Below are 57,671 nucleotides of genomic sequence, written 5' to 3' on the forward strand. Positions count from 1 at the left end.
GCAAGTTTTTCTTCGTCTTCAACTATAAGTAAATGTGCCGCCATTTAATACTCCTGTCATAATTAGTAGTGTTTCCTTATGATTCCGAAGAATTGTGATGGAATTCTTCCTTAACCTGCTCAGCTGTCTCTTTTGCCTTGTCCATTACAGTATTTGCGCCCTGCAGATTGTTCTTTCCGTAGAACTTATAATTCCAGTCAAAGAACAGTGAAACCACAATAAGTACGAGTACGAACCACCAGCCGAGTACCACTATAAGAACCGCCGTCCAAAGAGGAAGGTCAATCACCTGCTCATCGTGATGTGAAACTTTCATATGATTGTTTGAAAGATAATCGATCACTTTCTTAAGGAACTCTTTAACCTTTGTTCCGAAGCTCTCGCCACAGTCTTTTGCACTTCCTACAGGAACCATATCATATCCGGGTTCACGTGTATACTCTGTAGAATGAACCTGCTGTTCAGGCTTTGCAACCTTACCCTCTTTCTCCAAAATAATCATGGCATCAAGAAGATCGCCATTTGCTTCGCCGAGTGCTGCCTTTGCTTCTTCATATGATACATTTGCTCTTGTTCTTAATTTTTCAATCTTTTCAAATTCATCCATGGTGTATTCCCTTTCTCTTTTTAAGAATGTTTTCTTTTGTTTACAGTAATCAATATAAAGGTCCCAAATTAAACAATCCTTTGAGAAAGATTAAAATCAGATTAATGTCATCAAACAGGGGTAGTGGCGAATAGACTTCCTGTTCTAATTTCGTCCCCTATTTCATAGCCTCCTAAACGTCTCAATTACAATCAGATTATAACAAGCAACAGACCTGTATGGCCATTCTTCACGGCCTGCAGCGACGGTTTCAGTTTTAAAAATGTGCAGTTTTCGGACGAGCAAGATGATTTTAAAATTTTAGAAAACCCGAAAATGCCGACTTATCTGAGCAACGTCAAAAGGAGGCATTTTCGGGTTTTCTGAAATTATGAAAATCACTGCGCAGCCGACCACAAACATTTCAAAACTGAAACCGTCGCTGCGGGCCGTGAAGAATGGCCATACAGGTCGTCCCTTTTATAAATGATCAGCCCTTAATCGCTCCGCCTGATACGCCCTCAATGTAGAACTTCTGCATAAGCAGGAACAGAATTGATATCGGGATGGAAACGAGTAGTCCGCCTGCGCAGAATATTGAGAAGTACTTGTTGATAAGCGACTTATCAAGCATGTTATACAATCCTATCGCAATGGTCCAGTCTTTTGAAAGTCCGGAATTAAGCATCAGCTTTGCGAGTACGAAATCTCCCCACGGAACAAGGAATGAGGCGATTACCTGATAAACGATTATAGGTTTACAGATAGGAATTATGATATTAAGCATGATCTGAAGCTCATTGGCTCCTTCAAGTCGTGCAGACTCACGCAAAGATACGGGAATTGTATCCATGAATCCTTTGACAATTAGGAATCCGAGTCCGGAACCCGCCGAATATACTATGATCATACCAATGTGGCTGTTTGTAAGTCCGAGAGACTTAAGTACAAAGTATACAGCTATCATCGACAGTACACCGGGGAACATGTTCAAAACAACACTAAATACCATAAGTTGTTTACGTCCCGGAAATCTCAGGCAGCAAAATGCATAACCCACCATAAATATAAACACTGTGGATATTATGCAAGTAAAGACTGCTATGATAAACGTATTTTTAAACCATGTCACATACTGAACAACAGAGTCCGGTTTAAACAAAATGGTACTAAAATTCTTAACCGACCATGTCTCAGGGAAGAAATGAGATATGTCTATTCCCTTATATCCGCTAAAAGCCGTAACTACAAGCCAGATGATCGGTATTATCCATACAAAAGTTATAAATGCCAAAAGAATATGAAGGAGGCAGGATATAATAATCTTCTTTATCTTCATTACATGAATACCTCCTCTCTTTCACCTGCTACGATTCTGCTAAATGAAAGAATAGTAAATATCGAACATATCGAGAATACAATGACACCGATTACCGAAGCCATCTTGTAGTCATAATACTCGTTTGTCAGTCTGAACAACCACGTGACGAGAAGGTCTACTTCTTTTCCGTGTGAATTGGCCAGCGCCTGATCCGTCGTTACATATACGTCCTGCGTAAGCAGATAAATAATATTGAAGTTATTGATATTTCTTACGAAGTCAGTTACAAGTGTAGGTCCCTCAACGAACATAACATAAGGCATTGTTACGTTTCTGAATATCGCATACGGCGACGCTCTGTCGATCATTGCCGCCTCGATCTGATCCCTTGGAATATTCAAAAGAATACCTGTAGAGATCAATATCTGATACGGAATACCAACCCAGATATTTATAATGACAATCGTAACTTTTGCCCATCCCGGACTGGTAAGGAACGGAATATATGAAATATTCTTACTTACAAGGCCTACATTCTGGAGAAAAGCTGTTATTCCCATGCTTGAACATATTGAATTGACAATACCCGAATCCGCAAGGAAATTTCTTACCAAAAGAAGCGTTACAAACTGCGGCACGGCAATCGTAACAATAAACAAAGTTCTCCAAAATCTTTTGATCTTGATAAGTTTTGAATTGATGAGCAGTGCAATAAGGTGACCAAGCAAAAAGTTCGAAACCGTTGCAAAAAATGCCCACAAAAATGTCCATTCAAGAATTCTTCTGAATGCATATCCAAAAGATGATGTTGTTGTCTGAGTAAACAGTTTTACAAAGTTTCTGAATCCAACCCAGGTAAACAGTTCACTCGGCGGAAGATGATTCTGGTCGTAATTGGTAAATGCTATAGTGATAAGGATCAATATCGGGATGATATTCATCAAAATAACGCCGAGAATAGGGAATGAAAGAAGTGTAATATGGAACTTCTCGCCCAAGAGCTCTTTGAAATCTTCACTGAAAGTATTTACATGCTTTCTTGCCTCCAGCAGAAGCTGTGTTTTGTACATGCTCTTAATATTGCTTACCCAGAATAAAAAGAACATGAAAATAATAAACAGTGCACCTACCGATCCGAGTAGTATCATAAATGAATTATCATAATCATTTACTGTATTCTGCATCGTCAGAGGATCGAATAAGGCTTCTCTTTTCACCGTACCGAGTGTACTGAACTTAGCCAGATTCGGTGCGGCACCGAAAATAAGGTATACAATAAACAGCGCCTGTACAATAAATACAAGCACACCCTTCATAAACTGGTAATTGTATATATGCCCCAATCCCATGAATACGGTCGATAGTTTCACACAAGTACTGCCCTCTGCCAGACAAGTGCCCAATTCCTTGAAGTATTTTACAATTGGATTAACTTTGGGAGCCTTCTTAGTACGAACAGTCTTTTGATTACGCGGATAATTTCTCTGATTATGCGGATAAGTCCTATAATTAGCCAATTATCTCAACTCCTTTCTCTTACCCTTTTACCTTTTTTGACAAATATAACCCCATACCTCATTCGATATGGGGTTATACTTCATTGGCTAGTATCTAGCCCAAAATTCAATTATCAGTCATTGACCGGCGCTGTAATACCTTCAACTGCAGTATCAAGAAGCTGCTGAAGATCTGTATTGTCAGGATTGCCGCTTGCAAGAATCTGTCCGAGTGTCTCAGCAGGACTCCAGTAATTTCCGCCAATAACCTGAGGTGTTGAGAAAGGTGCCTGCGCTGCAAGAGCTGAAATAGCCTTATCACTCTTAACCGCATCTGATGAAGCTGCATTTATATTGGAAGGTCCGAGGTTTCTTGCCTCAAATCTTGCTGTCTGAACTTCCTCTGAAGTAAGGTACTCAGCAAGAAGCATAGCCCAACCGATATTCTTTGCATGAGGATTTACGCCGATAAGCTTAAATCCGGAGTATGATGAAAGCTGGCAATCTTTGCCACCGATCTTCATTGTAGGAAGCTTACTTGCTTCGTAGTTTGCTCCCCAGGCATCCTGTGCAACCTGTGCATTCCAGATACCGTTAATAGCCGCACAAACCGTACCGTCCTTAATTCCTGTAACGGTAGTGCCGTCATCCATATTTACAACAACACCTGAAGCAACTGCATCAAGGATTGCCTGACATACGTCAACACCGCCCTCTCCGTTCCAGTTGCAAGTGTTTGTCTTTCCGTCTTCGTTAAGTGTAGCGTCAAGGCCGACTGCCTTGAAGAAACCGTAAAGGTACCATCCGTTCTTAAATTCGATTGCAATCTTCTTACCTGCATTCTTTGCATCAGAAATCATTGCTTCAAGATTAGAAGGATCTTTTATAACTTCACTGTTATAGAACATAAAATAACCGTTGTCTGCCGTCATAGGATAAGCATAAAGCTTTCCGCCTACTGTTGCGGCATCAACAGAAGTCTGAACATTGGCATTCTTTACATCATATGTGTAAGTAGCCAATACTTCCTGAAGTGCTCCCGCATTAACCAGGTCATTGATCTGGTCATGAGCAAATGTATATACATCCGCAGCAGCCTCAACGTCTGTAAGGACTTTATCCTTAGCTGTAGACTCTGACTCTGCGCCGAGTGTAATGTTAAATGTTACATCAGGATAAAGAGCCTTGAAGTCCTCAATAACTCCCTGTGTGAAATCCTGATCTTCCTCAGAAGCCCAAAGTGTAAGATCCACCGGTCCCGTTGTACTACTGATAAGGTTCTGCACTGCGTCCGCAGAAGCTGCGCCATCCGTTTCCCCGCTATCTCCTGAGCTTTCAGCTGCTGGTGTTTCAGACTCTACCGTGTCATTGGCAACCTCAGGATTGCCACACCCTGTAATAGCAGCTGCAACCATCATAGATGCCAAAGCAATTGATAGAAACTTCTTTTTCATAATCGTTTCCCTCCTAACAATTATAAGTAATATAAAAGTTCTTCTGCCTGTACTATTGCGCAAAAATCATACGCAAACGGTTGTCCATACTATTATATTTTACCTTTTTTACGGGGGTGTATCAATGTTTTTTTGATAATGTAATCGAATTTACGCTTTTTTGTGTGGACTCTTTCAGTAATACCTCATAGCCAAGAAGGATCTTTTCCGGAGCCTCTTCACCGTCTATAAGTCTGAGTAACGTCTTACACGCCACGTTTCCAAGTTCCTTAGGATCATACTGAAGAGCTGTGACCTGAGGCTGGTTCCCTGAAAGCAGATCACTGTTATAAAAAGACGCAACTCCGACATTCCCGGGAATATTCACTCCATCTCGCCTGAGTTTCAATATCACATCACGACATATTCTGTCATCCATACATACTATGCACTCTGCACCCGCTTTGATCGCTGATTCGGCTGCTTTTTCCACTTCTTCGGAAGTTTCGTTTCCAAGAAAGAGCATATCCTGCTTAACTTCGATACCTGCTGCCTTAAGCCCCATCTCAAACCCTTTCTGTCTTGTCGTATTTACCATGTGGCTGAGTGCGCCGCCGATCAGAACAGGCTTTTTATAACCGCATTTTATCAGAGCTGTTGTCATCTCCATGCAGGCATTCTCCTGATCGTTATCAACCTGAATCACACCCGTTTCTTTGCTGCTTCCGACCGTAACAAACGGAATGTTCATGCTTTTTAAGTACTTAACGGCAAGATCGTCCACCATCGTTCGTCCAAGGATAATGCCGTCCACTTTTTTATTCTCGACGATCCTCTTTAAATGAGAAATATTATCCTCATATACAAGTGAAATCAGAACATCATAATCCGTAGCCGTAGTAACCTCGCAAACTCCCGCCATACACCTCTGGAAAAAAGGAAGTGCATACACATTCGAATCTCCGGGAATAGCCCAGCATATATTATATTTTTTCTGGTCAGCAAGCCCTTTGGCCATCGGATTTGGCCTGTAATTGTTTGCTTCTATATATTCAAGGACTCTCTGCCTTGTTTCGTTTCCTATTCTGCCCTTACCGGAAATTGCACGGGAAACCGTTGTTTTTGACACCCCCAACGCCTTCGCAACATCCCCGATGGTTATATTCTTTTTTTCATTTTCTCCCATCCGATAAAACCTCTTTTAATCGATATTTAAAATAATACTTTGCTTTTTTTAAACTCTGTGTTATACTTTGCGCAATTGGTTGTCTTGTTTGAAATTTAGCACTTTATCATTTTTTCGTCAACCGCAATTGTTACTTGATTTTTCATGTTGGCTGCTAAATAAAACCAATTTTTAGCATCTTGTGTTTATTGCATATACGAATATTTTTTCTCATTTTTTGACATATTAAGCGAATTTTTTTATAAAATATATATACAAAGATACAAAGGTTTTTTTATGAGGTGAATGGTTATGAAATCAACTTTTTTTGGCGCTGCTTATTATGCTGAATATATGCCTTATGACAGAATAGATACCGATTTCCAGCTTATGAAGGATGCCGGCATGAACGTTATCAGAATCGCTGAATCCACATGGAGTAATTGGGAGCCTTCCGATAACGTATTTGATTTTACATATTTACACAAAGTTCTTGATGCGGCCGCAAAATACGATATTTCGGTAATTGTGGGCACACCTACTTACGCTATACCTTCATGGCTTGCAAAGAAATACCCCGATGTCATGGCCGTAACTCCTGAAGGCCAGAGCATCTACGGACGCAGACAACAACACGACATCACTAACCCGCATTTTCTTTTCCATGCTGAAAGGATCATCAGAAAGATGATGGAAGAAGTTGCGGCTAATCCGCAGGTTATCGGATATCAGATTGATAACGAGACACGTTCCGGAAACGGATACTCTCCCGAAAATCAAAAGATGTTCATCGAAGAGATGAAGAAGAAATATCCCGACATCAATATATTCAACGATGAATTCGGGCTTAATTACTGGAGTAACCGCATTGAATCATGGGATGACATGCCCGATATCCGCGGTACCATAAACGGTAGTCTTTCCGCTGCCTACAAGGCGTTCCTCAGAGACAGGATCACCGAGTACCAGAAATGGCAGGCAGACATCATAAATGAGTATAAGAGAGACGATCAGTTCATCACTCACAATTATGATTTCTCATGGGACGGATTTTCTTACGGCATTCAGCCTCTTGTTAATCAGCAGGACGCTGCAAAGGCAGTTGATATTGCCGGAGTTGATATCTACCATCCCACTCAAAACAGATTCGACGGTGCAACCATAGGCTTTGGCGGCGCCATCGGAAGATCACTCAAAAAAGATAATTATCTTGTACTTGAAACACAGTCTCAGGGCAGACTTGACTGGCTTGCATATCCCGGACAGCTCAGGCAGGCTTATTACAGCCACCTTGCAAGTGGAGCAAACGGTGTTATGTACTGGAATTGGCATTCAATCCACAATTCCCTTGAATCCTACTGGAAAGGAATCATAAGCCACGATCTGATCCCCGGCGAAACATATAAGGAACTTGCCTTTGCAAGATCTGAAGAGCTTAAGATAGACGAACATTTACAGAACCTCAAGAAGCACTGTCCTGCTGCCATTATCGCAGATAACAGAAGCCTTGTGGGTCTGGATGAATTCCCTATAGACGATGTATCTGATGCAAGTGTCGGAGAAGATGACTGGAGTCCTAAGGAGCTTAGTTATAACCATATACTTCGCTGGATGTACAATGCTTGCTACAAGATGAATCTTGAAACAGATATTGTTTACAAAGACGATATTATTGATATGGATTCGGAAGAGCTCGTTAAAAAATATCCTCTCCTGATTGCGCCTTCACTCTACTCGGCAACAACAGAGCTCATCGATTCTCTTCGCAAATATGTTGAGAAAGGCGGAAATCTTGTACTTGGATTTAAGAGCCTTGTCGCTGATGAAGAGCTTAAGATTTATCCAGATGCGCTTCCTTACAACATGACAGACATGGTCGGCGGAAGCTACGATCAGTTTACAAGACCCGTAGATACTACTATAAAGATCGAAGGAAGAGAATTTAATGTTTCTCACTGGATGGAACTTTTGAGGCCTCAGGGCACAGGCGAAGAAATCTGGGGTACCTACGTACATCCATGCTGGGATAAATATGCCGCAATCCTTCATAAGAAACTCTATGAAAACGGAAGCGGAACCGTAACCTATATCGGATGTTACATGAAATGCGAAGGTCTCACTTCGATACTGAAAAAGCTTATAAGAAGAATAGGCCTCTCCGTACCCGAAGAAATATTCCCTATTATAGTTAAAACGGGAACCAATGCTCTCGGAGAAGAGATAACCTACTACTTTAACTACTCTCCCAGAATTGAGCTTATCTCAATATTTAAAGACTGCACGGAACTAATAAGCTCGGATAACTACAACCGCGGAGACAGAATCAGTATCGGACCTTGGGGTATTAAGATATTTGTCAACAGATGAGGGTTAGGAAAATATGAAAACACAGGACTTGATCAGTTATATTGAAGATGGCAGATTAAAAGATAAGCTTCTGGATATCTATCTCGATGAATCTCTGATTGCTTATCAGACAGAAAGATATATCAAAGCAATAAAAAGCTATGAGGATACCTTTAAGTCAACTCCCGGATATAACGATGATGTATGCATAATAAATGCACCGGGACGCACAGAGATATGCGGTAACCACACCGATCATCAACACGGCCATGTCCTTACGGCGTCCATTAACTTAGACACCATCGCCGTTGTAGCCAAAAAAGATGACAAGATAAATATCAAATCCGAAGGCTACAACAACATGATAAGCTTCAGCCCCGATGACACAGCTATAAACAAGACTGAACACGGTTCTTCACTTGCCATGGTAAAGGGCGTTCTCGCCGGAGCCAAAATGAACGGATATGAAATAGGCGGTTTCGATGCCTACATCACAAGCGATGTTCTTAACGGTTCAGGCCTTTCATCTTCTGCATCCTTTGAGACAGTGATTGGAACAATCATCTCTTCTTTGTACAACGAAGATAAGATTGATCCGATGACCATTGCACTAATAGGACAATACGCAGAGAATATATATTTTGGTAAGCCGTGCGGTCTTATGGATCAGATGGCCTGCTCTTTTGGAAAGCTTAGCCATATAGATTTCAAAGTTCCCGGCACTCCGAAAGTTGAAACCTTAGAGCTCGATCTTGATGCAGCAGGCTACAGTCTTTGTATCACAGATACAAAGGGAAATCACGCAGACTTAACTTCGGAATATGCTGCCGTTACCAAGGAAATGAAAGCCGTAGCGGAAGAATTCAGGAAAGCCGTTCTTGTAAATGTTCCTGAATCCAAAGTTATTGAATCCATTCCCGCTCTTCGTGAAAAACTCGGAGACAGAGCAGTTCTTCGTGCTCTCCACTTCTATGAAGAGAACAAGAGGGTTATAAGACAGGTTGACGCCCTCAAAAACAATGACTTTGCTACATTCCTGAAAATCATAAAAGAATCCGGTAATTCATCATACAAGTTCCTTCAGAACGTATACACCAATCAGGATGTTCAGCACCAGGGTATATCTCTTGCTCTTTGCATCAGCGAGACCATACTTGGCGAAGACGGCGGTGTATGCAGGGTTCACGGAGGCGGATTTGCCGGAACAATCCAGGCTTTCGTCCGTAACGACAAAGTCGAAGAATACAAAAAAGCCCTCAACGATATATTCGGCGAAGGAGCATGCGTCGTTCTTAAGATCAGAAAATACGGCGGTATGAAAATTGATATTTAAACACTATTTGTTTTAAATATAAACCCCACTAAAAAGATGAGCCATGACTTTTAGTCATGGCTCTAAATCTATCATTTTCTCTTTTATATCTTGCAATTACTTTGCAGGCTTAAGTTTTCCCTGTTCTTTGTGCACAATAAGCGGCTCACTTGTTCCGTCAACGGAATTGTCAGTGATCACACACTCGCTGATTGTTTCATCGGAAGGAATCTCGTACATAACATTCATCATAGTCTTTTCCATGATGGAACGAAGTCCTCTGGCACCCGTTTCTCTCTCGTATGCCATCTGCGCGATCTTATCAACAGCGCCGTCCTCGAATGTAAGCTTAACATCATCAAAATCAAAGAGCTTCTGATACTGCTTAACAAGAGCATTTCTGGGCTCTGTAAGAATTCTGACAAGTGCTTCCTTTGAAAGTCCTTCAAGTGTTACCGTAATCGGCACACGTCCTACAAACTCGGGAATAAGTCCGAATTTAACAAGATCCTGAGGAGTAACCTCTTTGAGAACTTCTCCGATCTCTCTTTCAGACTTATCAGCTATCTCAGCGTTAAATCCGATTGAATTGCGGTCAAGTCTTGCCTCAACAATCTTATCAAGACCGTCAAACGCTCCGCCGCAAATAAACAAGATATTGCTTGTATCAATCTGAATAAGTTCCTGATGAGGATGCTTTCTTCCTCCCTGCGGAGGCACGCTTGCAACAGTACCCTCAATAATCTTAAGAAGTGCCTGCTGAACGCCTTCACCCGATACGTCTCTTGTTATGGAAACGTTCTCGCTCTTCTTTGTGATCTTATCGATCTCATCGATATATACAATGCCGTACTGCGCTCTCTCGATATCGTAATCGGCATTCTGGATAAGCTTGAGCAAAATATTCTCAACATCTTCTCCGACATATCCTGCCTCAGTAAGTGTTGTAGCATCTGCAATCGCAAAAGGTACATTGATTATCTTGGCAAGTGTCTGTGCAAGGTATGTCTTACCCGATCCGGTAGGACCTACCATTATGATATTACTCTTCTGAAGCTCTACTTCCGACTTATCTTCACTCTTTGGTGCCAATACTCTCTTGTAATGGTTGTATACGGAAACAGCAAGAACTTTCTTAGCTTCCTCCTGTCCGATAACGTACTCATCCAAAAAGTTGCGGATTTCTACCGGCTTCAAAAGATTGATCTGCTGGTCCCTCTCAGCTACTTCGGGCTCATCGTCAAATTCCTCAGCGATGATGTCCGAGCAAATCTCTACGCACTCGTCGCAGATATATACACCTGCAGGTCCCGCTATTAATTTTTTTACCTGATCTTGTGTCTTGTTACAAAAAGAGCACTTGATCTCTCCCGGTATCTTTGCCATTATTTATTTTCCTCTTTCTTAGGACGGTTCTCAACTATAGAATCAATCAGCCCATATTCCAAAGCTTCCTGCGCAGTCATCCAGTTATCTCTTTCAGTATCTGCAGCAACCTGCTCGAAAGGCTTTCCTGTATTCTCAGCAAGCATCCTGTTCATTTTCTCTTTTGTTCTGATGATATGCTTTGCAGCAATCTCAATCTCGGTAGCCTGACCCTGTGTTCCTCCCAAAGGCTGATGGATCATAACTTCAGCATTGGGAAGAGCCATTCTCTTGCCCTTTGCTCCGCCTGCAAGAAGAAACGCTCCCATACTTGCAGCCATTCCTATACATATTGTACTAACGTCACATTTTATATAATGCATTGTATCATATATAGCCATTCCGGATGTAATCTCTCCCCCGGGACTGTTAATATACATATGAATGTCCTTATTGGGATCTTCAGCTTCAAGGAACAGGAGCTGAGCTACAACTGTACTGGCTGATGCGGCATTAACTTCTTCTCCGAGGAAAACGATTCTCTCTTTCAAAAGTCTGGAGTAAATATCATATGACCTCTCACCGCGACTTGTCTGTTCAATGACGTAAGGTATTAAACTCATTTTTTCTTCCTTTCTAGCCTAAAAATAAAATTCCAATTTCCATTATACCAATAATTTTATAAAAAGAGCATAAAAATTTCCCGCAAACTGATATTTACGGGAAATTTTTCATAGCTACTCACTCTTCAAGATAAAAAACCGTAACGGTATTTAGATCATAAAAGCCTGCCGCAGATCTGTTTACCCACTCATCGGCTCCTTCTCCAAGCCCCATTCCGTAGGTAGACTCTGCCGCTCTATATGGTCTGACATAAACAGCGACATCGCTTCCTTTCTCCGCCAGTGACAGTGATGCAAGAATATACTCTCTGGCAGCATAGGTTTCCTGCAATGCTCCTGTCTTATAGTCATTATAAGAAACATACGACATTCCGCTCTTGATATCTTCACTTAATGCGGAATGAAGGATCAGTGCAAGCAGTACTCCCGCAGCGAGCACTCCCATTGCGATACGATCCGTTTTTCCTTCAAATTTTTCCGAAAGAAACTGCGCAAGCACCGCTACTGCAAGGAAATACATAAACTTTGCCACAATCTCATAGGAACTTGCGGTTCTCATGTTGATAACTTCATCGACATGATATCCGAAGCATACTGGAAACATGGTGAAATATCTTGCAAACCATGTTCCGACAAGAACAATCACAAGGTTTAACACCGTAACTTTTCCCTCAAGCACCTTAACTTTATAAATAGTGAAGATTACAAATGCCAGGAGAAGCATCAGGATAAACACAGCGCTTGTGAAAAGAAACATATCTTCAGAAATGATACATTTAAAAGTATCCCTAAGCGCATCAAAAAATGTACTGTGTCCTTCCTTCAGATCCCTCTCCGCTCTCTTATAGTTTCCGGGAGCAAGTCCGTTTATAAGAGCTCCTACAAACGAAACCGCAGCCGGTATTGCAATCTTTTTATCCTTTACAAATTCTTCTCTTTTAAGTATCACAACAGCTATAAGCCACGAAAGATCTGCACAAACAACGTTAAGCGATCCTCCGCTTGCCAAAAATGCCAATATAGCACTTGCGATCAGATATATCACTTTTTTCTTTCGTATATACAGAATGCATAATGAAACAGCAAGCAATCCAAGTGTTAATTCCGTCAGATAATTAAGTCCTCCGGTATACCAGTAAAAGAGTTCTCTTCCGCATTGTGTATTTGACATGGAAAACACCGATGCAAATATGGCAAAAGAGGCTCCAAGGCTCGCAGTATTATCTTTTATAAGAATTTTCAGAAGAAATATGAGCGCAGCGCAGAAAGCAACCGCATTTAATATCATGTAAAAATGAAATCCGGGAAGTCCTCCTCTTGTATATGCCCTGATAAAATGAATAAGATAATTAAAAAGATAGGTTCCCTGATTTACATTGTAATATTCAACCATCTTATGCGCGGCAGCCACAACGTTCGATCCGTATACATCCGCAGCATCCGCAGCTCCACCCTCAAAGCTGAAATCATCTTCACACAGATATGTATAACCACAGCCAACAATAACAGGCACAACCGCACAGAGTATTCCTATAATAAATACCCCCGCGAATATTTTCTTATACTTGTTAAAAAAAGACTCTATCATACATCCTCCCTGTTTCCAAATAAAACTAATGGCACCTATTTCTTTGTATTTACCAAATAATAAGTGCCATAAAGTTCATATGTTTTTATTCAAACTGCCTGATTACTCTTCAGTCTTTTTCTTTCTTGTTGTTGTCTTCTTAGGCTTCTCTTCCTTGTCTGCAGCATCTTTTTTAGCTGTAGTCTTCTTGGCAGCTGTCTTCTTTGCAGGCTTCTCTTCCTTATCGGCAGCCTTCTCAGCCTTTTCAGCAGTCTTCTTTGTTGTTGTCTTCTTTGCAGCCTTCTTAGCAGCGCCTTCCTTTACATTCTCTACAAGGAAATCAGCAGCCTTCTGAACTGCGAGGTCACTCTTCATTACCTTCTTCTCAGCATCAGACATGAGCTCTTTAAGCTTAGAAAGCTCCATTCTGTACTGCTCAGCCATCTTCTCAAGTTCCTTCTCGAACTCTTCGTCTGAAACTGTGATGTTTTCCTTCTCAGCTACAGCTTCAAGAACAAGTCTTGACTTGATTCTCTCGATAGCCTGAGGCTTAACCTGCTCAAGCATCTTGTCTACAGTGTTACCTGTGTACTGAAGATACTGATCCATGTTCATGCCCTGCATCTGAAGTCTCTGAGCGAAATCATTAACGATCTGTCTCTGCTGTGTCTCGATCATAGCCTCAGGAAGCTCCATATCTGAATCTTCGATAACGGCCTTAACTACAGCATCTTCTCTCTTAGCCTTCTCTTCGTTTGTCTTCTTCTCTACAAGCTTATTCTTAACGTCTTCCTTGTACTCAGCAAGTGTATCAAACTCTGATACATCACTTGCGAACTCATCGTTAAGCTCAGGAAGTTCCTTAGCCTTGATAGCCTTAACTGTGCACTTGAAAGTAGCATCTTTTCCGGCAAGTTCAGCTGCCTGATATTCCTCAGGGAACTTAACGTTTACATCGCCTTCTTTACCGATCTCAAATCCAACAAGCTGCTCTTCGAATCCGGGAATGAATGCACCTGAACCGATTGTAAGAGGATAATCTGTTCCCTTTCCACCGGGGAATGCAACTCCGTCAACAAATCCTTCAAAATCAAGAGTAACGATATCGTTATTCTGAACTGCTCTGTCTGTTACATCTACAGTTCTTGCATTTGTATTTCTCTGCTTGTCGATCTCAGCATCAACATCAGCGTCTGTAACGTCGATGTCCATCTTCTCAACTTCAACGCCCTTATATTTTCCAAGCTTAACCGGAGGCTTAAGAGCTACTTCAGCTGTAAAGATGAAGTCCTTTCCTGCCTCAAGCTGCTCAACATCAATCTTGGGAGAAGATACAACGTTCTCTCCGCACTCCTCAACAGCCTTGGGATACTCTGTCTCGATAAGTTCATTAGCAGCATCCTCATAGAATACTCCCTTACCGTACATCTGCTCGATCATCTTACGAGGAGCCTTACCCTTACGGAAACCGGGTAACTGAATCTTATTCTTGTTCTTCTCATAGGCCTTCTGAATTGCCTTCTCGAGCTGCTCAGCAGATACTTCAATCTTAAGCTTAGCCATGCTCTTTTCAAGCTTCTCAACTGTTACGCTCATTTTATCTGTAATTCCTCCTAAAAGTATTTATAATAAAGAGCCGAAAAACACAGTTTCAAGCCCTTTAGCCCACATATAGGCACAATCGCTTCAGATTATAACATAAGTACATAATAATTTCCATGTTTTTATTCACGCTTTTTTATTCAGTTTCCCACATGTAAAAAATTGCTGCATTTCATTATGAGACTTAATTTAAGCGTATAACTTGCCGATATCATACCGAACTTAACACGGTTAATCATTAAAACATTATAAAATTTTCCTGATTTTAGTCATTTTTTAACTGCTAAATAGTATTATTTTAGTATACAATTGTTATTATTTTTAATCGTTTTAACGTGTTAAAGTAATTCTCATTTAAATAGTATGGAGGCAATTTAGATGGCAAAGGATTCCAAACCCAAGAAAAAAACCACCAATTTCATGAACAGCATTAAACCGAGAATGATTTCAATAATGCTTTTATTAGTAGCTGTTCCGCTTATTATTTCTTTAATAGTAAGTTATGCATCATCAACCTCAAAATCTGTTAAGGATGCAGAAAATATATTGAAGTGGCAATCTCACTATATCCAATCAGAATTCGAAGGCATCATGGAAAAGAATATAATGAGTATTCAGACACTTGCTAAGTCCCCTGCTACAACTAGATTTATGGAGACTCCTTTTAATGTAACTTTCCAGGATGAGGCAGCCAAGTATCTTGAAGAAATCGATACAATGCTTAACGACGGAAACATCACTGTGCTTACGGGAAAAGACGGAAAGCAGATTCTCAGAAGTTCCGGTGAACTTGTCGACGTAAGTGAAAGAGACTATTTCCAGGAAGCAATGAACGGAAATACCTATGTTTCCAATGTTATAGTTTCCGCATCAACAGGCATACGTCAGATAACTATCGCAACTCCCGTATACAGCTCAAAGGGCGAAGTTATAGGTGTCGCTCAGCGAAACCTTGATCTTAACAGATTCCACGAGTTCCTCGCAGAAAGATCCAGTGACGCTTTCTTCGTAGACAGAAACGGTCTTGTTGCTGCACACTCTCAGTATGAGATTACCGAAGCAAACGAAGATGACAGAAGCAAATCACAGTTTATAACTTCCGGTCAGGACAGCGGCGTATATCAGGTAGATACCGGCAAAGGATATCACGCAATGGTTTCATATATAAAATCCCCCAGCACCGGATTTGTCGTTGTTGCTGCAACAGATACAAAAACTGTAACCGCAGAAACAAGATCTGCAGCACTTATTGTTGTTATTGTAGGACTTGTTCTCCTTGCTATAACAGCATTTATTGCAGTAAGTATGGCTCTCTCATTTACAAACCCCATCAACGATGTTAACACTGCTCTTGCAGAGCTTGCCGATGGTAACTTTGCATTGATAAAAAAGCATATAAACAGAAAAGATGAGTTTGGAACAATCATCAATAATACAAATACCGTAATAAATGAGCTTCAGGATATCGTATCCAACATTAAAGTATCTGCGACAACAATCGGCGAATCTTCTGAAGAGCTCTCAGATATGGCTAATCAGATCTCACAGACAGCCGAGGACGTATCAAATGCGGTTCAGGATATCGCATCGGGTGCAACCCAGCAGGCTGACGAGATTCTGAAAGCATCTCAGAACGTTACACAGATCGGTAATGCGGTTTCTGATGTACAGGGATCGACAGGTAGTCTTGAATCTCTTGCAACAAGAATGAGAGATGCTTCGGAAGCTTCTTCACAGTCGCTTTCAGCTCTTCAGGAATCAAGCACAAACATGACCTCCAAGATTGATGACATTTCAAAGACTATTTCCGCTACTCAGGAAGCGGTTTCAAGCATAAACGAAAAGGTTGAAGGAATCGCAAGCATCGCAACACAGACAAACCTCCTTTCACTTAACGCTTCAATCGAGGCTGCAAGAGCCGGTGAAGCAGGTAAGGGATTTGCAGTTGTTGCTGAAGAGATTGGTAAACTTGCCGACGATTCAAAGGCAATGGCTGATGATATCAGAAAGCAGATGGATATCCTTCTTGAGCAGAGTGAAGCTGCGGTTGAAGCTTCAGATGAAGTAAGAAAAGGAAATCTCGACCAGCAGGATGCTTTGGGTGAGACTCTCGTTTCCGTAAACGAAATGCTCTCAGATATCAGAGAGACCGTAAACGGTGTAAAGAGCATCTCCTCAGGTGCAGAGACTTGCGTATCTTCCAAGAATGTTGTATCAGATTCAATGAATTCGCTCTCAGCTATCTCACAGCAGAACGCCGCTTCATCGGAAGAGACAGGCGCTTCTATGGAAGAGCTCTCCGCTACAGTTACATCTCTTGCAGGATCGGCTACGAACCTCAAGAATGTTGCAAACAAACTAAATCAGGATATTCAGTTCTTTAAAACCTGATAAAGCAAAAATAAGGGGCTGTCGCTCTAGTGCGACAACCCCATTTTTTTATTTATATACAATTGCTGTTCCCATTTGGTCTGCTGCTTCTTTTCCTTTGAAGTGCTCAAGGATTGCAAGTGCGAAAGGAATTGCTGTTCCCATTCCGCGTGATGTGATGAAGTTGCCGTCCTTTGAGACCATGTCTGTAGATACGTTTGCGCCGATGAGGTCGCCTTCGCATCCGGGATAGCAACAAGCTTTTTTGCCCTTAAGAAGTCCCATCTTGCCGTATACGGTTGGTGCTGCACATATTGCTGCAAGCATCTTGCCTGCGTTGTTAAACTCTTCTATCTTAGCCTTAAGAGGTGCACACGCATCAAGGTTCTTTGTTCCCGGCATTCCGCCCGGAAGAATGATCATATCAACTCCGTCAAAATCAAAGTTCTCAATTGTATCATCAGCCTCAAGCTTTATTCCGTGAGAACCCTCAACAGCTGTAGTTCCGGTTATAGACACCATTGTTATGTCGATTCCCGCTCTCCTTAATATATCTACTACTGTAAGTCCCTCTATTTCTTCAAAACCGTTTGCAAGAAAAATCGCTGTTTTTGCCATATTGTCCTCCGTTCATTCTAAATACTTCGACTCTTCTACGAAATTCTATGAATCATTATATCATTTCTATGCGCACTCATCCCCAAAAGATATTATAATAAAGCATACAATTATGACACGCAGAAAGGTGCATATACCATGGGAATTGAAATAGAAAAGAAATTCACCGTAAAAAAGCTTCCACAGAACTTAAATACATATCCATACCACATAATCGAGCAGGGATACCTTAACACCAATCCCGCCGTCCGCGTAAGACGCGAGGATGACAAATACTATATGACATACAAGGGATCTGCTCCTGCGGAGAAAAGCGGCATAGGAAAGGTGGAGTACAACATGCCCCTTGATGCGGTGAGCTATGATCATCTTGTGAAAAAATGTGACGGCAATATCATAAAGAAAACCCGATATCTCCTGCCACTTAACGAAGACGCATTTGATAACGGATTTCTGTCGGCCAATCCCAATATTAAATTTGCAATAAAATCAGGCGCCATCAAGATTGAACTTGATGTTTTTGACGCCCCTTTTAACGGTCGTCTACTTGCCGAAGTGGAATTCCCAAGCGAAGAAGCCGCAAGCGCATATCACCCCGCTCCCTGGTTCCGCGAAGACGTAACCGGAGATTTCCACTACAGCAATTCTTACATGAGCTCGGAATCACTTTAAACTTATTTGGCGGTGCAGAAACTAAAATCTGCACCGCCAACTTTATCCTCATTCACTTTACAAGTCTTCCGTAAACTTTAGCATAGTCATACATCCTCTCACAGAGCTCATCCGTGAGTTCATCACCTTCCATCTTCCACTGCCAGTTTCCACCGAGAGTCGACGGAATGTTTATTCTTGCACTCTCGTCAAGCTCGAGATAATCCTGCATGGGAATTATCGCAGTGTCCGCAACGCTTGAAAATGCAGCGCGTATAAGTCCGCTTATAACCTGCCTTCCGCTGTTTACTCCAAGATAATCCCTCACAAATTTCTTATCATCCCTGCTTAGTGTCTTATACCAGCCTCTTGTCGTATCATTGTCGTGAGTTCCCGTATATACAACGCAGTTGCTGTTATAGTAGTGCGGAAGATATTCGCTGTCATCATCCGCTCCAAACGCAAAGTGAAGCACCTTCATTCCGGGATATCCCGTCTTTTTAACAAGCTTTAAAACAGAAGGCGTAAGGAAGCCAAGATCCTCTGCGATAACCTTTACGTCTCCGAATTCTTTTTTCACCGCATCGAAAAGATCGTATCCGGGGCCTTTTCGCCACTTTCCGATCTCAGCCGTAGGATTTCCGTAAGGAATCGCATAATACTCATCAAAGCCCCTAAAATGATCGATACGAAGCACATCATAAAGCTCGTAACAGTGCCCTATTCTCTCAAGCCACCACTTATATCCCGTCTTTTTGTGATAATCCCACTTATAAAGCGGATTTCCCCAGAGCTGCCCCGTCTTACTGAACGCATCGGGAGGACATCCCGCAACCTCAATGGGAACATTGTCTTTATCAAGAAGGAAAAGTTCGGGATTGGCCCATGTATCCGAGCTGTCAAAGGCAACATATATCGGTATGTCGCCGATAATCTCTATCCCATTCTTATTCGCGTAATTTTTAAGCGCATTCCACTGCACATAAAAAACAAACTGGACAAAGCAGTAGAAATCAATCTCTTCCGAAAGCTTCTCCCTATACTTTGCCATTGCATCTTTTTTCCTGAGCCTTATGGCCTCATCCCAGGTATTCCAGGACCTTCCGCCGTACATATCCTTAAGAGCCATAAAAAGCGCATAGTCAAAGAGCCACTTCTTTCCGTTGCTTTTCTTGAACTTCTCGAAATCAGCCTTTATGCCCGAAGCTCCGAAAGCCTTATCTATATTTCCGAAAGCCTTGCGCATAAGCTCGTATTTATGCGCCTCAATAGTCTTGTAATCAACCTTATCAATCGGCTCTTCACTCTTTAATACATCAAGGTCTTCCATGGTCAAAAGATCTTTTTCCGCAAAAAACTCAGGATCTATAAGATACGGATTTCCTGCAAATGTAGAAAAAGACTGATACGGCGAATCACCGTATCCCGTGGGGCCAAGAGGAAGAATCTGCCAGTACTTCTGCCCCGCTTTCTTAAGGAAATCCACAAACTCGTACGCTTCTTTTGAAAACGCACCGATTCCGTATTTCGACGGCAATGAAAAAACAGGAAGTAAAACGCCGCAAGCTCTTTTTTGCTCATTTTCACTCTTTTTCATATCGGTCCCCTTATAGTATCTATTCTTTACTTAATACCCCAGATCAGGTTTCTCCACTGTGCAAGCTGATCCGGCGTCATAAATCCGTTTGACGTTCCCATATATCCAATCTTGTAGGATGCGAACAAAAGTGCATTCTTTATGGCGTTTACGCTGTCTCCCGTCTCCATGTAGTAATGAAGGAAGCATGCAAAAAGCGCATTACCTGCACCGATGGTATTTACTACCTCGTTGGTCTTAACGGTATTGTAGTGAATTCGAAGATTCTGAACTTTGTCATAAAGCATCAGTCCTTCACTGCCCTGACCAAGGATAATTATCTCCGTTCCGTATGTATTTGCCATTCTGTCTATGAAATCGTAGGGATCTTCCGTCAAAGTATCGTCACTGAAGTAGAGAACCTTCGCGGATTCCAGAAAGTCTGCGTTATATTTTTCTTTTTCTCTTTCGTAATATCTGATGTTAACCGCGACAGGCTTATTATGCTCCTTCGCAACCTTAACAAATGGCCTGCAGAAATTCGCATTGGCCAGAACTATCATGTCGCAACTCTCCGCGATAGGCGGAACCATGGACATGTCATATGTATTTTCTCTAAGATCCTTGATATCCTCAAAGATCTGCTGCCGCCTTTCCTTGTCGTACAGAACAACTTCAGTAGGCGTATCGTTCATCTGCGGGATAATATATTCAGTGGAAAGCGTGATTCTTCTGTCGGGAGGATTGATCATCTCAAGATCCTGATTACGTCCGACAATTGACATAAAGACAACCTCGTCGCCCAGCCACTCAAGCGCAAGCGACTCGTTATAGGCATCACCGCCCATAGCGGTATAGATAGAATCTATAGCGCTTGTCATAGGCGCAAAGCTGACAGGAATCTTTTCAACTCTTACGATAGTTTCAATCTGTGTTACACCAGCCACTAAAAATTTACCCATTTTTTAGCCTCCTTATTATGTAAGCACCATCTTTTGAACCATATCAACGTATTCCGAAGCTTCTTCCATAAACAGGTCTGCCCTAAAGCTACCACCCCTGATATTCTTTTCGAGTACTCCTTCCACCGTATAATCAAGAATGTACCATATTTTGTTGTAGTCAACTCCCGTGGAAAAGACTGTTATGTCCGCCCTCTCTTTAAGCGCACGCATTATCATCGAGAACTTCTCCCGCTTCTCGCTTATTTCAGAGGATGCCTTACTATCCGGCTCTTCATCCGCTCTTTTCAGAAAAGCAAAAATATAAGGGAACCGTTTAAGCGCATCGCCCTTAGCTGTAAGAACCTGCTTGTACAGCTCAAAGTAACCGGTCTCACTCTTTTCAACATGTGTCGAAAGTTCAAGTGTCACCGACCTCGTCGCGTAGTCATACAAAAAAGAATACAAACCGATTTTATTTCCAAAATAGTGAAACAACAGGCCCTTACTGATCTCCGCGGTCTTAACTATCTCATCGGTGCTGGAATGTGTGTAGCCGTTCTCCGCAAACACCTTAAATGCCGCGTTAATGATCCGTTCCTGCTTATCTTTTTTTAGCTCAAAAAATCGTTCATTCATACACGTTCTCCGGCTTCAATTGACTACATCAGTCTGATTTTAATATATCATTTTGTAAGTACTAATTCAAACGATTTGCCGTTATTTATTAATTTTTAATACAACGTACTTTTATTTATCTGAAAATTGTTATAAAATTAATTCAACGTTTGGATAGGAGGATGTATGGTTATGTCCAAGGGAAATGGATTCGGAAAGTTTATTTTATTCTGTACTGCTGTTGGTGCAGCCGCAGCCGGTGTATATTATTACTTAAGTAAGAGAGATGCTGAGATTGCCGACAGTTTTGATGACGATGATTTTGAAGAGTTCGAAGATTTCGATGAGGATTTGGATGAAGCAACCGAGTCCAGATTCGGTTCCAGAAAATATGTAGACATCAAGACCGCCGAGGAAAAAGCCGGAAAGGCCGCAACTACTACTGAAGCTGCCGAAGCAACAGGCACTACCGAAAGCAATGATTCCGCTACACCTAATGAATTCTTTGGTAACGAAGAAGATAAGTTATAAATAATAGTTAACCCCACGGATATCGCTATCCATGGGGTTTTATTATGTCTGTTTTTATTTGGGAGAATTACTTTTCGCCCTGCTTCTCGGCCATCATATCCTTAAGTGCTCTTGCCTTGTCCTTGATTCTGCTGTTTGCGGTTCTGGACATGAGAAGTTCAGAGATCATCTTGCTTGCGATATCATACTGTTCTGTCTCAAACGCAAGTGCTGCGATAAGATAATCGAGCGTTGTAGAATCCATTCCGGCAATTGGGAAGTCTTCCGACTGCCTTGCCATGATGAATCCGTTAAGTGCGTTCTTTAAAAGCTCAAGTTCCTGAGCATCGTTATCTTTTTTCTTCTTCTCGTAATCAGCTTCGTCCTGATCGAGTCTCTGAGTCTCACCTCTTATTACCCAGGCTGTCTTAAGACAGATATAAGCCTTCTCGCTGTTCTTTGCCTTCTTTACAACCGCATTTGCAAGCGCAAGCTGATAGAGACTTCTTGCATGCTCATAGGTGTATATAGGTTCCTTGTAATCCTGCTTCTTGTAATTCATGCAGATCTTATTTCTGATATCGTCAATCTGATACTTATTGAGCGTTGTGAAATATCTTCCAAGCGCTGCATATCCGCATTCGGGGCATGCAATGATGTCATACTTTGTAAGATCGACTTCAGAATAGTCAGGCCTTAAATCCACATCCACAGCCTTCATTCTAACCTTACCTGTACGAACAGTCTTTGATTCAAAGTCCGAATCACAGATAGGACATTTATATTTCTTGTCAAAAAGATAATCCTCCTCATTGACAAGTGTAAGCTTCTTCTGGGGCTCAGCTTTCTTGACATTGGCCTCTTTCTTGTTTGGATCCTCAAAAAGATTTCCTCCGTCAATATTTCCAAGTCCAAGCTTCTCAAGTCCTGAAAAAATACCAGCCATTTCTATACCTCTTTTCTAAATATTACTATAGAAAAATTTTTAATTATTCTTAGGCAGAACAAAAGAACTCTTAAGTGAAACAATCCTGTTAAATACAGGTGCTCCGGGCTTAGAATCCTTGCTGTCAACGCAGAAAAATCCGTTTCTTACAAACTGGAATTTGTCGTAGCTGACCGCATCTGCAAGTTCGGGCTCAAGCTTAGCATCCTTGATAACTGTAATAGAGTTGGGGTTTAAGTTAAGAGAACCGTCCTCGTTATAAACGCCCTTCTCCTCATCAATAATATTCTCATAAAGACGAACTTCTGCAGTTACCGCTTCTTTTGCAGCAACCCAGTGGATCGTGCCCTTAACTTTTCTTGCGTTAAATCCGCTTCCGGACTTAGTCTCGGGATCGTAAGTACAATGTACGGCGATAACATTGCCGTTCTCATCCTTATCGCAGCCCGTGCATGTTACAAAGTAAGCATTCATAAGTCTTACTTCGTTTCCGGGAAAAAGACGGAAGTACTTCTTCGGAGGCTCCTCCATGAAGTCTTCTCTCTCGATATAGAGCTCTTTTCCAAAAGGAATCTTTCTTGTTCCCATCTCAGGAACTTCTTTGTTATTCTCAATCTCGAGATACTCTGTCTCGTTCTCGGGATAGTTGTCTATTATAAGCTTTACGGGGTTGAGAACTGCAAGCATTCTCTTTGCCTTAAGCTTAAGGTCTTCTCTTATACAATACTCAAGCATCGCATACTCTGCAGTTGACTGTGCCTTACTGATTCCGCACATATCAACGAACATCTTGATTGACTCGGGAGTAAATCCTCTTCTTCTGAGTGCTGCGATGGTTACAAGTCTCGGATCGTCCCATCCGTCAACAATTCCGTCTTCTACAAGTCTCTTGATATATCTTTTACCTGTTACGACGTTGTTGAGGTAAAGCTTCGCAAACTCGATCTGACGGGGAGGATTCTTGTAGCCGCATTCCTCTTTTACCCAGTCGTAAAGAGGTCTGTGATCCTCAAACTCCAACGTGCAGAGCGAATGTGTTATGCCCTCGATCGCATCCTCAATGGGATGAGCATAGTCATACATAGGATAAATGCACCACTTATCCTGTGTACGTGCATGTGTCATATGAGCAACCCTGTAGATAATGGGATCTCTCATGTTTATGTTAGGTGAAGACATGTCGATCTTGGCTCTAAGTGTCATAGCACCGTCCTCGACCTTGCCGTTCTTCATATCCTCAAAAAGTCTTAAGTTATCCTCAACACTTCTGTTTCTGTTAGGATCGTCCTTACCGGGCTCTGTGAGCGTTCCTCTGTATTCACGCATCTGCTCGGCAGTAAGCTCTGAAACATATGCTTTGCCTTTTTTAATAAGCTTAACAGCATTCTCATACATCTCATCAAAGTAATCCGAAGCATGGAAAAGACGGTCTTCATAATCCGCACCGAGCCACTTAACATCCTCGATAATGGAGTCCATGAACTCGGATCTTTCCTTAGTGGGATTGGTATCGTCAAATCTCATGTTGAACTTGCCGTTGTATTCTTTTGCCATTCCGTAGTTAAGAAGAATACTCTTAGCATGTCCTATATGCAAAAAACCGTTTGGCTCGGGAGGAAATCTTGTGCATACATGATCGTAAACTCCCTCCGCAAGGTCCTTGTCGATAGCCTGCTCTATAAAATGTCTGGAAGGTGTGTTTTCCACCTCAGCATTATCACTTGTATTTGTAATTACTTCTGCCATTATTAAATCCTAACCTTTACATTTATATCTTTGTGCCGTTTAGCGCTCTTATATAATAACATATTTTTAGTTATAAACGTACTTTTCCTCGAAAGCCACTCTGCGCATGGGTTTGTCGTAATAATAACCCTGAACGTACTTAACGCCCATTCCTTTTATCGCATCAAGCTGCGCCTGAGTCTCTATTCCTTCAACGCAGATCTCGGCATTTATTGCCTTTCCCAGCTCTGCCATCATGCGGATAAATGCCTGCGAATAATCATCCTCGGCAAGATCCTTGGCAAAGTTCTGGTCAACCTTGATTATGTCAAAAGGAAGCGCTCTTATACTGCTAAGAGCCGAGTAGCCCGTACCGAAATCATCAAGCGCAAGCCTTACTCCGAGTGCCTTGATATCAAGAAGCGTCTGCTTAGTTCTTGCTAGATCGTTTATCGCAAGTCTCTCAGTAAGCTCAAGTACCAGATTACGAGGATTGATGTGGTTTTCTTCAATATTCTTCCTTATAACGTCCACGATGTCGTTCTGCATTATCTGCACAACGGAAAGATTTACGGAAACCGCATATTCTCCCGTTCCGGACTCATTCCACTGTCTGCAGCACTCACAAGCTTTTTTAAGAACGTGATTACCGATAGGTGTGATAAGTCCCAGGTACTCAGCAAGCGGAACAAATTCGTCGGGGCTTAAGAATCCAAGCTTTGAACTGTTCCATCTTACAAGAGCCTCTGCACCGACGTGCTTGTACTGCTTTCTTCCGCTCTTGGTGTCTATAGGTTCGCTGATAACAGGCTGGAAGTAAACTTCAAACTCACTGCAGCTCTTTGTTATAGCGTCGTACATATTCTTCTCAAGATCGAGTCTGTGTATCGATGAAGAATCAATATTGTCGGAATACTCGGCAATCCTGTTCTTACCCGATTTTTTCGCTTCATACATCGCAACGTCGGACTTTCTGATAAGTTCCGAAACATTGTCACCGTGATCGGGATACTTTACAACACCCATACTCATCGTACAGTAATAATCGCTGTCCTTAAGATACCACGGCGTTGCGAAAGTATTCTTTATCTCTTCGATGATCTTGGGGAGTCTCTCAAAACTCTCGGGAGGAACGATAATAACAAACTCGTCTCCACCCATTCTGTAACAAGAATTGGTTATTCCTTCGATCCTGCTTATCGCCTTCGAAATATCTCTTAAGAGAACATCGCCGTACTGATGTCCCAAACTGTCGTTGATATGCTTAAAGTCATCAAGATCAAGGTACATAAGCGCACCGTGAATACGCTTTGTCCTTGCTTCGTCAATGTATCTGGCAAGGTCTTTCTCACAACACATTCTGTTGTAAAGACCTGTCAGGAAATCTGTATATGCCTGCTGCTCAATTCTCTTCTGATACAGCTTTTTCTCGGTAATATCATATATAGCGCACAAAGAAACGGGACGTCCGTCCACCCACTTGATCCTAGTGTAGTAAACATCGTACCATTTCTCTCTGTCCTTGTGATGAACCTCGTAGTTTCCGCTTCTGCTCTTCGCGGGAATATTTGATTCAAAAAGATCCACAAGAGTATTCTCGGTAAGCTCTTTATTAAAGTTCTTTTTAAAGCTTCTGTTTGCAAACAGAAGGACTCCCGTGCCTATATCCCTTACGTAGATGGCACTTCCCACGTTATCAAGCACAGCTTCAAGCGAAGCAAAAGAACTTGCGAGTGAATTCTTCTGAAGTCTCTTTGTTATTATTGTCTGTAGAACGCGGATCGCATCGTTGATAAACTTAACGTCATCTATCGACCATATCCTGTTCTCTCTGTTCTCTGTAAGACATGCATAGAAAAGAGCCGAGCCGTTAATAATAACGGGCATTGCGACAAGAGCCTTAATACCCAGGTCTTCCACCTGCTCACGCTCTCCCGCATTCATAGCCGTATCACTTGATATAACAACCGCCTTCTCGCTTCCAAGGAACCAGCAAAGCTCTCTGTCAGTGGTCTCAGGAAAAATCTTTTCAACACCGGAAGCAGTCCACTGAACAACAATATCCATAAGAGAATTGTGATGAACCTTACATGTAAATCCGTTGCTTATCTGGAGATATGTGCAGAGCTTCTTTAATATCTCAACCATTATTTCCTCAATAGTATCATCACTATCAAGGAGTGATACTATCTCAGTCATGGTCTCGGCACGCCTGAATGAATTCGTCATTTCAAGTTCCTGCTGCCTGCTCTCTTCACTTACAGCCACAGCTTTGGATCTGGAAGCTTCAAGCTTTATGAGAATATCAAGTGTCGTGCGCAATATATCCAGCGTCTTATAAAATTTACTCTCTGAAGTTCTGTAGCCGAAAGATTCTATCGGCTCAAGATGAAAATACTCGGAATCGTATTCAAAATCAGTGAACACCCCACAAACTATCCACACAGCCGCTGTTGTATTGCCGTTTTTAACAGCTACCGCAGCAAGACGCAGGTTCGGAATCTCTGTTATCTCAACCGCCTGATCCTCGAGGTCGCTCTCCGACACTCGCTTGTGGATACTCTTTATTCTGGGTTCCGTAACGTATTTTTTTATGATCTCTATCTCATGAGGATTTCCGGAAAAATTACTGAGAGGGACACCTGCCGGATCGAGGCAGAAGGCATAAACCCCTGCCATCTCGCAGAACTTGTCCTGCCAAGCCTGCATTTCATCGGCATATTTAGGCGTAAAACTACCAAGAGCTCCGCTTACTGACGAAGAAGAGCCCTTATTGGTAGCATTTATCGTGTCCATCTCATTTAGTGTCTCTTGCAAAATATCCCCCCATACCTGTTTATCAATTTAATAAAAATAACAGGAAATTAGTGGTCATCTACACTATAGTTAGGTGCCTCTTTTGTGATCTGGATATCATGAGGATGTGACTCACGAAGCGCAGCGGAAGTCATCTTGATGAACTTTCCGTTCTCTTTGAGTTCCTCGATTGTAGCACATCCGCAATAACCCATACCTGAACGAAGACCGCCCATAAGCTGGAATACTGTATCTTCTACTGTTCCCTTATATGCAACACGTCCTTCAACACCTTCGGGAACAAGTTTCTTTGCATTTTCCTGGAAATAACGATCCTTGGAACCGTTCTCCATAGCTGAGATTGATCCCATTCCACGATATACCTTATATTTTCTGCCCTGGAAGAGTTCGAAGTCACCGGGAGCCTCGTCGCAACCTGCGAAGATTGAACCCATCATTACAAGGTTTCCGCCTGCAGCGATAGCCTTTGTGATGTCTCCTGAATACTTAATACCACCGTCTGCGATGATCGGAACACCATATTCCTTAGCTACTTCATAGCAGTTCATAACAGCTGAAACCTGAGGAACACCGATACCTGCAACTACACGAGTTGTGCAGATAGATCCGGGACCGATACCAACCTTAACAGCGTCGGCACCTGCTTCGATAAGAGCCTTAGTAGCCTCACCAGTAGCACAGTTTCCAGCGATAACCTGAAGATCGGGGAATTTCTCTTTTATCATTCTGAGGCACTTAAGAACGTTCTCAGAATGTCCGTGTGCGGAATCAAGCACGATAACGTCAACTTTAGCATCTACAAGAGCCGCAACACGGTCAAGACAGTTAGCTGAAATGCCAACGCCTGCACCGCAAAGAAGTCTGCCCTGGTCATCCTTTGCAGCAAGAGGATATTTAATTGTCTTCTCAATATCCTTGATTGTAATAAGACCTACAAGATTGTAGTCGTCATCTACGATGGGAAGTTTCTCTTTTTTAGACTTTGCAAGGATGCTCTTTGCTTCCTCGAGTGTGATACCTGCCTTAGCAGTAACAAGATTTTCACTTGTCATTACATCCTTGATCTTCTGTGAAAAATCTTTTTCAAACTTAAGGTCACGGTTTGTAATGATTCCGACAAGCTTTCTGCCTTCTGTAATGGGAACACCAGAAATACGGAACTTAGCCATAAGTGCGTCCGCATCTGCAAGTGTGTGATCCGGTGAAAGTGAAAAAGGATCTGTAATAACGCCGTTCTCAGATCTCTTAACTTTATCTACTTCTTCAGCCTGTGCCTCAATAGACATGTTCTTGTGGATAATACCGATTCCACCCTGTCTGGCCATTGCGATTGCCATTCTGTGCTCTGTAACTGTATCCATTCCCGCACTCATCATAGGAATGTTAAGTCTGATCTTCTTGGTAAGCCATGTACTCACATCTACCTGTCCGGGTATAACCTGTGAATATGCAGGCACCAAAAGCACGTCATCAAATGTTATTCCTTCACCAATAATCTGTCCCATCTTTTAACTCCAATCTAAAAAATAATAATGATTATGGAGGAAAAACCTCCGTAATTTCTACACAATAATTACTCCACCGGAAAGATCAGTCTGTAAATACCTTCCTCGGTGCAACGGCCTTAACGGCAGCAACAAATTCACTGCTTGGCTCAAATACGATTTTTTCTTTTCCGTCATAATAGAATGTATATGTCGGATCTGGCTGAGCATTTTTATCTTTTGCCGAAAAATCAAGAGTTTTAAATGTCTGATTCTTGTACTCTGAAAGATGATATGAATTCGAAGGCGCCATAGCAGCGATCTTTTCGACTTCATAAGTTCCTATATGTTTGCGGGAACTCTTATTCAAGATTTTATCAATGGAAATTTCCTTGTCACAATACTGATATTCATACTCTATACTGGAATTCTGCTTTGCGAAATAGTATCCGGCACCGGCCGCCAATAAAAGCAGAACGCAAATAATATTTGCATTTAATATTAGAGTTGAAAGTAAGAAAAATATAGCCAATCCAAAGCTCACATACTTAAGAACAACAACAAGCGGAGACGCTTTACTGGCTACTAGACATTCAACATAACTGTTGTCATTACCGATCATGTAAAAATCCAACCTCCTACATACTTGACTGCCTGCCATTTTATCGACTATCTTATATTATTTCCGTTACTCTTTCAAGTTTTTTTTGACCAATCAGTTGACTTATAGTTAAATAACGTTTATATCATTATAAATGTACAAGCTTTATTACATTATATATGTTTTAGAAACAAAATGACATTGTTTTATTAAAAATAGAGAGGTATGTATATGTCAATTCGTGAAGAAGTCAAGCAGCAGCAAGACAAGATGAAGGATAAAGATTTTAAGGCAAAATGGGATTATTTCTGGGACTACTACAAGTTCCACGTAATGACGGTCGTCGTTGCCCTGATCTTCATCATCTCAGGCATAAAGAACATGGTCAACGAAAAGCCCACTTTTCTCAGTGTAATTCTTGTCAATTCCACACCTGCTTCACTTGAAAACACGATGGCTGAGGACTTTATGGAAACCATAGGTGTCGATCCCGCAGAAAATGTCTGTTTTGTAGACACCACAGCAGTTCTTAACCCGGACAACATCGATCAGGTTGCTGTCGCTACAACCCAGAAGATAACAGCAAACATAGCTGCAAAGGAACTTGATGTTCTCGGCGCGGACTACAACACTTTTTTCCAGTATGCCGGACAGGATGTATTCGCAGACCTTTCAGCTTATTATTCCCAAGAAGAACTTAATACGATGGGTGACAACGTTCTCTACATGGATGCAGGTTACATCGAGTACATTGCATCCGATGAATATCAGGATTATCTGACAAACGGAACATTTGACGAAAACAACAAATACGCTGTTCTTTGTGACGACGCTGCAAAGACCGGAAATTATACCAATCTCCCGAAAGAAGAAATGAAAAATCCGGTCCCCGTAGGAATTATCATCAATAATTCTAAAGCCTACGAAAAGACCGGAATGTATTCAGGCAAGACATCGGTTGTCGGAATCATTGCAAATTCCACACGAACCGAAGCTGCCGTAAAATTCTTAGATTATATATATCAGAACTGAGTAGTTACGAATATATCATATATTGAACGGATTGCCTTCTCAAAGTCACGCGCATCAACACCGATGATGATGTTAAGCTCTGAAGAACCCTGGTCGATCATTCTTACGTTAACGCTTGCATGAGCAAGTGCTGAGAATATTCTTCCGGCTGTTCCTCTTGTAGACTTCATTCCGCGTCCAACGACTGCGATGAGGGCAAGATCTGATTCAATCTCAAGCATATCGGGATGAGCAAGTCTGTGAATCTCTGAAACAACCGACTGTTCCTTCTCGATAAACTCATCTTCCTGAACAAATACCGTCATGGTATCAATTCCTGAAGGTACGTGCTCGATAGAGATCTGCTGATCTTCGAAAGCCTGAAGTACCTTTCTTACAAATCCAATCTCTGAATTCATCTGATCCTTCAGAATGTTTACACAGCAGAATCCCTTCTTTCCGGCAATACCGGTAATAACATACTTAGATTTCTTAGCTGTTGACTCAACGATCCATGTTCCCGGATCCTCGGGTTTATTGGTATTTCTGATATTGATCGGAATACCCTCTTTTCTTACAGGGAAGATAGCGTCTTCGTGAAGAACGGAAGCTCCCATGTATGCAAGCTCTCTAAGCTCTGTATATGTGATAGTCTCAATGTGCGGCGGCTTGTCGATGATTCTGGGATCTGCAACAAGGAATCCGGAAACATCTGTCCAGTTCTCGTAAACATCGGCCTTGATAGCTCTTGAAACGATGGAACCTGTTATATCTGAACCACCTCTTGAAAATGTCTTAATGCTTCCGTCAGGATATGCACCGTAGAAACCGGGAATAACTGCCTTGGGAGTTTTCTCAAGCTTTTTTGCCATAAGCTTGTTTGTCTTCTCTCCGTCAAACTCACCGTTCTTGTCAAATACTACTACTGTTGCGGAATCAATGAACTCATAGCCAAGGTAATTTGCCATGATTATTCCGTTTAAGTATTCTCCACGGCTTGCAGCATAATCATTACCTGCAAGAGCCTTGAAGTTCTTCTCGATTGTCTTGAACTCATCAGTAAGATCAAGCTTAAGGTTAAGTCCCTTGATGATCTCGTCGTATCTTGCCTTAATATCGGCAAGCTGTTTTGAAAAGTCCTTCTCTGCTTCAGCAAGAGCATATGTCTTGTAAAGCATGTCTGTAACCTTTGTGTCCTTGGAATTTCTTTTTCCCGGAGCAGAAGGAACAACATACACACGGTCGGGATCTGCCTTGATGATCTCGCCTACCTTCTTGAACTGCTCTGCACTTGCGAGTGAACTTCCACCAAATTTAACTACCTTCTTCATAATGAACAAACCTCTTTTTTGTATTTTTATAGGGAAAACTTATCAATAAAGTCTGATATATCCCTTAACGCTGTCAAACTTCCAAAGCTTTTCTTCAAAATCTTTTTCTGAAATAAGATCTGTGACGAATGCGAACTCGCCTTTTACTTCTTCGCTCTTAATAATCTCTATCTTGTTTCCGAACAGCTCTTTTGCATGATCTTCGAGATCCTCGGTAACTCTTACAAAGAACTTACGAACAGCGTTATCTTTTGAAGTAAGAACTGCCTTCTTGGAATTCATGTTTACTTCGATATGCTTGTCCTTGTGCTTAAGGATATCTACAACGTCTGCAACAACCGCACTTGCTGTAGCGCTCTTACCTGCGCCCTTACCGTAGAACATTACATCGCCGAGCATGTTTCCGTGAACGTCGATTGCGTTGAATACACCGTTTACGTTTGCAAGAGGATTCTCCATAGGGATAAGGAAAGGAGCTACTATAGTAAAGAATCCGCTCTCGTTCTTCTTGCACATTCCAAGGAGCTTGATAGCCATGTTAAGGCTCTTTGCGTAAGCAAAATCCTCAATGCTGATCTTGGTGATTCCCTCTGTGTAAATATCCTCGTAGTTTACGTGCTCGCCGCTCATAAGGCTTGAAAGAATAGCGATCTTACGGCATGCATCATATCCTTCAATATCGGCTTCGGGATTTCTCTCTGCATAGCCCTTATCCTGTGCCTGTTTAAGAACTGTGGCAAATCCGATGCCCTCTTTATCCATCTTAGTGAGGATGTAATTGGTTGTTCCGTTGAGAATACCTGTTATTGAATCGATCTTCTCATGCTTAAGTGAATCGTTGATACTGCGAAGAACCGGAATACCGCCGCCTACGCTTGCTTCAAAGAGGTAGCTTACGCCGTTCTTCTTTGCAATCTCAACAAGTTCGGGACCGTGCGCAGCAACGAGCTCTTTATTTGATGTGCATACGCTCTTTCCCTTTTCAAGTGCCTTCTTTTCAAATGTAAAAGCAGGCTCAAGACCTCCCATTGTTTCGCAGATAACGTCAACTTCGGGATCGTTAAGTATAATATCAAAGTCGTGTACGACCTGATTCTCATGCTTATCGCCGGGGAAATCTCTAAGGTCAAGTATATACTTAACTTCTACGGCTTCTCCTGCGCTGTTTGCAACCTCTGCTGCATTTGTGTCAAGAACTTCAACAACTCCGCTTCCTACTGTTCCGTAACCTAAAACCGCTACTTTTGCCATTTCATCCTCCACTGAATATTTTTAATAGGTTGCACTTCTACCTGTTATGTGCACCTTATGAATTCCTTCTTTACCTTCCATAATGGAGATCATCTCCATTATATCCTTAGTCGCTTCAAGCACCTGAATCGTGATTGATATAGATGCCACTCCGTTAAGCGGGATTGACTGGTGGATTGTCAGGATATTTGCTCCGAAATCCGCAATCAGATTCAAAACATATGATAAAAGCCCTACTTCATCATTCATCTGGAATGTCAGGGTAAACGTTGTTCCCTGCAATGAATCATGAAACTCATATATATCTTCTTTATATTTATAGAAAGAACTGCGACTGATACCGAGCATCGCAGACGCTTCATTTACTGTCTTAACCTTGCCTGACTCCAAGAGTTTCTTGGCCTCTACAACCTTAAGCAGCACTTCCGGAACCGCCTGTCTTCTAATAACATAATACCCTGTGTCCTGCTGCATCCCTAACCTCCGCATTTATAACACCTTGTTTTTCTGCTACGGACATTTGTGTGCGACGTAAAGAGTTTAGCATGCTAAAGTTCTGAAGGCAAGGCTTATTTTTGCCAAAAAAACATTTCCCTCCCCCATTCTCTTTGGTAATCATGCCAAACTACCGCTAATTACATGGGTTCCCATAGCACAATAGAAACATTTTACCATAAGAGCCCCCTTTGGGCACAGGATTATAAAAAACGAAAAAACTGTGAACGCATGGAATAATTGGCTAAAGGGTGATTAGTTATGCTATACTTTTTCATTGGTTGACATCGTTTTTTTGGGTTTTAGGTTGTAGGTTTTAAATGAAACAAAAAGTTTTTAAGAATTGGTATTTTCTTGTTGTTTTAGGTATAGTGGTCCTTCAGCTCGCCGTTTTTCTTATTGCAGGCAAATCTCATACGTTCATTGGCGTTCATGATAATCTGGACATTCACATAACCGATTACAAATTGCTAAAGGATAATAATGCGTTCTTTTCACAGGGAAAGACTATTCCGCTTCTCGGCGGGATTGACAGAAATTTCCTGCTGTCAGAGTTTTACGCTTATTCCTGGCTTTATATGATTCTTCCGAATTTCGCGGCGTATATTACGGGATATTTTCTCAAGATATTCATCGCACTCTTTTCGGGAATTCTCTTGGGAAAAGACATTTTTGGAGATAAGTACAAAAGATACGAATGGGCTGTTGTGCTCTTTAGTTTCATCTACGGACTTTTGCCGCTCTATCCGGCATTCTCGTTTTCTTTTGCTTCGCTCCCGCTACTTGTATTCATAATCAGAAGGCTTAAAAACAGCGGCAAAAAAATCTATTACCTGCTCGCTTTTCTGTACCCGACGCTGTCGTATTTTACATTCTTCGGCCCTTTTATCCTGGGTTATATCTTTATCTACTTCATTTATCTTTGGGTAAAAGAAAAAAAGATAAACTTCAGAATCTTTACTGCTATGATCCTTATGTCCGTAAGCTACATTCTTATTGAATACCGGCTTTTTGCCCTGATATTCGGCTCCGGACAGGCAACGATCAGAGACACGATGGTGATTGACGACCTCTCTGCATCTGAGATCATATTCAGCATCTTTAATGTTTTTGTAAATAACATTTTCCACTGCGAAGACTTGCACAGAGTTGTGGTTCTTCCTTTGTTTGTCATTTCATTTATAGCTATAAATTTGGGATATATCAGGAGAAAAGAGCTAAAGCGTGCTCTTACAGATCCTTTTAACCTTGTATTTCTTTTTATAGTCGCAAACTGCATTATTTACGGCCTTTACAACAATCATGCCGTAAGAACTTTATTTGAAACGCTCGTTCCGCCTTTAAAGGGATGGCAGTTTAACAGAACTATATTTTTTAACCCTCTTCTGTGGTACGCAGAAGCCCTTATCGCAATGGTACGCCTTTCTGACTACATTGCATTCAATGTGGGTGAAAAAAGCCGTTTAAACGCGATTTTACCGTTTATTCCAAAGGCAGTCACTTTACTGGTCCTTCTCTCGGTAATGGGCACGCAGTCTTTATATAACGACTTTTTCAACACATGCTATGTAAACACCTGGGAAGCACTTAAAGGACAGAAATCAGAGACCCTGTCCTACGGAGATTTCTTTTCCACAGAACTATTCGAAAAGATCAAGAAAGACATTGATTATAACGGCGAATACAGCGTAGCTTACGGTTTTCATCCCGCTGTCCTATCTTACAACGAGATTGCGACTTTGGACGGATGCCTCAGCTACTACTATCAGTCATATAAGGATTCCTTCAGAAATGTGATCGCGCCTTCGCTGTCCGAATCTGAGGAAGCCCGCAACTACTACGACGATTGGGGCGCACGTGCCTATATCTTTTCAGGTAGCGACTACGGCATCTGGAATCCTGTAAGAACAGTTGATGTTGAAGACAAGCGTCTTCTTATCGATAGATCTGCATTTGAGCAATTAAACGGAAAGTATGTATTCTCACGAATAGAGATTTCAAACGGCGATGAGGCCGGATTTAAGCTCATCGGCAAATACTCGGATGCAAACTCACCATACACCATATGGGTTTACTCATTATAAAAAGCTTGGAGATGTACAATGAAAAATTACGTTAAAATCGCCCGTCCCGACCACTGGATAAAAAACTTCTTTATCATGCCCGGAGTTGCAATTGCATTTCTACTGACCGAGCATTCGATACGAGATATAAATATTCTCAAACTTATATGCGCATTCTTTGCAACCTGCATGATTGCAAGCGCAAACTATGTAATAAACGAATGGCTGGATGCACCTTTTGACAAGTTCCATCCGACCAAGAAAAACAGACCGGTCGTAGCGGAAAACATGAAGTTCTCGATTGTTATAGCCGAATACATTGCTCTTATTATTGTCGGTGTAATACTTTCATTACTTGTTAATAAGCCTTTCCTTATAACATCACTTATTCTTCTGTTTATGGGCTTTTTGTACAACGTAAAACCTTTCAGAACAAAAGACATCGCATATTTCGATGTTCTCTCCGAATCAATAAACAATATGCTTCGTCTCATGATGGGATGGTTCGTCGTAACAGATTCATCACTTCCCCCTTCAAGCATCCTGATCGGTTACTGGATGAGCGGAGCATTCCTCATGGCAACAAAACGCTTTGCAGAGTACAGAATGATCGGAAATCCTGAAACAGCAGGCTTATACAGGCGTTCATTCAATTACTATTCTGAGAAAACTCTTCTGGCATCTGCACTCTTCTATTCACTCGTATCAACATTTTGCCTCGGGGTATTTCTCATAAAGTACCGCATCGAATATTTATTGTGCATGCCTCTTGTATTCCTGCTCTTCTCTTACTATGTTGCAATGGCGTTTGATCCCGATTCAGCGGTACAAAGACCCGAAAAACTCTTCAAAGAAAAAACTCTTATGTTTATGGTCTTCATAATTATTATCGCATTTACCGCCCTGACATTTGTAAATGTAGATTTTCTTCACAGTCTTACATCAAACGAACTAATATGGGTTCGCTCACGCTAACCTTTGAAAAGCGCATAAAATAGGGATAGCGACAGACTGGCTACAAGCATTTTGGACCTGTTGCTTGTTATTTTTATGATTGTAACGGATACTGGAATTACACTTGCAGGTGATAATTCGAAAGGAGCAAGATAATATGGTCGAGTTTGGCGAGCAGCTCAGAAAAGCACGTGAAGCAAAAGGATTAACACAACAAACACTCGCGGAACAGTTATTTGTTACAAGACAAGCCGTTTCAAAATGGGAATGCGGTGAAAGGTATCCCGATCTTCCTACTACAAAGAAAATATCAGAAGCACTGGATGTCAGCCTCGATGACCTATTATCCGGAAAAGATATGAATAAAGTCATAGAAAGAAACTCTATAGTAGATAATAACCTTGCAGAAAAAGTGATTTTTACTGTCTATGCTGTTTTTTTATTTCGTTGTTTGAGTATGATTTCCACGGATCTTTTTACATGCAGCTTTATAAAAGAAACTACAACTTATGAATATTTTCACGCTGATTCTTTTTTCAATGAGAACGCCGCATGGATAATGATTCCTAAGATTATATTCTGCGCTCTGACATTAGTCTTAATTTATGGATTCATTCACGTAGCAAAAGGGACTCTTTCCCCTAAGATAACTGGCATTATTGGAATAGTGACTTTTGCCACAAGCAGTTTGATTCATGTCACACAGATAATCACCTTTAAGATAATGCCTTTAATCTTCGCAGAGCCTCTTAAATATAACTTCTCTATTGATACTTTAACTTCTGTAATAAAGCCAAATTTATTGTATGTAATTCTTATACTTATTCCGGCTGTAATCGGAGCTGTGGCTACATTATTCTATTTTATTCGTGGAAACAATAAGATAGTGTGGAAAGTTTTATTTATCATAATGACAACATCGGAAATTATAATCACTTATAAATTTGCTATTTCTTGGCAAAATAAATTAAACTCATATCTACCGTCTCTTTCACAGCGAGATTTCTTTGGGATATTTGCCTGGCTTGAAGGCGCAAATTCAGAAAAATACACATACTGTGGTGCAATATATGTATTTCTGCTTTTCCAAGCTGTAGCGCTATGGATAAAGAAAATAAAAGCCACACATGATGCAGAATCAAGCAAGCTCCCCCAAGCAAGTGAAGCATAAATATAACGATGATTTATAAAAAGCCATATCAATCCTTTTCTAATGAGATTGATATGGCTTTTTTTGGCATGCGAAAGGCCATGGTATGGGGAATACCATGGCCTTCCATAACGCTTATAAAAGGAAAGAGTATCTTCACCTCGCGGACAAGCAAGATGAAGAGTAGTAAATAACTAAGTCAGATTATCCCTTTACACCACCGAGCGTAACACCGCCGACAATGTGTCTGGATAATAAAAGATAAACAACTATAACAGGGAAGATAGAGAATGAAATCATTACATATACCTGTCCCATGTCAAACTTAAGCCAGTCTGCACTTCTGAGCTGAGCTATAAGTATAGGAAGTGTCTTCTTTGTGTCTGTGTGAAGCACAAGTGCAGGAGTAAAGTAGTTATTCCAGCTTGTTACGAAACTGAAGATTGCCTGAACAGCAACAGCAGGTTTCATAAGCGGTACTACAATCTTGTTGAATGTGCCCCACTCTGTAGATCCGTCGATTCTGGCAGCTTCCACAAGAGAAAGAGGAAGTGTAGAATCCATGTACTGCTTCATAAAGAAAAATACTGCAGGTGAAGCAATAGCCGGAACAATAAGTGGTGTAAACTTATCATCCAATCCCATCTTTCCGATAAGCTGCAAAAAACCAAGTGCAGTTACCTGAGTAGGGATCATCATAACCATCAAAATAAATGTAAAAATGAACTTCTTAAGCTTAAAGTCATAAGCGTGTATTGCATACGCTGTCATCGTAGAAAAATATGTAGCAAATACCGCTGTTAGTGTAGCAACAATAAGCGAATTAATCAAGCCATTAAATATAGGCAAAGTTCCATGTACAAGATTATCCCAGTTTGTTCCAAGGAAATTTCCCGGAGCGGGACTGAATCCTCTTGTAAGATCTGCGTTTGATCTGGTTGAATTTATAAACAAAACATAGAACCAGAAAAGGCAGATAAATGTTATCAATACTAATATTATATACGCTATCACGCGTCTAGCGTGAACCGATGCTCCGGTATCACTCTGTCCGGCCATCGCAATTCTTTTTTCTTCCATTGTTAAGCCTCCAAAATCAATCCTTATCCTCGCCTGTCGTGAACTTAAATACGATCAAGCTGAGTATACCGGTAATAATAAACATAAATACCGAAAGAGCACCACCAAGACCAAAGTTCTTACTGAAAAGATGCTTGTTAAGATACATAATCAAGGTCATTGAAGATCTCATAGGATCGCCTGTACCGTTTGTCAAAATCTGAGGTACATCAAACATCTGGAGTCCACCGATCAATGATGTAATCATAACATAAATAAGAATCGGTTTTAACAAAGGCAATGTAATTTTATAGAAAATTTGAGTGGCTGTAGCACCATCAACCTGTGCCGCTTCGAAAAGCGAAGGGTCAATACCCATCATTCCTGCCATCAAAAGAATTGTCGTATTTCCAAACCACATAAGGCAGTTCATAAAAGCAACCAAGCCACGAACTGACCAAACATGGGCCATGAACTGATAAGGTTCTTTTAAAAATCCAATCTGTACCAAAATCGAATTGATAGGGCCTGAATTTGAGAACAATGTGAAAAACAACATTGCAAATGCTGAGGCCATTATCAGATTTGGAAGGTAAATAACTGTCTTAAAAAAGCCTTGTGCCTTCAATCTAAGTGACGGATCTGTAAACCATGCTCCCAACAAAAGTGAAAGAAGGATCTGCGGAATAAATCCCAAAATCCACATTATCAAAGTGTTCTTTAAATATGTAGGAAGATCTCCGTTTGTAATTATTGTTGCAAAATTCTGTAATCCGACAAAATTCGGACCGATCTGTTTTAATCCCGAGCGATAATTCTCAAAGAATGAATTATAAATTGTTGAAAAAAGCGGTATCATCTGAAATACCAGATAAATTACCACGAACGGAATAAGGAAAATGTAGCCCCATTTATTATAACTGACTACTTTGCTCTTCTTTTTCATACCCGTTACCCTTCTGAATAAATATTTGTGGAACGCATTGCGAACAATACGTTCCACAATGATAAATCTAAAACTACAAATTACTTACTGATTACTCAGTCTTTAATTCAGGATACTTCTCAACGATAGCTGAATTGAACATGTCAAGAGCCTGGTCGAGAGTAGCGTTGCCGTCGAAGTAGTTCTTCATAGCTTTCTGGAACTCTTCGTTACAACCCTGATCGTATTCGCACTGGTTAGAAAGATCGCACTTCTCAGCACCGTTGCAGAACATTGCAAGAGGGTTCTGTCCACCAAGAGGAGCAAATGCATACTCGTCCTTAGTTGCTGCTTCTTCCATAGCAGGCTTGTTGTTTACGAAATCACTGTCCTTAGCAACGATATCAAGCATGATATCCTTATTTGTTGTAAGCTGCTTCATGATATCTGCAACAAGAGATACATTGTCTGTTCCCTGAGCTGCGCAGATCCATGTTCCGCCCCAGAAGAATCCCTGAGGTCCTTCTGTTGCACCCCAACCACCGTCGTGAGCGATTGAGCCTTCTTTATCAGCAGCCATTGAGAAGTTGATCATCCAAGCGGGTCCAAAGTAGCAGAATGTCTTTCCGTCAGGATAGAATCCCTTGCTCCAGTCATCGCTCCAAAGATCTGATGTAGAACCAACCTCTTTAGCGTCAACCATCTTCTTTGTCATCTCAACCCATTTCATGATGCTGGGATCAACCTTAACTACTCCATCCTGTACCCACTTACCTGATACATTGTTAGAGAATACACGATAAGCATCGTTAGTTGTTGATGTCATGCTGTAGCCCTTAGCCTTCATCTGCTCAGCTGTCTTAAGGAATGTATCCCAATCAGCTACAGCCTTCTGAACTTCAGCGGGTTCGTCAGAACCAAGAACATCTTTAGCAGCTGCACGGTTGTAAATAAGAACACCGGGACAGCCCTGCCATGAAAGACCCTTAAGCTTTCCGTTAGAATCTGTCATAACATCCTGTGTATATTTGTACTGGTTAGCGATGTCAGCGTCTGCGATACCAAGATCTGCAACAGGCATTGAAACATCGGCATCTACATATTTAAGTGCGTAGTCAGCCTCTACAAGGAAAATATCAATCTTGTCATCAGCAGCTGCGTCAGCCTGCTTAAGAAGAGCCTCGTCGAGGTTGTTCTGATAAGCATTGTCCTGGCTGGGTGTGATATTCCACTTTACAGTTACATCACCGATTTTTCCTGAAGTTGCATCTGTCTCTGTATATCCAGGATAGTGATCTGCAACTCTGCTCTTGAACTCTTCGTTCCAGCAGTAAATATTGAGGACTTTACCCTCATCTCCAGCAGCTGCAGGTGCATCTGCTGCAGTTGCATCTGCTGCGTTTCCATCAGCTGATGCTCCGGTTGAAGCAGCAGTGTTTGCATTTCCGCCACAAGCAGTAAGCATTCCTGCTACCATAGTCATAGAAAGAAGTAACCCAAGTACTCTTTTCTTCATAACCGTACCTCCCATTCTTTTGCGTTAAATAATTGTTGTGTGTATTTAAAATGGCTCTGCCATCTCAAATCTTACTGAATCTTTTTAACGGATTCCCCTTTTTCCAATGTACCTTCAACTACAATCTGCTCAACCAGTGTCCCCTTAGGATTGTTTATAAGGTCGATCAATTTGGTTGCCGCTATTCCACCGATTTTCTCAGAATTCTGCACCACTGTGGTAAGTCTCGGAGAAAGACGCTTTGCAAGTTCAAGTCCATCATATCCTGCAATTGAAATATCTTCCGGTATTCTGAGATTTCTCTGTCTTATAGCATTTATTCCGCCAAGTGCCGCAAAATCATCGGGATAAAGAATGCATGTCGGCGGTTCCGGAAGATCCAAAAGCTTGTTAGTTGCCTCATATGCGGCATCAGTATCTCTATAAGGAGATACAACCACATATTCATCCGGAATCTCTACTCCCAATTCCTGAAGTGTCTTATAAAAACTTGTAAGTCTGTTCTGTGTAACGGATGAACCCGCACCGTGAACATATGCCACTTTCCTGTGCCCCTGCCCGTAAACATAATTTACAAGCTCTCTCATCCCTTTTACATTATCAGACACGATTGAAGTCCTGTTAAAAAAGATATGGTCGATCGTGACGACCGGTATATTGCTCTTAATAAGTTCCTCAACTTCCGGATCGGAGAAATCAACACATGCTATAACCACTCCATCAAAGCCTCTGTATATCGCATGTGACAGATAGGACATATTGTTGATCTTCGCCTTGCCTCCATTAATGAAGGTTATATCAAAACCATTCTCCTCCGCAGTCTTCTTGAAACTGTTCAATACATGATTGAAGTAGTCATGCGTAAGACCGCTGTTAGCTTCATCAACAAACAAGACTCCGATGTTGTTGGTTCTGTTTGTCTTCAAAGCCTGCGCAGCCGCATTCGGGTGATACCCGAGCTTATCAGCAACTGCCCGTATATGTTCCTTAGTTTCCTGCCCTATGTCGCTATGATCGTTAAGTGCCTTAGACACTGTAGCTATGGACACTCCACAAGCAACGGCAATATCCTTTAATGAAACATTACGCTTAGCCATATCAATAAATACCCTTGAACTTAATCGTTTTCGCACGATAAATATACATCATAATGACTCCAGAAGCAATAAAAAAATCGTATTTTTTGTGCACATTATATATCTTTGTTTGTTTTTTACAAAATCTACTCTCTTTTTTCATATATAATTCTGATTTTGGTTACAATTGGTTAATGATTTAGTAAAACGTTTTCGAAATATCATTTATCCCCAGTGTCCACCTGCGGTTTTATGCGTGTTGTCTCTGAAACGCGCACAGGACAACGGTTTAAGGGCAATAATATTTGTGATATTTTGTGTTGCAATATAGGGACTTCCCATATATAATGTCTCTAGTAATTATCTTAAACGTTTAAGTGAACGGAGGTTATATTTATGAAATTCGGCTACTTTGATGACAATGCATGTGAATACGTCATCACTACACCAAAGACTCCTCTTCCTTGGATCAACTACCTTGGAAATAAGGAATTTTTCTCATTAATATCAAATACTTGCGGCGGATACACATTTTATAAGGATGCCAAGCTTTTAAGGCTTACAAGATACCGTTATAACAATGTTCCTTATGATAATAACGGTAAATACTTCTATATTAAAGATGAAACAAATAAAGGAAATGAAGTTATCTGGAATCCCGGATGGCAGCCTGTAAAGACAGCCCTTGACAGCTACGAGTGTCGCCATGGATTAGGTTATAGCAAGTTCTCATCATCAAAATCAGATATTAAAGCCGATGTGTTAACTTTCGTTCCTATGAATGATAATTGTGAAGTTTCCAAGATCACTATCACAAATAATAAGAAAGAAGATGCTAAGCTCGTTCTCTTTTCATATGTAGAATGGTGTCTGTGGAATGCAGATGACGATATGAAGAACTTCCAGCGTAACCTCAGTACAGGTGAAGTTGAAGTTACAAACGACGGAGCAACTCTTTTCCACAAGACAGAGTACAGAGAGCGTAGAAATCACTACGCAGTATACGGCGTAAATACTAAAGTTGACGGATATGACACAAGCAGAGACGCATTCCTTGGCGCATACAACGGACCTGACAGCCCTGATGCAGTTGCTGCAGGAAAGTGCACAAATTCTGTTGCAAGCGGATGGTCACCCATCGCTGCTCACCAGATCAACATCAACCTTAAGCCCGGCGAATCCAAGACATTCATCTTCACACTCGGATACATCGAAAATCCTGAAGATGACAAGTGGGAATCATACGGCGTTATCAATAAGAAGCCTGCATACGCAATGCTTGATGCATACAAGACTGAGGAAGCTTTCGACAAGGCTCTCGCAGAGCTTAACGACTACTGGAAGAATCTTCTCGGAATCTATCATGTATCTTCTTCAAACGAGAAGGTTGACCGCATGGTAAATATCTGGAACCAGTATCAGTGCATGGTTACATTCAACATGTCAAGATCCGCTTCTTATTATGAGTCAGGTATCGGCCGTGGAATGGGATTCAGAGATTCTTGTCAGGATCTTCTCGGATTCGTTCACCTTATTCCCGACAGAGCAAGACAGCGTATCATCGATATCGCTTCTACTCAGTTCCAGGACGGAAGCGCTTACCATCAGTACCAGCCCCTTACAAAGAAGGGTAACTCAGACATCGGATCAGGATTCAACGACGATCCGCTCTGGCTCATCGCAGGTACAAGCGCATATGTAAGAGAAACAGGCGACCTTTCTATCTTGAAAGAAATGGTTCCTTTCGATAATGATATGAGCGTTGCAAAGACACTTATGGATCACCTTAAGTGCTCATTCAACTTCACTGCTACTCATAAGGGTCCTCACGGTCTTCCTCTTATCGGACGTGCGGACTGGAACGACTGCCTCAACCTTAACTGCTTCTCAGAGCATCCGGGTGAGTCATTCCAGACATTCGGTCCTTCAGAAGGCCCTGTTGCCGAGTCTGTATTCATCGCAGGTATGTTCGTAAAATACGGCGAAGAATATGCACAGCTTGCTGAGCTCCTCGGCGATGATGCTGAAGCAAAGAGAGCAAGAGAAGAAATCAAGAAAGTTTACGATGCAGCTTGCACAGCAGGTTGGGACGGCGAATGGTTCGTAAGAGCTTACGATGCTAACTCCAACAAGGTTGGTTCAAAAGAATGTGAAGAAGGACAGATCTTCATCGAGCCTCAGGGCTTCTGCGTTCTTGCAGGAATCGGTGTAAAAGAAGGTCTTGCAGAGAAGGCTCTTAAGAGCGTTGAAGAAAGACTTGATACAAAGTACGGCGTAATGATCTTACAGCCTGCTTACACAAAATATCATCTCGAACTTGGTGAAGTTAGTTCATATCCACCGGGATACAAGGAGAACGGAGGTATTTTCTGCCACAACAATCCTTGGGTATCTATCGCTGAGACTGTTCTCGGACACGGCGACAGAGCTTTCGAGATCTACAAAAAGACATGTCCTGCTTATATTGAGGATATCAGCGAAGTTCACTGCACTGAGCCTTATGTATACTCTCAGATGGTTGCAGGAAGAGACGCTAAGTTCTTTGGTCAGGGCAAGAACAGCTGGCTTACAGGAACTGCTGCATGGACATTTGTAAATATCTCCCAGTACATCCTGGGTGTATATCCTACACACAACGGTCTTTCAATCGATCCTTGTGTACCCGCAGATTTCGGTGACTTCACTCTCACCAGAAAATACCGCGGTGCTACTTACAACATCAGCGTTAAGCAGAACGGTGCTCAGAAGGGTATCAAGAAGCTTACCGTAAACGGAAAAGAAATAAGCGGAAATATCATCCCATACGAAGAAGGCGTAAAAGAATACACAGTAGAAGCTGTTATGGGTTGATCATAACTATACTCCTATTCTTCAAGGCCCGCGAAAGCGCTATTTATCTGCGTTTTCGCGGGCCCTATTCATGTAAAGTTGCACGATTGACCGATTATATGTTAAAATACAGTGTCTAAGTCGGAGGTGAATATGAGTACTATTAGTAAGCCCAGACAGCAAAGGTACCACAGAAAACACAGACACAAGCGAAGTTATACGTTTATGGTTATTTCCGGAGACTCTGACGGTGTAACAAAGCGTCTCCATCTGAATCATTCTCAAACACAATGGTTGGCATACTCAATTTTTGCTTTTGCATTATTTTTAGGATGCTACATTATCTATAGTATTATGACCATTTCTAATTTGAAGGCTATACAAGCCGAACAGAAGCAAGAAATCTCAGATCTTCAAGAAGAAAACAGTAGTCTCGCAGCTTCATACGAGAGCGCAAGTTCCAATTCAGAACATATTCAGGCTGCCCTCAGTGAAAGACTTAAGAACGAGCGTCAGGCTAGTGAAGAGGCTGAAAAGTTGGCAGTTCCTTCAGGATTTCCTTTGACAGGAACCACTCCGCTTCCCACTCAGGCTGTGGATGATCCGAATGCCACCAATATAACCAAGCTCACCGACAAGAACAAGGATACCGCAACAGGAAATCCTCTGGTTCTATTTACAGCAGCTCCCGGAAGTAATATTATAGCTACCGGAAGCGGAAAAGTTATGACCGTAACTTCAGACGCGAAGTTTGGACACATTGTTTCCATCGATCATGGAAACGGATATATTTCAATTTATCGAAACGAAGGTTCACCTGTAGTTTCGGAAGGCGATACTGTTGACAGGGGTGACCTGTTATACGTTGTAGGCAGCCAAAACAAAACTTTAGGATATCAGATACAGAAGGATGAGAAATACGTAAATCCTGAAGATGTAATGGATATCAAGGGTTAAATGGAGGATTCATTATGTTTGGAAACACTAAAAAAGATTCTACCAACGCAACTGAAAATGAGATACTTGAACAGGTAGGAACTATTATCGGTCCCGGCGCCGTAATTGACGGTCCGCTTACCACAAAGGATTCAACAAGGATCGATGGCACTATCAAAGGCAACGTTAATATAAGCGGTGCTCTCATTGTAGGTCAGGAAGGTAAAATTTTTGGAACTGCTTCCGGCGTAAATATTTATGTAGCCGGCGAAGTAAACGGAAATCTCTCAGCTCCTCAAGGAAAAGTTGAGATCAGTGATACCGGAAAAGTTGTCGGCGACGTTATCTGTAAAGGAATCATCATCGATGAGAATGCTATTTTCCAGGGCAGATGCGAAATGACCGGTCTTGAAAGAAATTCAGCCGATATTGCAAAAGAACGAGCTGCTGCCGTAACAAGTGAAACAGAAAGCGATTCGGAATCAGAAACTAACGAATCCGATGAGAAGAAAGTAATTTAAGTAAATATTTAGATTAAATAAGCGCTTCGGTTCAAACCGAAGCGCTTATATTTTTTGACTCAATTTTAATTTCGAAATTACTCTTGCAATCTATCGAATACGAGCTCATATCCATCATCGCCATAATTCAGTGAGCGGTTTACTCTGCTGATGGTCGCTGTTGATGCTCCCGTCTTCTCTGCAATCTCAAGGTATGTCTTATGCTCTTTAAGCATTGAAGCCACCTCAAATCTCTGAGAAAGAGATAAAAGTTCGTTCACGGTACAAAGATCATCGAAAAAACTATAACATTCATCTTTATTCTGAAGGCATAGAATTGCGTCAAACAGATGATCTACAGCATCTGTTCTAATCTTTTTGTTCATTTCGCCATCCCTCCGATTTTTCTAACACAAAAAGGTAAACTATATTTCGTTAATAAAAAACCTCTGTGCTTATATATTTTATCACTTTAAAATCTTAAAGTAAATAGGAAGATCTACTTTACTTTTTTAGCTATTTATGCTATTGTTAGTTTGTTGTCATGGACAACAGAACGATTATTTTTTTATTTTTTAGTGGAGGTATTACAATGAACAAAGGTACTGTTAAGTGGTTCAACAACCAGAAAGGTTATGGCTTTATCTCTGATGAGGCTGGAAACGATGTATTCGTACATTATTCAGGACTTAACATGGAGGGCTTCAAGTCTCTCGACGAAGGCGCTTCAGTTGAGTACGATGTAATCCAGGGCGAAAAAGGACCTCAGGCCGTAAACGTAAACAAGCTTTAATTAATCAAAAAGTTGAAGCTAATTAATCAGACTACATGTCGACTTATTCTTAAATATAAAAATAAATATTTAGAATTTGCAATTGTATAGATGATTAATCAACAGAGCCATCCAACATTTGTTGGATGGCTTTTTTGTTTATCATTCACATATATCAACTATATCTTTTATCTTAAGATTACCGCCGAAAATCTCAAGGGCACTTCCTATCGTAACGTCCACTCTTCCCTTTCCGATTTCCTTAAGCTCTTTTACATCGTCAAGACTTCCTGCTCCTCCGGCATAGGTAACGGGTATCTTTCCCCAGTCTCCGAGGATCTTCGCCACATTCTTCTCTATACCTTTTTGCTTGCCTTCTACATCGGCAGCATGAACAAGAAATTCATCGCAATATCCGGAAAGCTGATCAAGCGTCTCCTCATTAAGCTCAACATCTGTAAGCTTCTGCCACCTGTCTGTTACTATGTAATACTTTCCGTCTACATTTTTGCACGAAAGATCAAGAATAACCTTCTCTTTTCCAACTGCCTCTTTAAGCTTCTGCAGATTGGCGTAATTGATTTCTCCGTCTTTAAATACATAAGAAGTAACAATAACGTGAGAAGCACCCGCATTTATAAATTCTGAGGCGTTTTCAGCCGTTATTCCGCCGCCGACCTGCATGAGTCCGGGACAAGCCAAAAGAGCCTCTATAGCCTGTTTTTTCGTCTTCTCATACAAGGGGCTTGTTACAGGATTAAGCAATATTATATGTCCGCCCGAGAGCCCCATCTCTCTGTACATTCTGGCGTAGAATACAGCATCCTGTGAAGCAACATAGTTTTCTTTTGCCTCATCGTTCTTATCACGAAGGCTGCTCCCCACTATCTGCTTCACTTTGCCGTTATGAATATCAATACAAGGTCTGAATCTCATACACTTCTCCTCAGGTGCTGCTTCCTAACAGTCAGGCAAGGACATCCGACATGTCATACAATCCCGCAGACTTACCGGCAAGGAATTTAGCTGCCTCAATGGCGCCCTTTCCAAAGATTGCTCTTGAATAAGCTCTGTGAGAAAGAGTTACAACCTCGTCGTGACCTGCAAAGATAACATCATGGTCACCTACGATTGTTCCTCCACGTACAGCAGAGATTCCGATTTCCTTCTGAGGTCTCTTTTCTCTTCTTGTGCTTCTGTCGTATACATAATCCATCTCATTATTAAGAGATTCGTTAATGCTGTCTGCAAGTGCGATTGCTGTTCCACTTGGTGAATCAAGCTTCTGATTATGATGCTTTTCTACTATCTCGATATCAAATCCCGCAGCCGCAAACATGGGAGAAACTTCCTTGAGCACCTTTATAAGTGCATTTACGCCAACCGACATATTTGCTGACTTAAGAACCGCCACCTTTGAAGAAGCTTCTTTTACCATCTTAAGCTGATCCTCAGAAAGTCCTGTTGAGCAAAGAACAACCGGAACATTCTTAGCCGTGCAGTAATTAAGAAGTCCCTCTACTGCTGATGCATTCGAGAAATCAACGATAACATCGGCTTCCGTAGTACATTCATCAAGACTTCTGTACACGGGAAAATCGTAGTTGTTATCGCCAAAAGCGTCTACGCCCGCTACTACTTCTATATCATTATCTTCCTTTACAAGGTCGATGATAACCTTGCCCATACGGCCGTTGCAGCCGTGCATGATCATTTTTGTCATCTGTGTTTCCTTTCCAAATCTGTGTAATTCTAGCTATTTACTCTAAGAAACATCGTTTTTGCCAAGTATCCCGTCAGATAAGACCAAACTTCTTCATCTCTTCCTTAAGCTTAGCGCAATTCTCGGCCTCCATCTCTGTAAGAGGAAGGCGAAGCGGACCTGCTGCAAAGCCGATCATCTTAAGCGCGCTCTTAACGGGAATAGGATTAACCTCTGAGAAAAGAGCTTTTACAAGAGGATATGCCTTGAACTGAAGCTTTCTTGCAGTCTCATAATCTCCCTCAAGACACTTCTGGCAGATCTCATGTGTCTGAGCAGGAGCAACGTTTGCAAGAACCGAAATTACTCCGAGGCCGCCGACTGACATAAGAGGTACGATCTGATCGTCATCTCCCGAATAAAGATCGATACATCCGTCTGCAAGCTGCATCATCTTGATAGTCTGTGACATGTTTCCTGTAGCATCCTTGATGGCAACAATATTCTTTTTCTCCTTGCAGAGCTTAACAGCTGTCTCAGGAAGAATGTTACATCCTGTTCTGCTCGGTACATTGTAAAGAATGATCGGAATATTTACTGCGTCAGCAATTGCAGAAAAGTGTGCAACAAGACCACCCTGTGTTGCCTTATTGTAATATGGAGTTACGCACAAAAGTGCATCCGCGCCGTAGCTTTCAGCAAGCTTAGAGAGCTTAATTGCTGTCTCTGTGCAATTGGAACCTGTTCCTGCGATAACGGGAACTCTTTTTGCAACTTTATCTATACAGAACTTAACAACATCCATGTGCTCTTCTTCTGTCATGGTTGCTGCTTCACCTGTTGTTCCGCAAACGATGATCGCGTCTGTTCCGTTCTCGATCTGGAACTCAATAAGACGTTCGAACTCCTCGTAATTAACCTCTCCGTTTTCCTTAAATGGTGTTGCGATTGCAACTCCCGCTCCTTTAAAAATTGCCATTTTTTCCTCCTTAATAAATCGCGCCGGTCGAAGCCTCTTTCATCGAATGGAATTTGTGCTCTGCACAAACAAAAAACCGACTCCATAAAGGGAGCCGGTAACATAATCTTTTCACTATAAAAAGAATAATGTTGATAGCGCCCCATCCTTAGATGACAGTCATGCGGTTCTTAACCGTATGCCCAAGCAATTGACCTTCAGGGAGTCAACCCTTTCGGCGTATTTCCCTTTCATACCGCTTCATCTGTGCCTGACACATCTGCGGTATTACTTATTAAATACGCAACCTCTATCCAACTGTTTTTGTGTTTTGTTTTTTAAATAGTACAACTATCGTCAAGTGGCTGTCAATACGCAAGCACTTTTTACCATAAACTAAGCATTATCTAAAAAAGCCTTAAGCCCCTGCAATTGTGACGTTTTCAATCTTTATGACGCTGGGTACGAGATAATTGTCATACTGACGAAGTTCCTTTGAGAGTTTAACATCACTGATGAGCTCTGTAAGAGTTCCCGTTACGGATCCTCCACAAACAGGAGTAACCTTATCTCCCTCATGCCAGTAAGCAAGTCTTATCTCTCCTGCAATCTCTCCGGTGAAAATATCTACACTGAAGTCCGAAAACTCAACAGGCTCAAGGTATGTGCCTGTTCTTATCTCACTCTCCGAAAGCTTACCACCCTCAGCTTTAAAGTTTGTTGCAATGAAGGAATCTTCAACTCCGAGATAATTACGGAACTGAACACCGCCCCAATAGCTTACGGGAACGTTGTTCTTAATAATATCCATATCCCTGACCTCTGCACCTTCAGCATCAACAGGGAAGTTCTTGGAGGAATTGGCAAGCTCTTTTACCGCACTGATTGTAAAGGTGTCGCCCTTAACATCATTACAGATTGCCTTGCCGATCTCCCAATCAGACATTTCACGGTACTTCACGGATGCCATCATCTTATCAACGATCCACTCGTAGATCTGAACACTGTCCTGTGTAGGAAAAAGAACTGCTGCTTTTCCAACAGATGGTGTCGGTTTTGCCACAAGTCTGTCCTTACCATACTTAAGAGTATCCGAGATTTCTTTTACCAGATTCTCTCTGTCACATGTTCCTGCTGTATACATGCGGTAAAGCTCGATCTCATGCTCTTCGTTTCTTGCATTGACAACAACTTCTACGGTTGAACTCGGGTAAGAAATCGTAACATCGATGCCCTCAGAGTTGACGTATCTTCTCTTGCAGTTCTCAGCAAAGATCTCATAGGAATTGATGTCCTCGCCTGAAGTCTCGGGAATCTGCTGCATAGCTTCGATGTAATCCTTTGCCATCTGTTGTGGATCAAAGTTCTCATCCACACCCTTAACAGGCTTCTTGTTGAGCTCGTAGTATGGATTCTTAACATAGGAAGCTCTCTCATAAAGATCGTCAATTATCTTTTTAGCCTCGGCTTCCGTTGCTGTCGGTGCTATCTCCTGTGATGCGCTTCCAAGATACTTGCCGTCATCCAGCTTTCTATGAACAATTACCTCTATGTGTTCAACGTCGCGAACTCTGTTCTGATCAAGCCTGTGTCCGATGAAATAGAACTCCCAGCCCTCTGTACATGTATCTGTAACTTCCCAGGCATCTGCGCCTGAGTTTTTCAAAAGTTCAATTATCTTATCTGTCATCTTCTCATCCCCTTTATCCAAGTCTTGCCACTGCCTTCAGGTATGGGCCGCCGTCTGAAACCTTAACCCATTCCTTGTGGCCTTTTCCGCAGGCTCCGTCTCCGAATGATTCGTAGTCGTTGCTAGCCATGGAAATGGATCCAAGAAGATTGGGCACATAGCCCGTGAGAACAACAGGAGAAACCACCTTTCCGGTGAGCTTTCCGTCGATGATCTCGTAACCTCTTGCTATGATGCACTGAATTCCCCAGTGCTTTGGATCCTCCATTCCGGCATCAATTCCGACTAAAAGATATCCCTTCTTAACCGAAGCGATCATCTCTTCTTTTGTGGATGTTCCCTTATCAAACATTGTGTTTGTCATTCTTGTGTAAGCCTTGTGCTCGAAGTTCTCTCTCTTGCCGTTACCGGTTGGCTTTGTTCCGAGTCTGAGAGCTGCAAGAGCATCGCATATACCTGCCTTAAGGATACCCTTTTCAATCTCGATAACATCGCCCGCCAAAGTTCCTTCATCGTCAAATGCATAGCTGGATACATCTTTTACGCAGTTTGCACCTTCATGCATGGTAACAAGATCCGATCCGACTCTCTTATCAATATAATCTGCTCCGAGAGCTCTTTTCTTAACGAACATATCCATCTCAACGCCGTGACCGAATGCCTCGTGAGCGATAAGTCCCGAAACGTCGGGAGCAGTAATGATTTCATACTCTCCCGGAATCACGTGCTCAGAACCAAGGCTGTCCTGAAGTTCCTTGAAACTCTTATTGACGAGGTCTCCGAGTCTTTCAAAAATTTCCGGACCTTCTCTGTCAGAAATTCCGTTGATAGCCTGATTGCTATTACCATCGCGGTCACCGATCATGTACACGAAACCTTCTGAAATTACATAGCTCTGACGAAGGTCCTTATTTGGTGTAAGGAACATCTTGCAAATGTGGGTTGACTGAGCCGCACAGGTGCAATCAATGACTTCATCAGAAAGAGCTACTCCCTCGTCGCTGAGCTTCTGAAGCTTACCAACAAGAGCCGAAAGATCTGTCTCTTCAGGAAGTTCTCCAGTCTCCATTTCCACAAAGAGCTCCTGCTTCTCATCCTCGAGCTTGGGAGTATTGTAGATTTCTGAATTTGTCTCTTTTAACACTGCAAGCTGACGATCAAGAACTCCCTTAGCCTTGGCTGCCATAGCTACGGCATCGCCCTCAAATCTGTTAAAAGAATATTCGCTGTAAAGGCCGTCTTTGTAAACCCTTATGACATTTCCTCTCTCTGTTGTAAGGGTTGATCCGGCAATAGTCTTAACACGCTGAGATACTCTGACATTGAAACCTACAGAGTCTGTTGAAAGAACGCTGACATAGTCATAGCTTTTTGCAAGCTCTGCTATCATCTCTTTCAATCTCAACGCCATGTCGTTTAAATATATAGAAAATTTAGCTTTCATTATTATCTCCTTTCGTAACTTTATTTGGGTCATATCTTCGCAGCCACGCTCTATTCTAACATAAAAGGTCTATTTTTCTGTGAAATTTTATGGTTGAACAATAAAAATACGCGTGCTATAATTCCTTAGTTTGAAATGGATGTGTTTTTTAAGGAGACAAAAGATTTATGAAGCAGACAAGAAATGATGTTAGAAACGTTGCGATAATTGCACACGTTGACCATGGTAAAACAACTCTGGTTGACGGACTTTTGAGACAGAGCGGTGTTTTCCGTGAAGGTCAGGAAGTTGTAGAGCGCGTAATGGATTCCGGCGATATCGAAAAAGAGCGTGGAATCACAATCATGTCCAAGAATACAGCTATTACTTATAAAGATATCAAGATCAATATCATCGACACTCCCGGTCACGCTGATTTCGGTGGTGAGGTTGAGCGTGTTCTTAAGATGGTTAACGGCGTTATCCTTGTTGTTGACGCTTTCGAAGGCCCCATGCCCCAGACCAAGTTCGTTCTTGGAAAAGCTATGGCTCTCGGTCTTCCCGTTATCGTATGTGTCAACAAGATTGACAGACCCGAAGCAAGACCTAACGAAGTTATCGATGAAGTTCTTGAACTTCTCATCGACCTCGGCGCAGATGACAACCAGCTTGACTGCCCGTTCGTATTCGCTTCCGCAAAAGCAGGAACATCATCTCTTTCACTTGATGAAGCAGGCAAGGATATGAAGCCTCTTCTTGATACAATCATTAATTATATCCCCGCTCCCGTCGGAGATCCCGATGCGAGCACACAGGTTCTTATCAGCACTATCGACTACAACGAGTACGTAGGACGTATCGGTGTAGGTAAGGTTGATAACGGTGTTGTTAAAGTAAACCAGGAAGTTATCGTAGTAAACCACCACGAGCCTGAAAGACGCGTTAAGACCAAGATCAGCAAGCTCTATGAGTACGACGGTCTCGGAAGAGTTGAGGTTCAGGAGGCAAAGATTGGTTCAATCGTTGCCATCTCCGGAATCGAAGATCTTAAGATCGGTGATACAATCTGTTCCGTTGATGAGCAGGTTGCAATTCCTTTCCAGAAGATCTCAGAGCCCACAATCTCCATGAACTTCATTGTAAACGACTCTCCTCTCGCAGGTCAGGAAGGTAAATATGTTACTTCACGTCACCTCAGAGACAGACTTTACAAAGAGCTCAACACAGACGTTTCTCTTCGTGTAGAAGATACAGATACAACAGAGACATTCAAGGTTTCAGGTCGAGGCGAGCTTCACCTCTCAGTTCTTATCGAGACAATGCGTCGTGAAGGATTTGAGTTTGCGGTAAGTAAAGCTGAGGTTATCTATCACACAGATGAAAACGGCCAGAAACTTGAACCTATGGAAAAATGCTACATCGACGTTCCCGACGAGTTCTCAGGAAGCGTTATCCAGAAGCTTGGCGAAAGAAAAGGCGAGCTTGTAAACATGGGTGCCGGAAACGGCGGATATACACGTATTGAGTTCAACATCCCTTCACGTGGACTTATCGGTTACAGAGGTGAGTTCATGACAGATACAAAGGGTAACGGAATCATCAATACAATCTTTGACGGATATGCTCCTTACAAGGGAGATATGAACTATAGAAAGACCGGTTCCGTAATCGCATTTGAGACAGGTGAGGCAACCGCTTACGGTCTCTTCAATGCTCAGGACAGAGGTCAGCTCTTCATTAAGACAGGTGACAAGGTTTATTCAGGAATGGTAATCGGAACCAGTGGAAAGAGCGAAGACGTTGAAGTTAACGTATGTAAGACAAAACACCTTACAAACACAAGAACTTCATCTTCAGACGAAGCATTAAGACTTGTTCCTCCGAAAATCATGTCTCTTGAGCAGGCAATCGAATTTATCGATAACGATGAGCTTCTTGAGGTTACACCTACAAGCCTTCGTATCAGAAAGAGAATTCTCGATCCTACACTTCGTAAGAGAGCAAACTTTAAAAAGTAAAAGGGTTACGTCACAAAAAACAAGACATATATATATATGTCTTGTTTTTTGTATTGCAAGGTTCTTTTTTCCTTATTTTTCCTTATTTTCTAAATTTCCTTAATTCCTCACATGAGGTAATATCCTGCATCTCCTTCAGTGATGGTTATTTTTCCTTCACACTTCTGGATGAGGCCTTCGGTGATTTTTTCTTTATCTTCTTCTTTTACGCAAATATCGTATTGAACGTTTTCTGTATACCTTGGATCGCTTATAGAAATTTTATTTTGTTCAAGGAAATATTTTACGTTATTTATCATATTATATGCGACTTCTACCGTGAGCTGTCTGGCATATACCATCTCTCCCGTTTCGGAAGCTGCAATGGCGGCCTGAGCGGCCTGTGTATAGGCTCTTACAAGGCCTCCGGTACCAAGAAGAACTCCTCCGAAATACCTTGTAACTATCACAAGTGTATTGGTAAGTCCCGCCCCCGTGATTACCTCAAGTATGGGCTTTCCTGCGGTTCCCGACGGTTCTCCGTTATCACTGCATCTGGTATTCTCGCTGTTTTTACCTATTACATAGGCATAGCAATTGTGGCGCGCATCCCAATACTTTTTTGACACCTCTGCAATCTTCTTTTCTGCGTCTTCTACGGACTCGACTATGTAGGAACTACCTATAAATCTGGACTTTTTCTCGACAATCTCGCCCGTTCCCTCTTTTGTTACTACTTTGTACGTTTTAATCTCACTCATAAAGCCATAATAACACACTTTCTTTATAATATCTTCAATTAGTGGTATACTAACATACATTATAAAAGGAATAAAAAGAGAGGTTGATATATGAATTATGGTAAACGAGGTATCGTGTCTCAAGCCCGAGTGCTAAGTTCCGGTACCGATAAGTGGGGGAAAAAATTTGGACTATTAGGTTTTTACTCTCTGATATCAGGAGTTTTAGCCGTAGCGATAATAGGTGCCAGCGCCGGACTCGGCGTTTTTATGGGTGTAAAAGATCAGGCGAATGATTATGCAAGTAAGCTGGAGACTCTTGCTACTCCCAAAGGCTTTTCTACATTTGTATACGATCAGGAACAGAATCAGATTGCAAAGCTTGATGCTGCTGATTCAAACCGTGTAGTTGTACCCGGAGATAAGATTCCGGAGAATATGTCCAACGCTTTTGTTGCCGTAGAGGATGAACGTTTCTACGACCACAACGGAATTGATATTCACGGTATTATCCGTGCCGGATTCAAAGCACTTTCATCAGGTGATATGTCACAGGGTGCGAGTACAATTACACAGCAGCTTATTAAGAACACTGTATTTAGTGAAACCTGGACAAACGAATCCAAACTTGAAAAAATTAAGCGTAAGATTCAGGAACAGTTCCTCGCGGTTGAGCTTGAAAAACAGCAGACCAAGGAACAGATTCTTGTAAACTACATGAACACAATCGCCTTGGGCCAGAGTGTCTACGGCGTTCAGGCAGCTGCAAAGACTTATTTTGGAAAAAATGTCGAAGACCTCGACCTCTCAGAATGTGCCGTAATTGCCGGAATCACTCAGAACCCCAGCAAATACGACCCTCGTAGACATCCTGAGAACAATAAAGAAAAAAGAAATATTGTCCTTGATAAAATGCTCGCCCAGGGCTATATCAAACAGGATGAATATGACATTGCAAAATCAGACGATATATATGACCGCATCAAATCTGTGAATGAAGAAACAGAAGAAAACAAAAAAGTTAACTCTTACTTTGTTGATGCCCTTATTGATGACCTTATCAACTCACTCATGGATGAAGAAATAATGGGTGATAAAGTCATGACCAAACAGGAGGCGATAAACGAAGTTTATTCAGGCGGTCTTAAAGTTTATTCCTCGCAAGATACAAAAATACAGAATATCTGTGATGAAATATACGGAAATCCCGATAATTATCCTAAAGGAACAAAGATATATCCTCAGTATCTTTTGACTGTTCATCACAAAGACGGTTCGGTTGATAACTATAACAGTAATCACTTGGATAAATTCATGGGCGGCAGAGAAAAAATGATCTTCAAATCCAAAGAAGACGTAGACGCAGCCATTGAGAAATTCAAAGAAAAGTATGTCGGGGAAGGCGATACAGTAAATGAGCATGACGAATCTCTTGAATACGTTCCACAGCCTCAGATCTCATTAACAGTCGCTGACCAAAAAACAGGCCAGATTGTTGCACTTATAGGCGGACGCGGTGAAAAGAAACAGAACAGATCCCTTAACAGAGCAACAGGAGCCAAAAGACAGCCCGGTTCAACATTTAAGGTTATTGCATGCTTTGCACCGGGAATCGACCAC

Annotated in this window: 48 protein-coding genes and 1 riboswitch (2 of these 49 cut by a window edge); of the genes, 15 read left to right on the top strand and 33 right to left on the bottom strand. The window is 41.7% G+C overall.

All coding sequences use genetic code 11. The features are described from left to right. From BM398_RS07655 to BM398_RS07680, 6 genes are all read right to left on the bottom strand, one after another. A protein-coding gene (locus BM398_RS07655) for a response regulator transcription factor (RefSeq protein WP_092337155.1) crosses the window boundary here: on the bottom strand, window positions 1–44 show its beginning. It extends 676 nt beyond the left edge of the window; only the first 44 of its 720 coding nucleotides appear in the window; its start codon is at window positions 42–44; the stop codon falls past the left edge of the window. Window positions 45–76: 32 nt separating this feature from the next. After that, entirely contained in the window at window positions 77–607 is a 531-nt protein-coding gene (locus BM398_RS07660) for a UBA domain-containing protein (RefSeq protein WP_092337156.1), read from the bottom strand. A 469-nt stretch (window positions 608–1,076) separates the two neighbouring features. After that, entirely contained in the window at window positions 1,077–1,925 is an 849-nt protein-coding gene (locus BM398_RS07665) for a sugar ABC transporter permease (RefSeq protein WP_092337157.1), read from the bottom strand. Then, window positions 1,925–3,424, bottom strand: coding sequence for a carbohydrate ABC transporter permease (locus tag BM398_RS07670; RefSeq protein WP_242949780.1), 1,500 nt, complete (start codon window positions 3,422–3,424; stop codon window positions 1,925–1,927). Before BM398_RS07670 ends, BM398_RS07665 begins: the two co-directional genes overlap by 1 nt. Window positions 3,425–3,537: 113 nt before the next feature. Next, entirely contained in the window at window positions 3,538–4,857 is a 1,320-nt protein-coding gene (locus BM398_RS07675; protein ID WP_092337159.1) for an extracellular solute-binding protein, read from the bottom strand. Between the two features lie 121 nt (window positions 4,858–4,978). Next, the gene (locus BM398_RS07680; protein WP_092337160.1) at window positions 4,979–6,022 is read right to left on the bottom strand and encodes a LacI family DNA-binding transcriptional regulator; all 1,044 of its coding nucleotides are present in this window, start codon (window positions 6,020–6,022) and stop codon (window positions 4,979–4,981) included. A gap of 291 nt (window positions 6,023–6,313) precedes the next feature. Here BM398_RS07680 and BM398_RS07685 point away from each other — a divergent pair, with 291 nt between their 5' ends. Beyond that, window positions 6,314–8,368 (top strand): beta-galactosidase, encoded by a 2,055-nt coding sequence (locus tag BM398_RS07685; RefSeq protein WP_242949781.1) that lies wholly within the window; start codon window positions 6,314–6,316, stop codon window positions 8,366–8,368. Between the two features lie 13 nt (window positions 8,369–8,381). After that, complete coding sequence (locus BM398_RS07690) at window positions 8,382–9,680, top strand: galactokinase (RefSeq protein ID WP_092337162.1); 1,299 nt, start codon at window positions 8,382–8,384, stop codon at window positions 9,678–9,680. Window positions 9,681–9,776: 96 nt separating this feature from the next. Here the strand turns inward: BM398_RS07690 and clpX are convergent, their stop codons facing one another. From clpX to tig, 4 genes are all read right to left on the bottom strand, one after another. Beyond that, window positions 9,777–11,045, bottom strand: coding sequence for an ATP-dependent Clp protease ATP-binding subunit ClpX (clpX, locus tag BM398_RS07695; protein WP_092337163.1), 1,269 nt, complete (start codon window positions 11,043–11,045; stop codon window positions 9,777–9,779). Continuing rightward, entirely contained in the window at window positions 11,045–11,647 is a 603-nt protein-coding gene (gene clpP / locus BM398_RS07700; protein ID WP_092337164.1) for an ATP-dependent Clp endopeptidase proteolytic subunit ClpP, read from the bottom strand. The genes clpX and clpP overlap by 1 nt, the downstream gene beginning before the upstream one ends. 118 nt (window positions 11,648–11,765) lie before the next feature. After that, the gene (locus BM398_RS07705; RefSeq protein WP_092337165.1) at window positions 11,766–13,235 is read right to left on the bottom strand and encodes a DUF6056 family protein; all 1,470 of its coding nucleotides are present in this window, start codon (window positions 13,233–13,235) and stop codon (window positions 11,766–11,768) included. 102 nt (window positions 13,236–13,337) lie between these two features. Continuing rightward, window positions 13,338–14,810 (bottom strand): trigger factor, encoded by a 1,473-nt coding sequence (tig, locus tag BM398_RS07710; RefSeq protein ID WP_092337166.1) that lies wholly within the window; start codon window positions 14,808–14,810, stop codon window positions 13,338–13,340. A gap of 384 nt (window positions 14,811–15,194) precedes the next feature. Here tig and BM398_RS07715 point away from each other — a divergent pair, with 384 nt between their 5' ends. Then, window positions 15,195–17,207: a methyl-accepting chemotaxis protein gene (locus tag BM398_RS07715; protein WP_092337167.1), complete on the top strand. Its 2,013-nt coding sequence runs from the start codon at window positions 15,195–15,197 to the stop codon at window positions 17,205–17,207. Between the two features lie 48 nt (window positions 17,208–17,255). On the opposite strand, the gene BM398_RS07720 is transcribed toward BM398_RS07715, so the two are convergent. Then, window positions 17,256–17,804 (bottom strand): DJ-1 family glyoxalase III, encoded by a 549-nt coding sequence (locus tag BM398_RS07720; RefSeq protein ID WP_092337168.1) that lies wholly within the window; start codon window positions 17,802–17,804, stop codon window positions 17,256–17,258. 138 nt (window positions 17,805–17,942) lie between these two features. On the opposite strand from BM398_RS07720, the gene BM398_RS07725 reads away from it, so the two are divergent. Then, entirely contained in the window at window positions 17,943–18,476 is a 534-nt protein-coding gene (locus tag BM398_RS07725; protein ID WP_330390565.1) for a CYTH domain-containing protein, read from the top strand. Between the two features lie 52 nt (window positions 18,477–18,528). Here the strand turns inward: BM398_RS07725 and malQ are convergent, their stop codons facing one another. From malQ to BM398_RS07740, 3 genes are read right to left on the bottom strand one after another with little or no spacing between them, the layout of a single operon-like run. Then, window positions 18,529–20,052, bottom strand: coding sequence for a 4-alpha-glucanotransferase (gene malQ, locus BM398_RS07730; RefSeq protein ID WP_092337169.1), 1,524 nt, complete (start codon window positions 20,050–20,052; stop codon window positions 18,529–18,531). 26 nt (window positions 20,053–20,078) lie between these two features. Then, on the bottom strand, window positions 20,079–20,993 hold the full coding sequence (locus tag BM398_RS07735) for a carbohydrate kinase family protein (protein WP_092337170.1): 915 nt from the start codon (window positions 20,991–20,993) through the stop codon (window positions 20,079–20,081). Window positions 20,994–21,008: 15 nt separating this feature from the next. Beyond that, window positions 21,009–21,611, bottom strand: coding sequence for a TetR/AcrR family transcriptional regulator (locus BM398_RS07740; protein ID WP_092337171.1), 603 nt, complete (start codon window positions 21,609–21,611; stop codon window positions 21,009–21,011). Between the two features lie 171 nt (window positions 21,612–21,782). Here BM398_RS07740 and BM398_RS07745 point away from each other — a divergent pair, with 171 nt between their 5' ends. Beyond that, window positions 21,783–22,121 (top strand): hypothetical protein, encoded by a 339-nt coding sequence (locus tag BM398_RS07745; protein WP_139233795.1) that lies wholly within the window; start codon window positions 21,783–21,785, stop codon window positions 22,119–22,121. Between the two features lie 67 nt (window positions 22,122–22,188). Here the strand turns inward: BM398_RS07745 and BM398_RS07750 are convergent, their stop codons facing one another. From BM398_RS07750 to BM398_RS07770, 5 genes are all read right to left on the bottom strand, one after another. Then, window positions 22,189–23,046, bottom strand: a complete 858-nt coding sequence (locus BM398_RS07750; protein WP_026656808.1) for a DUF2225 domain-containing protein — start codon at window positions 23,044–23,046, stop codon at window positions 22,189–22,191. Window positions 23,047–23,085: 39 nt separating this feature from the next. After that, entirely contained in the window at window positions 23,086–24,792 is a 1,707-nt protein-coding gene (locus tag BM398_RS07755) for a glutamine--tRNA ligase/YqeY domain fusion protein (RefSeq protein ID WP_242838990.1), read from the bottom strand. Window positions 24,793–24,858: 66 nt separating this feature from the next. Continuing rightward, a complete protein-coding gene (locus tag BM398_RS07760) occupies window positions 24,859–27,588 on the bottom strand; it encodes a putative bifunctional diguanylate cyclase/phosphodiesterase (protein WP_139233796.1) in 2,730 nt (909 codons plus the stop codon). 47 nt (window positions 27,589–27,635) lie between these two features. Next, window positions 27,636–29,093 carry an IMP dehydrogenase gene (gene guaB, locus BM398_RS07765; protein ID WP_026656805.1) on the bottom strand — a complete coding sequence of 486 codons (1,458 nt, stop codon included), beginning with the start codon at window positions 29,091–29,093 and terminating at the stop codon, window positions 27,636–27,638. Between the two features lie 85 nt (window positions 29,094–29,178). Continuing rightward, window positions 29,179–29,694: a DUF6106 family protein gene (locus BM398_RS07770; RefSeq protein ID WP_092337174.1), complete on the bottom strand. Its 516-nt coding sequence runs from the start codon at window positions 29,692–29,694 to the stop codon at window positions 29,179–29,181. A 210-nt stretch (window positions 29,695–29,904) separates the two neighbouring features. On the opposite strand from BM398_RS07770, the gene BM398_RS07775 reads away from it, so the two are divergent. Further along, entirely contained in the window at window positions 29,905–30,705 is an 801-nt protein-coding gene (locus BM398_RS07775) for a hypothetical protein (protein WP_092337175.1), read from the top strand. Here BM398_RS07775 and BM398_RS07780 read toward each other — a convergent pair. Genes BM398_RS07780 through BM398_RS07790 form a run of 3 tightly spaced genes read right to left on the bottom strand, consistent with a single transcriptional unit; the run spans window position 30,696 to window position 33,740 of the window. Then, window positions 30,696–32,015 (bottom strand): aspartate kinase, encoded by a 1,320-nt coding sequence (locus BM398_RS07780; RefSeq protein WP_092337176.1) that lies wholly within the window; start codon window positions 32,013–32,015, stop codon window positions 30,696–30,698. The genes BM398_RS07775 and BM398_RS07780 overlap by 10 nt on opposite strands. Before the next feature lie 42 nt (window positions 32,016–32,057). After that, on the bottom strand, window positions 32,058–33,266 hold the full coding sequence (locus BM398_RS07785) for a homoserine dehydrogenase (protein ID WP_092337177.1): 1,209 nt from the start codon (window positions 33,264–33,266) through the stop codon (window positions 32,058–32,060). A 21-nt stretch (window positions 33,267–33,287) separates the two neighbouring features. Further along, window positions 33,288–33,740 carry an ACT domain-containing protein gene (locus BM398_RS07790; RefSeq protein ID WP_026656799.1) on the bottom strand — a complete coding sequence of 151 codons (453 nt, stop codon included), beginning with the start codon at window positions 33,738–33,740 and terminating at the stop codon, window positions 33,288–33,290. A gap of 341 nt (window positions 33,741–34,081) precedes the next feature. Here BM398_RS07790 and BM398_RS07795 point away from each other — a divergent pair, with 341 nt between their 5' ends. From BM398_RS07795 to BM398_RS07805, 3 genes are all read left to right on the top strand, one after another. Further along, a complete protein-coding gene (locus BM398_RS07795; protein ID WP_092337178.1) occupies window positions 34,082–35,845 on the top strand; it encodes a DUF6044 family protein in 1,764 nt (587 codons plus the stop codon). 18 nt (window positions 35,846–35,863) lie between these two features. Continuing rightward, on the top strand, window positions 35,864–36,799 hold the full coding sequence (locus BM398_RS07800) for a UbiA prenyltransferase family protein (RefSeq protein WP_092337179.1): 936 nt from the start codon (window positions 35,864–35,866) through the stop codon (window positions 36,797–36,799). A gap of 136 nt (window positions 36,800–36,935) precedes the next feature. Beyond that, window positions 36,936–37,949 (top strand): helix-turn-helix domain-containing protein, encoded by a 1,014-nt coding sequence (locus BM398_RS07805; protein WP_092337180.1) that lies wholly within the window; start codon window positions 36,936–36,938, stop codon window positions 37,947–37,949. A 183-nt stretch (window positions 37,950–38,132) separates the two neighbouring features. Here the strand turns inward: BM398_RS07805 and BM398_RS07810 are convergent, their stop codons facing one another. The 4 genes from BM398_RS07810 to BM398_RS07825 form a co-directional block, all read right to left on the bottom strand. Next, window positions 38,133–38,987, bottom strand: a complete 855-nt coding sequence (locus tag BM398_RS07810; protein ID WP_092337325.1) for a carbohydrate ABC transporter permease — start codon at window positions 38,985–38,987, stop codon at window positions 38,133–38,135. Window positions 38,988–39,024: 37 nt separating this feature from the next. After that, window positions 39,025–39,933: a carbohydrate ABC transporter permease gene (locus BM398_RS07815; protein WP_026667192.1), complete on the bottom strand. Its 909-nt coding sequence runs from the start codon at window positions 39,931–39,933 to the stop codon at window positions 39,025–39,027. A gap of 91 nt (window positions 39,934–40,024) precedes the next feature. Further along, window positions 40,025–41,428 carry a type 2 periplasmic-binding domain-containing protein gene (locus BM398_RS07820; protein WP_092337181.1) on the bottom strand — a complete coding sequence of 468 codons (1,404 nt, stop codon included), beginning with the start codon at window positions 41,426–41,428 and terminating at the stop codon, window positions 40,025–40,027. 71 nt (window positions 41,429–41,499) lie between these two features. Continuing rightward, complete coding sequence (locus BM398_RS07825; protein WP_092337182.1) at window positions 41,500–42,525, bottom strand: LacI family DNA-binding transcriptional regulator; 1,026 nt, start codon at window positions 42,523–42,525, stop codon at window positions 41,500–41,502. Window positions 42,526–42,900: 375 nt separating this feature from the next. Between BM398_RS07825 and BM398_RS07830 the strand changes: the two genes are divergently transcribed. From BM398_RS07830 to BM398_RS07840, 3 genes are all read left to right on the top strand, one after another. After that, window positions 42,901–45,354, top strand: a complete 2,454-nt coding sequence (locus tag BM398_RS07830; RefSeq protein WP_092337183.1) for a glycoside hydrolase family 94 protein — start codon at window positions 42,901–42,903, stop codon at window positions 45,352–45,354. 132 nt (window positions 45,355–45,486) lie between these two features. Then, window positions 45,487–46,290, top strand: coding sequence for a murein hydrolase activator EnvC family protein (locus tag BM398_RS07835; protein ID WP_092337184.1), 804 nt, complete (start codon window positions 45,487–45,489; stop codon window positions 46,288–46,290). 14 nt (window positions 46,291–46,304) lie between these two features. Further along, a complete protein-coding gene (locus tag BM398_RS07840; protein ID WP_092337185.1) occupies window positions 46,305–46,790 on the top strand; it encodes a bactofilin family protein in 486 nt (161 codons plus the stop codon). Window positions 46,791–46,867: 77 nt separating this feature from the next. Here the strand turns inward: BM398_RS07840 and BM398_RS07845 are convergent, their stop codons facing one another. Continuing rightward, complete coding sequence (locus BM398_RS07845) at window positions 46,868–47,155, bottom strand: YerC/YecD family TrpR-related protein (protein WP_026514625.1); 288 nt, start codon at window positions 47,153–47,155, stop codon at window positions 46,868–46,870. A gap of 206 nt (window positions 47,156–47,361) precedes the next feature. Between BM398_RS07845 and BM398_RS07850 the strand changes: the two genes are divergently transcribed. Beyond that, window positions 47,362–47,562: a cold-shock protein gene (locus BM398_RS07850; RefSeq protein ID WP_022755461.1), complete on the top strand. Its 201-nt coding sequence runs from the start codon at window positions 47,362–47,364 to the stop codon at window positions 47,560–47,562. Window positions 47,563–47,703: 141 nt separating this feature from the next. On the opposite strand, the gene hisA is transcribed toward BM398_RS07850, so the two are convergent. The 5 genes from hisA to BM398_RS07875 all read right to left on the bottom strand — a co-directional run bounded on the left by hisA (window position 47,704) and on the right by BM398_RS07875 (window position 53,335). Next, the gene (gene hisA, locus BM398_RS07855; protein WP_092337186.1) at window positions 47,704–48,477 is read right to left on the bottom strand and encodes a phosphoribosylformimino-5-aminoimidazole carboxamide ribotide isomerase; all 774 of its coding nucleotides are present in this window, start codon (window positions 48,475–48,477) and stop codon (window positions 47,704–47,706) included. A gap of 31 nt (window positions 48,478–48,508) precedes the next feature. Beyond that, the gene (dapB, locus tag BM398_RS07860) at window positions 48,509–49,264 is read right to left on the bottom strand and encodes a 4-hydroxy-tetrahydrodipicolinate reductase (RefSeq protein WP_092337187.1); all 756 of its coding nucleotides are present in this window, start codon (window positions 49,262–49,264) and stop codon (window positions 48,509–48,511) included. 73 nt (window positions 49,265–49,337) lie between these two features. Next, on the bottom strand, window positions 49,338–50,222 hold the full coding sequence (dapA, locus tag BM398_RS07865) for a 4-hydroxy-tetrahydrodipicolinate synthase (RefSeq protein ID WP_092337188.1): 885 nt from the start codon (window positions 50,220–50,222) through the stop codon (window positions 49,338–49,340). Between the two features lie 127 nt (window positions 50,223–50,349). After that, window positions 50,350–50,522: riboswitch (Lysine riboswitch) on the bottom strand. A gap of 97 nt (window positions 50,523–50,619) precedes the next feature. After that, entirely contained in the window at window positions 50,620–51,891 is a 1,272-nt protein-coding gene (locus BM398_RS07870; protein WP_092337326.1) for a metallopeptidase TldD-related protein, read from the bottom strand. Window positions 51,892–51,904: 13 nt separating this feature from the next. After that, window positions 51,905–53,335, bottom strand: a complete 1,431-nt coding sequence (locus tag BM398_RS07875; RefSeq protein ID WP_092337189.1) for a TldD/PmbA family protein — start codon at window positions 53,333–53,335, stop codon at window positions 51,905–51,907. 167 nt (window positions 53,336–53,502) lie between these two features. Here BM398_RS07875 and typA point away from each other — a divergent pair, with 167 nt between their 5' ends. Further along, window positions 53,503–55,332, top strand: coding sequence for a translational GTPase TypA (gene typA, locus BM398_RS07880; RefSeq protein ID WP_092337190.1), 1,830 nt, complete (start codon window positions 53,503–53,505; stop codon window positions 55,330–55,332). 107 nt (window positions 55,333–55,439) lie between these two features. Here the strand turns inward: typA and BM398_RS07885 are convergent, their stop codons facing one another. Then, entirely contained in the window at window positions 55,440–56,072 is a 633-nt protein-coding gene (locus BM398_RS07885) for a YigZ family protein (protein ID WP_092337191.1), read from the bottom strand. Window positions 56,073–56,162: 90 nt separating this feature from the next. Between BM398_RS07885 and BM398_RS07890 the strand changes: the two genes are divergently transcribed. Then, a protein-coding gene (locus BM398_RS07890) for a transglycosylase domain-containing protein (RefSeq protein ID WP_092337192.1) crosses the window boundary here: on the top strand, window positions 56,163–57,671 show its 5' portion. Its footprint extends 1,440 nt past the window's final position; only the first 1,509 of its 2,949 coding nucleotides appear in the window; it begins with the start codon at window positions 56,163–56,165; its stop codon lies off the right edge, out of view.

Origin of the sequence: Butyrivibrio sp. M55, from assembly GCF_900116865.1 — a bacterium.
Lineage (GTDB): Bacteria > Bacillota > Clostridia > Lachnospirales > Lachnospiraceae > Butyrivibrio.

Coding starts and splice junctions, on each gene's coding strand:
- BM398_RS07660 (WP_092337156.1), bottom strand. CDS start 607: ATGGATGAATTTGAAAAGATTGAAAAATTAAGAACAAGAGCAAATGTA.
- BM398_RS07665 (WP_092337157.1), bottom strand. CDS start 1,925: ATGAAGATAAAGAAGATTATTATATCCTGCCTCCTTCATATTCTTTTG.
- BM398_RS07675 (WP_092337159.1), bottom strand. CDS start 4,857: ATGAAAAAGAAGTTTCTATCAATTGCTTTGGCATCTATGATGGTTGCA.
- BM398_RS07680 (WP_092337160.1), bottom strand. CDS start 6,022: ATGGGAGAAAATGAAAAAAAGAATATAACCATCGGGGATGTTGCGAAG.
- BM398_RS07685 (WP_242949781.1), top strand. CDS start 6,314: ATGAAATCAACTTTTTTTGGCGCTGCTTATTATGCTGAATATATGCCT.
- BM398_RS07690 (WP_092337162.1), top strand. CDS start 8,382: ATGAAAACACAGGACTTGATCAGTTATATTGAAGATGGCAGATTAAAA.
- clpX (WP_092337163.1), bottom strand. CDS start 11,045: ATGGCAAAGATACCGGGAGAGATCAAGTGCTCTTTTTGTAACAAGACA.
- clpP (WP_092337164.1), bottom strand. CDS start 11,647: ATGAGTTTAATACCTTACGTCATTGAACAGACAAGTCGCGGTGAGAGG.
- BM398_RS07705 (WP_092337165.1), bottom strand. CDS start 13,235: ATGATAGAGTCTTTTTTTAACAAGTATAAGAAAATATTCGCGGGGGTA.
- tig (WP_092337166.1), bottom strand. CDS start 14,810: ATGAGCGTAACAGTTGAGAAGCTTGAAAAGAGCATGGCTAAGCTTAAG.
- BM398_RS07715 (WP_092337167.1), top strand. CDS start 15,195: ATGGCAAAGGATTCCAAACCCAAGAAAAAAACCACCAATTTCATGAAC.
- BM398_RS07720 (WP_092337168.1), bottom strand. CDS start 17,804: ATGGCAAAAACAGCGATTTTTCTTGCAAACGGTTTTGAAGAAATAGAG.
- BM398_RS07725 (WP_330390565.1), top strand. CDS start 17,943: ATGGGAATTGAAATAGAAAAGAAATTCACCGTAAAAAAGCTTCCACAG.
- malQ (WP_092337169.1), bottom strand. CDS start 20,052: ATGAAAAAGAGTGAAAATGAGCAAAAAAGAGCTTGCGGCGTTTTACTT.
- BM398_RS07735 (WP_092337170.1), bottom strand. CDS start 20,993: ATGGGTAAATTTTTAGTGGCTGGTGTAACACAGATTGAAACTATCGTA.
- BM398_RS07740 (WP_092337171.1), bottom strand. CDS start 21,611: ATGAATGAACGATTTTTTGAGCTAAAAAAAGATAAGCAGGAACGGATC.
- BM398_RS07745 (WP_139233795.1), top strand. CDS start 21,783: ATGTCCAAGGGAAATGGATTCGGAAAGTTTATTTTATTCTGTACTGCT.
- BM398_RS07750 (WP_026656808.1), bottom strand. CDS start 23,046: ATGGCTGGTATTTTTTCAGGACTTGAGAAGCTTGGACTTGGAAATATT.
- BM398_RS07755 (WP_242838990.1), bottom strand. CDS start 24,792: ATGGCAGAAGTAATTACAAATACAAGTGATAATGCTGAGGTGGAAAAC.
- guaB (WP_026656805.1), bottom strand. CDS start 29,093: ATGGGACAGATTATTGGTGAAGGAATAACATTTGATGACGTGCTTTTG.
- BM398_RS07770 (WP_092337174.1), bottom strand. CDS start 29,694: ATGATCGGTAATGACAACAGTTATGTTGAATGTCTAGTAGCCAGTAAA.
- BM398_RS07775 (WP_092337175.1), top strand. CDS start 29,905: ATGTCAATTCGTGAAGAAGTCAAGCAGCAGCAAGACAAGATGAAGGAT.
- BM398_RS07780 (WP_092337176.1), bottom strand. CDS start 32,015: ATGAAGAAGGTAGTTAAATTTGGTGGAAGTTCACTCGCAAGTGCAGAG.
- BM398_RS07785 (WP_092337177.1), bottom strand. CDS start 33,266: ATGGCAAAAGTAGCGGTTTTAGGTTACGGAACAGTAGGAAGCGGAGTT.
- BM398_RS07790 (WP_026656799.1), bottom strand. CDS start 33,740: ATGCAGCAGGACACAGGGTATTATGTTATTAGAAGACAGGCGGTTCCG.
- BM398_RS07795 (WP_092337178.1), top strand. CDS start 34,082: ATGAAACAAAAAGTTTTTAAGAATTGGTATTTTCTTGTTGTTTTAGGT.
- BM398_RS07800 (WP_092337179.1), top strand. CDS start 35,864: ATGAAAAATTACGTTAAAATCGCCCGTCCCGACCACTGGATAAAAAAC.
- BM398_RS07805 (WP_092337180.1), top strand. CDS start 36,936: ATGGTCGAGTTTGGCGAGCAGCTCAGAAAAGCACGTGAAGCAAAAGGA.
- BM398_RS07810 (WP_092337325.1), bottom strand. CDS start 38,987: ATGGCCGGACAGAGTGATACCGGAGCATCGGTTCACGCTAGACGCGTG.
- BM398_RS07815 (WP_026667192.1), bottom strand. CDS start 39,933: ATGAAAAAGAAGAGCAAAGTAGTCAGTTATAATAAATGGGGCTACATT.
- BM398_RS07820 (WP_092337181.1), bottom strand. CDS start 41,428: ATGAAGAAAAGAGTACTTGGGTTACTTCTTTCTATGACTATGGTAGCA.
- BM398_RS07825 (WP_092337182.1), bottom strand. CDS start 42,525: ATGGCTAAGCGTAATGTTTCATTAAAGGATATTGCCGTTGCTTGTGGA.
- BM398_RS07830 (WP_092337183.1), top strand. CDS start 42,901: ATGAAATTCGGCTACTTTGATGACAATGCATGTGAATACGTCATCACT.
- BM398_RS07835 (WP_092337184.1), top strand. CDS start 45,487: ATGAGTACTATTAGTAAGCCCAGACAGCAAAGGTACCACAGAAAACAC.
- BM398_RS07840 (WP_092337185.1), top strand. CDS start 46,305: ATGTTTGGAAACACTAAAAAAGATTCTACCAACGCAACTGAAAATGAG.
- BM398_RS07845 (WP_026514625.1), bottom strand. CDS start 47,155: ATGAACAAAAAGATTAGAACAGATGCTGTAGATCATCTGTTTGACGCA.
- BM398_RS07850 (WP_022755461.1), top strand. CDS start 47,362: ATGAACAAAGGTACTGTTAAGTGGTTCAACAACCAGAAAGGTTATGGC.
- hisA (WP_092337186.1), bottom strand. CDS start 48,477: ATGAGATTCAGACCTTGTATTGATATTCATAACGGCAAAGTGAAGCAG.
- dapB (WP_092337187.1), bottom strand. CDS start 49,264: ATGACAAAAATGATCATGCACGGCTGCAACGGCCGTATGGGCAAGGTT.
- dapA (WP_092337188.1), bottom strand. CDS start 50,222: ATGGCAATTTTTAAAGGAGCGGGAGTTGCAATCGCAACACCATTTAAG.
- BM398_RS07870 (WP_092337326.1), bottom strand. CDS start 51,891: ATGACAGATAAGATAATTGAACTTTTGAAAAACTCAGGCGCAGATGCC.
- BM398_RS07875 (WP_092337189.1), bottom strand. CDS start 53,335: ATGAAAGCTAAATTTTCTATATATTTAAACGACATGGCGTTGAGATTG.
- typA (WP_092337190.1), top strand. CDS start 53,503: ATGAAGCAGACAAGAAATGATGTTAGAAACGTTGCGATAATTGCACAC.
- BM398_RS07885 (WP_092337191.1), bottom strand. CDS start 56,072: ATGAGTGAGATTAAAACGTACAAAGTAGTAACAAAAGAGGGAACGGGC.